We start from the raw sequence: 57,671 nt of genomic DNA on the forward strand, positions 1-57,671 counted from the left end.
GTTGCTAAAGTAACTGCATAATCACTTTTCAGTGAAAAAAGCGCTCCTTTTGGGGCGCTTTTTTTATATCCAATTGTTAGACAATTCAGTTGAAAGCTGGCCTTAACTGATACTTCAATGTCCCTATTTGCACTTAAGCCTTTTTATTAAGTTTGTATGATAAGAATCAAGAAAACGAACAATAAAGTTTAAGTAACTTAGGTTACTGGTAAGGAGCTTTCAATATGAATGCTAAAGTGAATATCACAAATCGTGCAGGGGCAAGCTTTCCTGTACGTCGTATGAACTTTGATTTTAATGATGTGCCAGAATACTGGATGAATGGTTCCGCTGGACTTACACATTTTATGACAGCGTTATCAGCGCTATTTCCAGCTGGTGAAAAGTTCTTTATTGATAGTGTACGTGCTGTACGTTATCACCCAGCAATTAAAGACAATGAAGAGCTACAAAAGGAAATTAGTGCTTTCATTGGTCAAGAGGCGATGCATACTCAAGAGCATGTAAACTTTAATGCTTCTGCCCAAAAATTTGGTCATGATGTTGAAACTTTAGAAAAGTTCACAGATACGGCTATTCAAACTGCCCGTAAAACTTTTGCAAAGCTCGTAAAACCATTTGGTATGACGCAAGAAATGGTGGACCTGACTGCTACTACAGCCCTTGAACATTTTACTGCAACCATTGCATCTCAGCTTTTAGTTAATACCCACATTCAAGAGTTGATGACAGATAAAACGATGTCAACCATGTGGTATTGGCACGCAATAGAAGAAAATGAACATAAAGCAGTCGCATTTGATGTGTATGAAGGTGTCTTTGGTAAAGGTGTAAAAGCTTATGCTTTACGCACAAGTTCACTTGTTTTTGCAATGGCTCTTATTTTCGCAATTCAATCTTCCTTTGTGGTTCGTCTTTTAAAGCAAGACCATAAATTAAACTTAGATGAGTTGTTTGTGATTTATAAATATGGTTATAGCCCGTCGAAAGGCATTATTACGGGTATGGCTAAAGAGATGTTTGCTTATTTTAAGCCAGGTTTTCATCCCAATGATTTAGATACGGTTAGCTTGTTAAAAACTTGGAAATCTAAACTTGGACTTTAAGCTGAAAGTAAGTGAAAAGGGCTGTTAGCAGCTCTTTTTTAGTGTCTATAAATTATGATCCACTTTTAAAAGATACTTGTTCATTTTGCCCTAGTATGAGGCTATTGATGACCTCATCTGATAATTTGCTGGCCTCATCTGCACTTAAATAGCACCTTTAAAGGCGTATTATTATAAATATTAAGAAAATAAATAAGGATATAAGTGAATTTTCGATTCGCTTAAAGGAGTCTGACATGAATGCTAAAGTAAATATTTCTAATCGTGCCGGAGCAAGTTTCCCTGTGCGTCGTATGGACTTTGAGTTTGCTCAAGTTCCACGCTATTGGGCAAATTACGATGCAGGATTAACTCATTTTATGACAGCATTATCGGCTCTTTTTCCGGAAGGAGAGCAGTTCTTTGTAAACAGTACTCGTGCTGTGCGAAACGATCCTAAACTGGCTGATCCAGCACTTCAAAAAGAAATAAGTGCTTTTATTGGCCAAGAAGCTATGCATTCTAAAGAGCATCTAGCATTTAATGCTTCTGCGCAGGCGTATGGATATGATGTTCGTAAAATGGAAAAACAGACAGGTAAAGTTATTAAAGTAGGTACTGCGGTTGTAACCAAGCTAATGAAACCTTTTGGTTATACAAAAGAAATGATTGATTTAACAGGTACCTGTGCTTTAGAACATTTTACCTCAACTATTGCGGCGGAGCTTTTACAAAACCCTGAAATTCAAGCCATGTTCCAAGATGACACTATGTATCACTTATGGATGTGGCATGCGGTAGAAGAAAATGAACACAAAGCTGTGGCGTTTGATGTCTATACCAATATGTATGGGCAGGGGCCAAAAGCTTATTTTATGCGTTCAACTGCTTTAATCATTGCAATGGCCTTAATCTTTGCTACTCAGTCTTATTTTACTGCTAAGTTACTTAAGACTGATGATAAATTAACATGGAAAGATACCAAATACATGCTTAAGTTCATGTATGGCCGTAAAGGTTTTATGACTCGTCAAATTCCAGAATTATTAGATTTCTTAAGACCAAAATTCCATCCAAATGATTCGGATACGACAGCTTTATTGGCCACTTGGCGTGAAAAATTAGGTCTTTAAAAAACTGACTGGAAAAGAGCAATTTAATTGCTCTTTTTTTTACTCGTTTTTTCTATTTAAGTTTCTATAATACGTTTCTTTGAAATCTAAAAATGTGTTGAAACTCATGATTCGTACTATGCAAGCCTCAGATATTGATAGTGTTGCTCAAATTGAGAAGCTTGTTCAAACACACCCATGGTCTAGGCAGCAATTTGTAGAATCTTTAAATTCTTACCAATGTACGGTAATAGAATTAAGCAATAAGGTGGTTGGTTTTTGTATTTTACAACCTGTATTAGATGAAGCGAATTTATTGCTCATGGCAATTGATCCTCAAATGCAAGGTAAAGGATTAGGATATCAATTGTTAGATGCGTCGATTGAGCGTTTAGAAAATCACCCCGTACAAATTTTTCTAGAGGTACGTGAAAGTAATAAAGCTGCTATTGGTTTATACGAAAAAACAGGGTTTCACCAAATTGATGTGCGTCGTAACTATTATCCAACCCAAGAGGGTGGACGTGAAAATGCTGTTATTATGGTAAAAAGCTGTACTGATGATTTTGCTTCTTTATTCTAAGAATGCCTGTCTTGTTGCTGTTTGAACAACAAGACAGAAGCAGGTTATTTAATAATTAAATTATTCCATTCAGAAGGTAATGTGGTCATGAGGGAATTACCCAATTGATTGATCTCTTCTGGTGATAATGATCTATTTAAGCGGCGCCATTGCCCATCTAGTAAAAGTTCTAGCGGCGTATATTGAGATTTATAATTCATTTTAGCTGAGTGGGGAACCCAATAACCTAAGTAGACATATTCTAAACCGAGTGTTTTTACATATTCGATTTGATTCAGAATTGAATAAACGCCTAAAGATCTACGGTGTTCATCTGGGTCAAAGAACGTATAGACGGCAGATAACCCATCATCCATTAAATCACAAGTCGAAACGCTAATAAGACGATTGTCTTTCCATAGTTCTAAGAAGAAACTATCTGTACAGCTATGGACCAAGAATTTTTCAAACTGATCTAAACTTGGCGGAAACATATCACCATCGGCATGGCGCTCGTTAATGTAACGTTCATATAGATCATAATGAATTTGTGAGGCTTGCCGTGTTGGTAGAACAGTCATGGTGAGATCTTGATTTCGCTTCCATGCTTTTTTTTGCATGCTGTTCATTTGGAAATCGGCAACAGGTACACGACAAGATAAACACTGCCTGCATAAATGACATTCAGGACGGTATACAAAGTCGCCACTACGACGAAAACCTAATCGCGATAATTCAGAAAGCGTCACCACATCAATCCGATGAATCGGGTCTAAAAAGACCATGCGTGCTGATTTATTTTCTAAATAGCTGCAATCATGAGGTGGAGTAATATAATATTGCAGATCATTTAAAAGGGACTTCGGGTGATATGATTTCATGATTGGTCCCTCCTGTTATCATTCCATTAATTTTGCATTTAATGCTATTGTTTTACTTGAAAATACACGTTCTTGATACTTTTTCCAATTGATAGAGGGGTGAATAATTACATCTTGTAACGATTTAAGATATTCTTGCCGAGAAAGTGTACAAGCCCCAAGACTAATTAAGTGACTATTGACAAGTTGACAGTCAACCCAAGGAAGCTGATTTTCTTGACCAATTAACATTAACGTATAAAAAGCCATTTTAGAAACATCGGTTTGGGTACTAAACATAGACTCGCCAAAACAACCTTTACCGATCGTTACCCCATATAAACCACCTACCAGCTGCTCTTCTTGCCAGACTTCTACGCTATAGCCATAACCGGCATCAAACATTCCACAATAGCCTTCAATAATATCTTCACTAATCCATGTTTCTTTAGCATAGCTTCGAGGTAGTGAACATGAGCGAATGACTTGCTCAAAAGCACGATTTACCGTAATGGTGTAATCATATTTTTTCATGTTCCGAATAAGCGATTTACTCGGTTTATAGTTTTGAGGATAAATGATACAGCGTGGTTCAGGGCTCCACCAACAAATAGGTTCATCTTCATTAAACCATGGGAAAAGCCCATGTGTATACGCTTCATAAAGTGTGGAAGGGGAGAGGTCAGCGCCTATACAAATTAAACCATGACCATCTGGATCTGATTCCTCCGGATCTGGGAAAATATATTGAGATAGAGGCAGTGTTTTCATAAAACCAAAATAATATGTGCTTTAGGGCTATGCTATAAAAATTAATACTGAGCAGCCAGTAATTATTATAAATTCCAAAAAAACAGCCGTTATAAAACGGCTGTTTGAAATATCTAAACTTAAAGGTTATCTAGATATTTTTCGGCATCTAGTGCAGCCATACAGCCTGAACCCGCCGAAGTAATCGCTTGACGATAGATACTATCAGCAACATCACCAGCAGCAAAAACGCCTGCTACAGAAGTCGCTGTTGCGTTACCTGAAGTACCACTTTGTACTTGGATATAGCCATCACGTAAGTTTAGCTGACCTTCAAACATAGAGGTATTTGGTTTATGGCCAATTGCAATGAATAAGCCTTGAACTTGTACTTCTTGTTTGCTGTCATCTTTCGTAGATTTTAAGCGAACACCTGTTACGCCAGTATTGTCACCAAGAACTTCTTCAACCTCATGGTTCCAAACGATACTGATTTTGCCTTCTTTTTCTTTAGCAAATAAGTGATCTTGTAAAATCTTCTCAGAGCGTAAAGAATCACGGCGGTGTACAAGTGTCACATGTTCAGCAATATTTGATAAATAAAGTGCTTCTTCAACAGCAGTATTACCACCACCAACAACCATCACATTTTGGTTCTTGTAGAAGAAGCCATCACATGTTGCACATGCGCTCACGCCTTGACCCATAAATTTTTGTTCAGACTCTAAGCCAAGATATTGAGCTGTCGCACCAGTTGCAATAATTAAAGCATCACAAGTGTACTCATCCATATCACCTTTAAGAACAAAAGGACGTACATTTAAGTCCACTTCATTAATATGGTCATAGACAAGTTCGGTACCAAAGCGTTCAGCATGTGCTTGCATACGGTCCATTAGGGCAGGACCAGTCAAACCTTCAGGATCGCCCGGCCAGTTGTCAACTTCGGTTGTTGTTGTAAGTTGGCCGCCAAGCTGTAAACCTGCAATAAGTGTTGGTTTAAGATTTGCACGTGCTGCATAAACAGCTGCACTATAACCCGCAGGGCCAGAACCGAGAATAATTAACCGAGAATGACGAGCACTCATTGAGGGTATCCTTATTTATTTCGAGAATTTTGAAAATTATACGTGAAATTGCCGACCAATAGCGTTAAATCAATGTGGATAATATTGATCAGGTCAATCGAATTAAGTTATATAACAATATAGAAGAGCCTTATGTTAACAACAACTGTAAAGAATCATGCACCTTTTTTGTAAGAACAGGTGCATAATATAAAGTTCAATCGTTGAAGATCTGAAATGTAGGTCTTCACATCTCTAAACCAATAATTAAATGGGTTACAGGACAGTATATGACTGCGGTGTCAAGTGTTTATGCACAGCGCTTATTGATGACATTATTCTTGGTCTCTTTTGGGATTTATATGTTTCTGGCGACAGTAACATATACACCATTTGATCCGGGCTGGATGCATATTTCAAGTGATACTCAGCAAGTATCCAATGCAAGTGGTATTGCCGGTGCATGGATTGCAGATTTGCTGTTTGGCTTTTTAGGTTGGGCAAGTTTACTTATTCCAATCTTCCTATTTGTTGAAGCGATTCAAGTCTGGTGGCCACATAGTTTTCTAAACCGCCCATTCCGTTATGCTGCGCAGTTCTTCTTAATTCTTGTTGTTTCGAGTTTGCTTTACCTTCACTGGAATGTACCTGCAGATACTTTAGATAATGCCGCAGGCGGGATTATTGGTTATGAGTTGGGGCAAAGCTTATCTCAACTGTTAACAATTTATGGTGCGACATTATTTCTACTTGTTTTCGGAGTGGTATTGTTCACTTTGGCATTTGGGGTGCAGTGGAGCAAAACATGGGTTACGCTCAAAGCAATGCCTGGTTATTTACAAGATTTATTCTATAAAAATGTATCTCCTAACGAATCTGCTTATGACTTAACCACACAGCCTGCGAATAAAGCAGCAACGGTAAAAGTTGCAGAGATGCCTAAAGCAGAAGAAGTTACGGATGAAGTAGAGCTAAATGCCCAACCAGAAAAAGCTCAAAGCAAAGCGAGCTCTACACGACATGATGAAATAGCAGAGCGTTTATTTGCTGACGTTTTAGCTAAAGAACAAAGTCAACCTGAAACAATTGAAGAAAAACCAACTCCTCAGCCAGAAAACTTTGAGCGTACACTTGAGCAAGCCCAACAGCTTAAAAAAGACAGTGAGCGTTTAGTGGCTACGGGAGAGGTTTGGCGTGCTTTACAGCGTGATGATGTAAGCCATAAACAAGAAATTGATGCGCTGTTACGAGCTGCTGATGATTCAAGTGAACAGCCTTCGACTCATGAGCAATTTCAGCAAACAGTTTATCAGGCTAAACAAAATCAACCATCGAATACTCATCAAGGTTTAGATTGGAATGATGATGAGATTTTTGATGAACTACTTGCTGCAGTTCCAAATAGTAAAACAGCAACTGACGTGCATACGCCATTTGTGCAAGATCATCATGTTGAACCAGAAGTTACGCCGCAAGCTCCTCAAACATTAGTTGAATCATCTGTACCTGTATCGAATTTAAATCAGTCACCTAAAAATTTATCGAATGAAGAAGTCTTTGATGATTTTGACGACTTATTGATTGATGAGGATATCCCGCCAGCAACTCAATCGATCAAGGCAAGTAGCTATGCGCAATCTTCAGCTTTTGTAAAAGCGCCTATTCAAACTACGATTGGTGCAGAGAAGCTGTCAAAAGAAGAATTTATTGAAGCTTGGCAGGAAACTGCTGGAAAACCTCAGGATGACCTTGAGGATGAGTTTGATTTTGATGCGCCTTTAACAGATGCATCAGGTCGACCAATGTCTCGTGCCATGCAAGTGGCTAAAAAGCGTTTAGATTTACCAACATTACCGGGCTTTGAATTGCTTGATAAGGTTGACCCAAATAAGAAAGTTAACTTTACCGAGGAACAGCTTTCTCGTTTATCTGAATTGCTTGAGATCAAGTTACAAGAGTTTAACGTGAAGGCTCAGGTGGTTGAAGCTCAGCCAGGTCCAGTTGTTACACGTTTTGAATTAGATTTAGCACCGGGTGTGAAAGCATCTAAAGTGACTAATATTTCCCGTGACTTGGCACGTTCAATGTCTATGGCTTCTGTACGTGTAGTAGAGGTTATTCCGGGTAAACCATATATTGGTATTGAAGTTCCAAATAGTGCTCGTGAAATGGTACGTTTGATTGAATTATTGGAAACACCAGCATATCGTGACCCAAGTGCTCTCATTAGTATGGCAATGGGTAAAGATATTTCAGGTAATCCGGTTCTAACAGACTTGGCAAAAGCACCGCATATGTTGGTTGCGGGTACTACAGGTTCGGGTAAATCTGTTGCCGTTAACTCGATGATTTTATCGATGTTACTCAAATATACCCCTGACCAATTGCGTCTGATTTTAATTGACCCGAAACAGCTTGAATTAGCAAACTACAACGATATTCCGCATTTATTAACGCCTGTAGTCACTGACATGAAAGATGCAGTGAGTGCTTTGAACTGGTGTGTAAATGAAATGGAACGCCGTTATAAGCTTATGTCGTTCTTAAAAATTCGTAAGTTAAGTGACTACAACCGAAAAGTTGAAGAAGCGCTTGCAAATGGAGAAGACTTGATTGACCCGACGTGGAAACCAAGTGACTCGGCGACACAAGAGCGTGCGCCTCGTTTAACGCCATTACCATCAATTGTGATCGTGGCGGATGAGTTCGCAGATATGATCATGCAAGTTGGTAAGAAAGCAGAAGAAATGATTACGCGTTTGGCGCAAAAATCTCGTGCTGCTGGTATTCACTTATTGCTTGCAACTCAACGTCCATCGGTAGATGTCATTACAGGCCTTATTAAAGCCAATATTCCAACGCGTGTAGCTTTACGTGTAAACAGTAAAATTGACTCGCGTACTATTTTGGATGCGGGTGGTGCGGAAGACTTGTTAGGTCACGGTGATATGCTGTTCTTAGGACCAGGTAAGATTGAGCCAGAACGTGTGCATGGTGCATTTATTAGTGATGATGAAGTTAACCGTATTTGTGATGCATGGCGTGAACGTGGCGAACCAGACTACGTAGATGAGATCTTAACTCCATTTGATGAGGAGCCTGCTTCGCGTGGCTTTGAAGAAGGTGATGGTGGTTCAGACCGTGATGCACTTTATGATCAATGTGTATCGTTTGTTTTAGAAACTCGAAAAGCTTCTACGTCTTCATTACAGCGTAAGTTTAGCCTTGGTTATAACCGTGCCGCTCGTATCATTGACCAGATGGAAGAGAATGGGATTGTGAGTGCTATGGGTGCCAACGGTAAGCGCGATATTTTAGTTTAAGATCTACAGTTAAAATTAAGCCTCTTCGGAGGCTTTTTTATGGTTAAAAATAATAATTACTACGGGTAGTTTGAGATTTTATCAAATAGTAAAAAATGCTAATGTGTGCTTCTCAATAAATAACAATGAAACAAATCAGGAGGACAACATGTTAGTCGCGTTAATTACGTTAGCTTTTATTCATTTTTGTGCGCTTATTACTCCAGGGCCTGATTTTTTTCTGGTATCACAGACCGCAGTGAGCCGATCTCGTAAAGAAGCAATGCTGGTTGTGGCAGGAATAACAGCGGGTGTTATGTTTTGGGCTTCTTTAGCATTGATGGGCTTAAATATTATTTTTGAGAAAATGGCTTGGTTAAAGCAAGGTTTACTTATTGCCGGCGGTTTATACCTATGCTGGTTAGGATACCAAATGTTGCGTTCGGCATTTTCAAAAAATCAGCAGGAAGAGGTGACAACTGTTGAATTACCGAAAGCGCCGTATTTATTTTTTATGAAGGGATTACTCACCAATTTATCGAACCCTAAAGCTGTGATCTATTTTGGTAGTGTATTCTCTTTATTTTTAGCAAACCCTCAGCTTGATCAAGTCCATTGGCTGCTTTTTATTATTGTGTCGGTTGAAACAATTTTATGGTTCTGCTTTGTGACTTTTATTTTTTCATTACCGAGTTTTAGAGCCGCTTACCGTAATTTTTCAAAATGGATTGATGGTATTTCAGGTGGTATTTTTACCGTTTTCGGTATTTTCCTGATTGGAAACCGATAAATCCAGACAATAAAAAAGCCTCTTTAAGAGGCTTTTTTATTTTTAAGCAAACTTTGCTAAAACTTCTAAAAACGGCGCTGATTGACGTGGGAATTTAGCAATCACGTCATGAATGCGTTCGCCTTCCGGATTAGTCGCATTAATATCTCGTCCATCTGCAACAAATTTAGTTAGAAGACGTTCATAATCATTTGGACGCATATGTTTGAAAGCATGGTAGAGCACATGGAAGTCTGCGTTCACACCATTTGGAGGAAGTTGGTTGAGGTAGGCAAAAACACGCTCATCGGACCATTCTTCATTGAAAGTTGCTGGCTGTGATAATGCCATGACAATCTCCTCATTTTAAAAAAGGCAAAATAACTTGCGTTATTTTGCCTTGATTCTGTTTTATTGAATAGTCAGAAATAGAATTATCGTTCTTCAGGTAAATTGATATTCATTTCTAACATTTCGATGTTTGCTTCAGAACGAACTTGCATTTGGATATGCTGTTCGCCTACACCGCTAACATAACGACTGACCACCTGCATAATTTCTTTCTTCATTTGGTCAATCTTGTCTTGGCTTAAACGACGGCCTAAACCTTGTTCTGATGCAACAATGACTTTTAAACGATCTTTGGCAGTTTGAGCACTTGATGGTTTTTCTTCACTGCTAAATAATTTACTCCAGAATCCTGCCATATCTACGCTCCAAATAGTCGTGCTAACCAGCCTTTAGGTTGAGCTGTGATGTGTCGATAAGGGCGGTCTTCGCCAAGAAAGCGAGCAACCAAGTCATCATACGCTTGTCCAGCTTTAGTTTCTGAATACAGAATAACTGGCTTACCTTCGTTTGATGCTTGTAATACACTTGGACATTCAGGAATAACACCTAATGTCGGTACGCGTAAAATATCTTTAGAAATATCATCAATCGTCAGCATTTCCTGACGGTCAGCACGTTCAGGGTTAAAACGTGTAATACATAAATGTTTACGTATACGTCCTTCGTTGTGTTCAACTTTTTTAGTTTTGCTATCTAACATTCCGATGATGCGGTCAGAGTCACGTACTGAAGAAATTTCAGGGTTTGTCACAATAATTGCTTCATCTGCATGGTACATTGCTAAAATTGCACCACGCTCGATCCCCGCAGGTGAGTCACAAATAATGTAATCAAATTCTTGAGAAAGCTCATCAATTACACGAGCAACACCTTCGTCGCTCAAAGCATCTTTATCACGGGTTTGGGAAGCCGGCAAAATGTAAAGGTTTTCGATATCTTTATCGCGAATAAGGGCTTGTTGCAGACGTGCTTCATTATTAATTACATTGACGAAATCATAAACAACACGACGCTCACAACCCATAATTAAATCAAGGTTACGTAAGCCTACATCAAAGTCAATCACAACAGTTTTATGACCACGAAGGGCTAAACCTGTTGCAAAAGATGCACTCGTTGTAGTTTTACCTACACCACCTTTGCCTGATGTTACGACAACAATTTTGGCCACCGAATCCACTCCTATTATGGTCATACATACACCCTTAAAAGGGCTGTTTTTTGGTGATTTGCTTAATAAACTAAAGTTCTAGAGCTTCAAATTCAAGCTCTTGCTTTTCATTTAAATAAATATGTACTGGCTTTTTTACCACATGTTTAGGGATATCATCTGCGACACAATATGTTCCGGCAATGGAAACGAGTTCAGCCTCTAAAGATTGGCAAAAAATGCGTGCAGCAGCGTGCCCACCCGCACCAGCAATGACTCTACCACGAACCGTGCCATAAATATGTATATTTCCTGAAGCAATCACTTCGGAACCACTATTCATGCCAGCTTTTAAAATAATATCGCCTTGGTCTTGTACAAGAGATTGGCCTGTACGCAAAATTTCATCATGATAAGAGGTAATATGGGCAACTGCATTATTATTTAGTGGTTTTTTTGTTTCTACTGAAGCTTGTGCAGAGGTAGGCTTCTCTACAATTGCAACTTGTTCTGCAGTTGGTTTAATACGTTGTAATGGCTGATCTGCAGGTAATACAGGGAACTGAATGGCGCGTGCTTCGTCGCCTAAAATACCGTCAATGACAGCCATAGGCTGTAAGCCCATGCTGACTAACAGCTGAATTAAAGCAATAAGCTCTTGTTCAACAGTACTATCTATAATAACGACAGTTCCCTGATAGGAACCTTCATTTAATATATTTGATAATTGCTGGCGGATCACATCATGATCATTCGTATCGAAGGTTATCCTGCTAAAGTTAACCATTCTGCCGGTAATCCGGATATCAGCCATAAGTCTTCCTTCAAGGCGTTAAAACGAGCTGTAATATCGTTAAGTTTATTGTAAATAGAGCAAATGCTAGAACAAATCGTACCAATTCTCTAGCGTGATTTATAAAAAAATAAATAAATGCTTATTCTTTGATTCGATCATACTCCGCGAGTGTTTGTTGCCACTGTTTAACTTTAACTTGTTTACGGACAGCTTCTAGCGTTTCAAAAACGACAGACTCAACCAGCTGCTCAAGTTCATGGTTATCAATATTTATATGGCTAATTTTTTGAGAAATTAATTGATAAGTTGAATTAGGCTGTGCGGCTGAACCTTCAATTAACGGTTCTATTAAACCAGCACTGATATTTTCACCAAGACGTTGACCAATACTTTGAATTTGTTGCTCAATACGTCCCCCTACAAGTGGAATAAGCCTTAATAATTGTGTTAATTCAGGCGTATCTTCTATTGCCTGATCTACGATTTGTCCAACAGCTCGGGTGATTGCAGGCTTTTGTTCTTTTAAAGCAGTTGCTAAAGATTCTTGTAATAGGGCAGTTAGGGTTACGGTAAATTGTTCACGATGATGATTAACCAAATCATGAATAATTTGTTTATGGCTAGAACTCGTTTCAAGCTCGTATCGAATACCGTCAATTACGGTAATCACCACGCGGTCCGACAACTCTTCCATAACCACACGGTAATAAAAGAGACCTGTCTTTCTCCAGCTTTCAGGAATAACTGGATACCCAAGCTCGTGTAAACGGTATGCAATAATCCCAGCACGGAATAAACGTAGAAAACGTAGCTGAGGAATAATAGCTAAAATTTCATACCAGTGAATGAAAGGGAAGAAGAACCAACGCTTATGATGTTTATAAACGATAGCAATTCCCCAACGGACCAGTAGTTCAATAATTAGAAAACCAATAAACCAGGCTTCAGAGGTAATAACCCACGGGTGTAAATGGGTACGGTAGAAAGACAATACTTGGGGCAAATGGATATGTTCAAAGAACCATGCCCCAATACTGCTCATTAAAAAGAAATTGGCTGCAAGACAGAACAGATTGAAAATGATAATAAACACCATAAAGATGTCGTAGACTAAAAACAGCTTAAATGAAAGGCTGCTTGAATCTACACGGTGATATTTCGTTTGCTTTCCGGAACTGTTTTGCATAAAAGTGGATTCTTTTTAAAGATTCGTAGTCGCGTATTGAGCTTTCATTTTCTCGATGAGCTGATCTTTTTCAGTCCAGAGTTCATGTACCCATTGTTGAAAACGTTCACGGTAAACTTGGTCATCTTCATAATTACCTCCGAGAACCCAGTCTGGTATTTCAATTTTTCGAAGATTGACCGCAATTTTTGAAACGTCACCTAGCCAGAAATCGCCATAACCTGGTACGCCATCAGGATAGACAATGGTCATATCAACTAAAGCATCAATTTTGTCGCCCAAAATATTTAACGCCAGAGCTAAACCACCTGCTTTAGGTTTTAATAAATGTTTATATGGTGATTTTTGTTGGTCGTGTTTTTCCTGAGTAAAACGAGTCCCTTCCAAATAATTTAATAATGTAAAAGGTTGACTTAAGAGCTGTTCACACGCTTTACGTGCTTCCATCATATCGCGGTCTTTGAGTTCAGGATTTTTCGCGATTTGCTCTTTTGTATGACGCTTCATCATTGGGAAGCCTAAGATTTTAAAAGCTTGACCCACGAAAGGAATAAAGATGAGCTCCCACTTGGTAAAAAAGCGGGTAAGTGGCATACGGGTTAACCCGAAATACTGGTTTACCGTGGTATCAACCCAACTTTGATGGTTACAAGTCATTAAATAACGACCTTGCATATTCAGATCAAGGCCTTCGTCAATGCTAATGTCCCATTTTAAATTAGGTAAAACATGATCAATGAGCCAATTATTGACACCAAGCCAGCTATTAGTAATTTGAATATTGGTTTCATCAATTTTTGAAGACTTTTTAAATAGCTTTGTTAAACCTAAAGCTAAGACAGGTGGTCCATGAAAAAAAGTGCTACCTGTGATGACTGTACCTACAGTGAGTCCACGTGTAATTTTTTTTAGCGCAGATTGCTTATTGGGTGCAGTTGACATATAAATGGCCCCGAATATCCAAAATCCATAGAAAGTTGTTCAACTATAACTATCGTGAAATGAAATACAACGGTATCTTAGACAACAATGAAGAAATTGTGATGAGTGCACACCTTAAAGTGCATCAAAATATTACAAAAAAATAACTAAACTGTTTATTATTAACAAAATATCAATGTTTTATACTTCCTTTTTGTTTCATTATTCATTCAACAACAAAACACTCAAAGTGAGGAGGCATGCAATGCGTGCATTAGTTATTTCAACAGTGGTAGGGGCAGCAGTAGTACTTTCTGGTTGTCAAACAACAGGTAATAACCTTGGTGGCGTTGAATACGATAAAGCCGCATTAGGTACTTTGATCGGCGCAGCAGCTGGCTACGGTATTTCTAAATCAAATGCAAACTCTAGCCGTCAAAACAACCGTGCTGCGGCAATTGGTGCAGTTCTTGGTGCAGCTGGCGGTTTATATCTTGACCAAAAAGAGAAAAAATTACGCGAACAAATGGCTGGTACTGGTGTAGAAGTAGGCCGTAACCCAGATGGTTCTGTTCAATTGATCATGCCTGGTAGCATTACTTTTGATACTAACAAATCAAACATCAAGCCAAACTTCTATGCAACTTTGGACAAAGTAGCTCAAACATTGGCTGAAGATAACAAGAGCGCGATTTTAGTTACTGGTTATACAGATAACACTGGTAATGACTCTATTAACATCCCATTATCTCAAGCGCGTGCTCAATCAGTTAAAAACTATTTAGCTGGTAAAGGTGTTCCATCTAGCCGTATCGATGCACAAGGTTATGGTTCTTCTAACCCAATCGCAGACAACTCAACTGCTTCTGGTCGTGAACAAAACCGCCGTGTAGAAATCAGCATTTATGCTAAACAATAAGATCTAGTTTATTGTTTCAAAAACCACCTTCGGGTGGTTTTTTTATGGGTGAAGTATAAAAAATAATCACGACATTCTGCGGCGCATAAATTGCATTATTAGACATCATTTATACATATCCGTAGATTTACTATTGGGATTCTAAAAAAGAGATGACTATAATCATGCTCGAAAAATTAAGAGGTAATACACGATGTCATCTGCCAGTCAACTGAACAACAAGCAAGAAGAAGCCATGAAATATACTCAAGGCCCTTTATTGGTGCTTGCTGGCGCTGGTTCAGGTAAAACATCGGTAATTACGCGTAAAATTGCTTATTTGGTGCAACATTGCCGTATTCCTGCGCATCGTATTACAGCGATGACCTTTACTAATAAAGCTGCACGTGAAATGAAAGAGCGTGTCACTAAGCTTTTATCACGTGAAGAAGCAAAAGGTTTGTCCGTTTCGACCTTCCATACTTTTGGTTTAAATCTTTTACGTTTAGAACTTAAAAATTTACCTTTAAAAGCTAATTTTTCGATTTTGGATGCAGATGACTGTAAACGTATTTTGATGGATTTGATGCATCGCGATAATTTATCGGGTGCAGAGAGTAAAGAACTAATTGCCAAGGCAATGAAGAAAATTTCAGATTGGAAAAACGATCTGATTTTGCCTGAACAAGCACATTCGACGTGTGAAACTCCTGAAGATGTCCAGTTTGCCCATCTTTATCAACTTTATGAACGTAATTTACGTGCTTACAATGCAGTTGACTTTGATGACCTCATTGTTATGCCAACCCGCTTATTGCAAGAAAATGCGGAAGTACGTGACAAATGGCAAAACCGTGTTCGTTACTTGCTAGTGGATGAGTATCAAGATACCAACACCGCGCAATATATTTTGGTGAAATTACTAGTTGGCGTAATGGGGCAGTTTACAGCCGTAGGTGATGATGACCAATCGATTTATGCATGGCGTGGGGCTAAGCCTGAAAACATGGCTTTGCTTAAACAGGATTTCCCAAATCTACATATTATTAAACTTGAGCAAAATTACCGCTCAACCAGCCGTATTTTGAAAGCTGCGAACTGTGTAATTCAAAATAACCCGCATATTTTTGATAAAAAATTGTGGAGTGATAAAGGCCATGGTGAGGTCATCAGAATTATTACCTGTCGTAATGATGATGATGAAGCAGAACGTGTAGTCAAAGACTTACTGACTCACAAACTTATGAATGGTAAGAACTGGAAAGATTACGCTGTATTGTACCGTGGTAACTTCCAGGCGCGTGTATTGGAAACACAACTTCGCCAAATGCAGATTCCGTACAAACTCTCTGGTGGTACATCGTTCTTCGCTCGTGCAGAAATTAAAGATGTAATGAGTTATTTACGTCTTATTATTAACCCAGAAGATGACAGTGCTTTCTTACGTATTATTAATACGCCTAAACGTGCGATTGGCCCAGTTACTCTTGAGAAGTTAGGCTTATTTGCACAAGAAAATAATTTGTCTTTACTTGGTGCTTCTTCTGACCAGCGCTTAAGTATGGTGCTTCCTAAAAAGGCAGAAACTCAATTGCATGAGTTTGCTGATTTTATCTCGACGTTTACACGTGAGCTGTTGGAAGATGATGAGCCTGTGCCTAAAGTTCGTCAAATGATGAATGAAGCGGGTTATATCGACTATATTCGTGAGCAATCCGCAACGCCTGCGCAAGAGAAAAGTAAGCTCGATAATATCGAGAACTTGTTTAGTAGTATTCAAAACTTAATTAATCGTGCTGAAGATGTTGATGAAAAGAACATTGAAAGTGTGATTCGAAAACTAGTCTTGCTTGATATGTTAGAGCAACAGCAAGAGGAAGAAGACACTGATAAAGTGAACTTACTTACTCTACATGCCGCTAAAGGTTTGGAATTCCCATATGTCTATATTATGGGTCTTGAAGAAGAGCTGTTGCCGCATAAGAACTCGATTGCTGCTGAAACTATTGAAGAAGAACGCCGTCTTATGTACGTGGGGATTACCCGTGCACGCCAAGGCTTAACTTTGACTTTGGCAGAGCAGCGTAAAAATGGTGGTCAAATGAAACAGATGACCCCAAGCCGTTTCCTCGATGAGCTTCCGCAAGATGAGCTCGAATGGTTAGGGCGTAAAAAGAAAATTGCAGCAAATGTTGATCCTAAAGAACAGGCTCAACAATATTTGGCAAATTTAAAAGCTTTATTAAAGCGTTAATTTTTTTAATTTTTAGGAAATCCCATGAAAGTTCAAGTTAAATTGCTCGATCCGCGTTTAGGTAAAGAGTGGCCTTTACCTTCATATGCAACAGCAGGGTCAGCAGGTTTAGATTTACGTGCCTGTTTAGATGAAGCAATTGAGATTGAACCAGGCCAAACTGTTTTGGTTAAAACAGGTATGGCAATTTATATTCATGATGTGAATTTTGCTGGTTTAATTCTACCGCGTTCAGGTTTAGGCCATAAACACGGTATCGTGCTTGGCAACTTAGTTGGTTTGATTGATTCGGATTATCAAGGTGAGTTAATGGTTTCAGTGTGGAACCGTGGTCAAACTACATTCCGTTTAGAACCAGGTGAGCGTTTAGCACAGTATGTTTTAGTTCCAGTAGTTCAGGCTGAATTTGAGCAAGTAGAGGAATTTGAAGAAACTTTACGTGGCGCGGGCGGTTTTGGTCACACTGGTAAACAATAATTAATTTATAAAAAATAATGAAAAGAAACGCTTGTTTTACAAGTGTTTCTTTTTACACCTTGAATGTTACAATGAATTATATTACAAAACGCTTTACTCATATTCTTTTAACTTTTTTTAGCAAATACCCATTTTTCAGATTTTGAATACTCTATGTTTTTGCGATAGATCAAATTGATCTTTAAATAGAAGATACGCTATGAATGTAAGACACTCATTTCCAAAAAATATTTTCCGTGCTTACGATATTAGAGGCAAACTTTCTTATTTAACTACGGACGTCGTCCGTTCAATAGCCTATGGATTGGCACAACAATATAAACAAGCAGAACAAACTCAACTGATCATTGGTTATGATGCACGCCTGACGAGTCGGGCTTATGCGCATTTAATCGAAGAGATATTAGTAGAGCAGGGTTTAAATGTTACAAATATTGGTTGTTGCTCAACCCCGATGATGTACTACATTGCACGGGAGTTTGGTGGTAATGGCATAATGGTAACAGCTAGCCATAACCCTAAATCAGATAATGGTATTAAATGGATTTTAAGAGGTGAACCTCCATCTCCTGAAATGATCCAGCAAGTAGGTGAATTTGCGCAAAGTTATGTACCTACTCATACAATTTCATTATTAGAATTATCAACTCCTCAATTTAATTCAGAATTTTGTAAAAAATACCAACAAGCAATCTTTAACGATATTCAACTCAAGCGTCCTTTAAAAGTTGTATTAGATGGCCTGCATGGATCGGCAGGGCATTGCTCAAAACTCGTACTTGAAAAAATGGGTTGTGAAGTCATTGCTTTACGTACGACTCCAAATGGTGAGTTCCCTGATCATGCACCAGACCCTTCACATGCTGCGCATTTAAAAGAACTACGTAAAACGATTATTGAACAGGGGGCGGATATTGGTATTGCCCTTGATGGTGATGGTGACCGTGTCGTATTGCTTGATGAAAAAGCCAATATACTTACTGCTGACCGTTTATTGTCACTATTTGCACAAATGTGTCTGGAGCAGCAACCAGACAAAGAAATTGTATTTGATGTGAAATGCTCGCTCATGGTTCAAAGAACCGTAGAGCGACTTGGTGGTAAACCCAAAATGATTCGCACGGGAAGTAGCTTCCTGCGCGCGTATTTATCCCAATCAAATGGTAACGCTATTTTTGGGGGCGAATACGCGGGTCATTATGTATTTAATGATGGGCGTGGTTTTGGGTATGATGATGGTTTGTACGCTGCATTACGTGTAATGGAATATTTCACCGAGTCGAATGCGACCACAATTTCTGATTTATTTTCTAATTATCCTGAAAGATGCTGTACCGAAGATACTTATATTGGTACCCATCAGTCCGACCCTAAACATGTACTACAAGATATTGAAATTTTAAGCCATCGTTTGGGTGCTCGAATTAGTAAAATTGATGGCGTACGTCTTGATTTTGATGATGGTTTTGGCATTATTCGAGCATCAAATACAGGTGAGTATTTTACCGTAAGATTTGACGCTGATAATCCTTTACGTTTAAAGGAAATCCAGCAAAAATTTATTGATATGTTGCAAGAGCGTTATCCGCAAATTGCACAAGAACTTTCTGAGGCCTAATAAGGAGAGGCGCAATGCCACAAGATCAGCATCTCGGCGTCGACAAAGCAAAAATCTTGATTGAAGCTTTGCCATATATTCAACGTTTTTCTGGTAAGACGCTGGTGGTGAAATACGGTGGTAATGCGATGACTGATCCTGAATTGGAAAGTTCATTTGCCCGCGATATCGTTTTACTTAAAACTGTGGGTTTAAACCCGATTGTTGTGCATGGCGGTGGCCCACAAGTTGACTCTTTCTTAAAGCAATTAGGACGTGAGTCTGACCGTATTGATGGTATGCGTGTGACCGATGAAGCTACGATGGAAGTGGTTGAAATGGTCCTAGGCGGTAGCGTAAACAAATCTATTGTTAATTTGATTAATAAACATGGCGGCCGTGCAATTGGCTTGACTGGTCAAGATGGCAACCTATTACGTGCCCGTAAATTATTAATGGAAAAACAAGAAGAGGACGGTTCTATCAAACATATCGATTTAGGTATGGTTGGTGAGGTGACCGGGGTTAAAACTGACGTATTAGAGATGTTTACTCAAAGCGACTTTATTCCTGTTATTGCTCCATTAGGTGTTGATGAAAAAGGTAATACTTACAATATTAATGCTGACTTGGTGGCTGGGAAGGTCGCAGAAGCATTAGGCGCAGAAAAATTAATTCTGCTGACTAATATTAGTGGCGTATTAGATGAAAACAAAAACCTTTTAACCGGTTTAACGACACAAGAAGTTGACCGTTTAATCGAAACAGGCGTAATTTACGGTGGAATGATTCCTAAAGTAGGCTGTGCCCTTGACGCTGTAAAAGGTGGTGTTGTGAGCGCACATATTGTTGACGGTCGTGTACCGCACGCAACATTACTTGAAATCTTTACAGATCACGGGGTTGGTACGCTTATTTCTAACCGTACACAAACAACTCACTAAACCTTATTATTTTTTATTAAAAGATCACGCTAAGTGGTCTTTTTTTATGCCATTTAATTTTGGTCATTTTTTTGTCATGAGCTTTGACTAGTGTAGTGGGTGTCACTAGGAGCGTTCATTATGCTGGAAAAATTTAATCAATATCGCCAAACCTGGACTTTACCTTTAAATCGCCATAAGGCTAACAATCAAACACAATTCCGCTTTGAATGGGTTGATAATTTAAAAGAATTACAAGATGTACAACGGTTTCGTGCACAACAATTTAGTAAACAATTCGGCATTCAGTTTGAAGATAATTTAGATCAAGATATTTATGATTTTGGCTGTGAGCATGCTGTATTAAGAGAAAAATGGACAGGAGAGATTGTTGCTTATACACGACTTAAGCTCTTCCAAGGCCATGAAATAGGGCAAAGTTACAGTGCTAATGAGTTTGATATTGTCCCACACTTGTCACATTTGCCAAATGTATTAGAGATAGGGCGTACTTGTGTGCATCCACGTTTTCGTAATGGTAAGGCACTTTCAACATTATGGCTGAATCTTGCACCTAAAGTATTGTGGTCAATGCGCGCTAAATATTTGATGGGATGTGTCAGTATTCATCTGCAAGATAATTTGGCTAGAGCGTACTATACACACCGTCAAATTCAGCAATTACCGGACACTAAAACCATCGATATTCGTTCTAAGAAAATCTATGAACCTGAATATCCGGAGTTTAGTTTCCCTCAAGACGAGCGGATGCCGAAACTATTCCAAATGTATTTGAGTATGCAGTCTAAATTATCTAAAGATGCCTTCTTTGATGCTGAATTTAACTGTCTCGATTACTTTGTATTTTTAGAAGTGAATAAAATTGCCACTTCGTTTGTAATGAACAAAATGGCTCAGCGATAAAGTTATCTTATATTTTGTAATAGCGAGCGCATATTGGGATTTACAAGCCAATTTACTCTCATGCACAATAGTACGCATGGGGTAATGAAGTGAAAGTTTAAAAACAATATGTGCCAGCTATTAGGAATGAATTGTGCAACACCAACGGATATCACTTTTTCTTTCCGTGGTTTTTCACAACGCGCAGGAATTACCTCTGACCATAGTGATGGTTTTGGTATTGCCTTTTTTGAAGATAAGGCATGCCGTTTATTTGTAGATAACCAGTCTGCAGTTGAATCACCAATTGCTGATCTTATTCGTAATTATCCCATTAAATCACGTAATGTAATCGCACATATTCGTAAGGCGACTCAAGGCAAAATTACGCTTGAGAACTCACATCCTTTTATTCGGGAGTTATGGGGACGTCACTGGATTTTTGCCCATAATGGCGATTTACATGATTTTAATCCACCCTTGAGCGGACGTTTTACGCCGGTAGGGAATACCGATAGCGAAAGAGCATTTTGTTATTTATTAGATCAACTGGTCGAAGTATTTGGTTATGAAGAACCAACGCTTGAGCAGATATTTGAAGTATTAGAAAAGATTTCTCCTCAAATTGCAGAATATGGGACATTTAATTTCTGTTTATCGAATGGTAAAGCTTTATTTAGTTATGCGATTACTAAATTACATTGGTTAGTTCGAGAATATCCATTCAATAATGCACATTTAATTGATTTAGATGTTGAGGTTGATTTTAGTCAGGTAACCACTCCTGAAGATCGAGTTGCAGTAATTACCACTGAGCCTTTAACTCATAATGAAACATGGATTGCTTATCAACCTGGTGAAATGATTTTATTTCAACATGGTAAACCTATAAAGAAAGCGATTACTCAAGTTGAAAGATTAATACGTGAAGAGAAAAATCCTGAACTTAAGCGTATTACTCGTGCTGACCAATATTAATTTTTTATTGAATGAAATGTAATTTCTTAAGAAATATATATTTTTGTTTATTTAATAATAAAGTATTTTGTTTAAAAAATACTTTATCTTTTTAGTTGGTTAATATTAATTAATTTTTTAAAAATCAAAATCTTAACTATTTATTCATTTTTATTTATTTAAAGCCGACAAAATAGCTTTGTTTTTATTTATACCCTTTAAAGATAAGATGCGGTTTATGCAACAGTCATTGAACATCATTGGGGGTGATGTATGAAAATGAAATGGGCTTCAGAATATAATACTGGTATTGACGTTATTGATGAGCAACATAAACGAATACTGGATTATATTAATGAGATTGATGATGTAAAAGATGATGAGGATAGACGTCGTATTAAAGATGTTTTAGACAATATTATTGATTATACGCAATCACATTTTACCTTCGAAGAAAGTTTACAAGAGGAAGCGGATTATAAATATAGAGTGCCTCATAAACGTGTACATGACTTATTTATTAAAAAAATAGAGTTATATCGTGAACGTTTTGAAATGGGACACACGATTGAAGCAGAATTACAAGAGATCTTGGCTAAATGGTTAATTAACCATATTCAACATGATGATGCCGATTATGTGGGGGCAGTAAAAGAAAATATGATGGGGATTATTAGAGAAAAAGAAAAGAAGAAAGGAAAGAACTGGTTCGCCCGTTTTTTCTCATAACCTTAACTAAAAAAACTCTAATATACAGTTAGCGCGGCAAACTATCGTTTCGGTGGTTTGCTTTTTTTATTGTGCAAACTTTGATTTTCATGCATGAGACGGGCAAAATATCTATAGACTTTTTCAAGGAATGCATAATGCAGGACATACCTATGTCACGATGGTTATCGCCTCTTATGGCGTTTTGCTTATCTTTTGTCATCATGGCCACTTTGGCACCAACCATGGGAATCCAGATAGATCGTCAAATCGATTTCTGGTTATTGTGGTTTGGCACTATGTTGTTATTGGCATTACCAGTTTGTTATTTGGAAATTGCTTTAGCAAAACGATCAAAAACAACCGCTTTAAATGCGTTATCGAGTTTAACTCGTGAAGCTGATAGTTCCCCTAAATGGCGTGTGGTTGGCTGGCTTGCTGTTGTTTTTATTCCTTTCTTAGCGGGTAACGTTCTAAGTACTGCGAGCAATATATTAGTTGCACAGTTTGCCCCAAGCATTTCCGGTCAAATTATTTTTGCAGGCCTTGCAGTTGCTGCCTTGGTATTATCTTTTATTCCACGCCAAATACTCATTTTATTAATGACCTTAGGAGTAATCGCTTCTATTGTGTTGGCAAATATGATGGGCTCGACTTTACAACCTTGGCATTGGACCAGTGTTGAGTTTAAGGAGTGGGGTAATGCAACTGTACTTGCACTTGTCGCGAGCGGGTTAGGTTTAGGGCTTTACTGGCAAAATAGTGTAGGTGCTGTTCAGGCGCAAGAAGGAGCAACAAAAACTGTTCTTCCAATTTGGTTAGCTCAGCTCATCGCTGTGGTTGCTTTTGGCTTTTTCTCGCTTCAGGCTCAATTACCCGTTTTAACGTGGATATTTACCGGAGTAATGACATCCGCGTTATTTGTGCAGTTGGCTAGAGAACAACTTGCTCAGCGACAGCTTATGCCTGTTTTACAATGGGTGATTATTGTTGTCGCAATTGCAGTTTGGGCGGTGCCGGAAGTTCATAATTTATTCACGCTTATTCTTATGCTGTGGGGCTTACTTATTTGCTTAATCTATGCAATTTTTGCAGGTTGGATTATGAAAATTAGCCACTTACGTAAATCGATGAATTTTAGCAATGAGCTTTTTTATAACTTGTGGCGTATTGCTGTACGTATCGTATTGCCGCTTTCAATTATTGTGGCAATGATTGCTGTAATTGGACAAAGTATCTAATGGAACGCACACAACAAGTTTGGGTCGCTTTTGCGGTACCGGAACAACAGTTTTTAATTTCTGTTCCATTTGAAGAGGGAATGACTGCTGCACAGGCAGTTCAAGCAAGTGGTTTATCAAATCAAGTTGATTTGCCTGAACCACTTCAGCTCGGCATTTTTGGAGTAAAAGTAGAAACTGATGCGGTATTACACGCGGGTGATCGAGTTGAGGTTTATCGACCATTAACGATTAATCCAAAAGATATTCGCCGGAAACGTGCTGCGAAAAACCCTGTAGGCAGATACATTAAAGGCAATCGCTTTAAGCAATCAGCTCAATAAGCAAAACCCCTCAAGTATTTCACTAGAGGGGTTTCTTTTTATTAGAAAAAACGATTATAGTGGTGGGGCAGTTAAAATTGCTTCTTTGGAAGCAGGTAAACCTGGTTGCGATTCTGGAATAGTCTCTAAACCTTCAATTTTAGTTACGGTTCCAGTTCCATCAAAGTAAATTTTTAAATGCTGACCATGTGCTGCGGGGATTTTCGCTTTTTTAGCATATGTTCCCGGGATATAGTTGTAGATATAGTCCCAACGTTGTGGATTGAGGGGATCAGTCACTGTTGGGCTACCAAGCAAAAAGCGCACTTGCTGGAAATTCATGCCGACCTGTACTTGAGAGGCTTGAGCTTTAGTCAATGGAGTCCCTTGAGGAATATCAACCTTATATACACCAAAGATTGAACAACCAGCTAGGAGTGAAGTGACGAATAACGTCAGCACGAGTTTTTGCATTTTGCTACACTATCCCAATAAATTATGATGCATTTGATCAAAGGATAGATCATACTTCATCTAAATTCTATTGCCTATTCCAACTTGAGATTTGTTGAGAGACCTTTTTTCATGCCTATTTCCAATCAAGATTTGCGCAAAGCTGGACTTAAAGTTACCCTTCCACGAATTAAGATTTTGGAATTATTAGAAAATTCAAAACAACATCATCTTAGCGCCGAAGATATTTACAAGACTTTGTTAGAGCAAGGGGAAGATGTCGGACTTGCAACAGTTTACCGTGTGTTAACACAATTTGAAGCTGCGGGTATTATTCAACGTCATCATTTTGAAAATAACCATTCTGTTTTCGAAATCATGCAAGAAGATCATCACGATCACTTAGTATGCCAAAACTGTAACAAAGTCATTGAATTTACTAATGATGTTATCGAGAAAGAACAGCATTCTGTAGCAGAACAACATGGGTTTACCTTAACGGGTCACTCATTAAATCTCTATGGTTACTGTAATGAACCTGAATGTCAGGAAGCATTGCGCAAGAAATAATCGTTTTCACATAAAGAAAACAAATAAAAAAGGAAGGTTACGTTTAACCTTCCTTTTTTTATGAAGAAATTACTGGCGGTCAAAAGTTAAATGCTGTTTTCCGTCTGATAATTGATCAGGACCTTCATCTGCAAGTTTAATGGTTAAACGTAAATCGTTCGGTGAGTCAGCATGTTTAAGTGCATCTTTGTAGGTAATTTGACCAGCTTTATATAAATCAAATAAAGCTTGGTCAAAGGTCTGCATACCAAGTTCACGTGAGCGTTTCATCAAATCTTTAATTTCATGAATTTCACCTTTACGGATGTAGTCTGAAATTAATGGTGAGTTAATTAAAATCTCAATTGCTGCACGGCGTGAATTACCATCTGGTGTTGGAATGAGCTGCTGCGCAATCATAGCCTTTAAGTTAAGTGACAAATCCATGTAAAGCTGGCTGTGACGGTCACTTTCAAAAAAGTGAATAATACGGTCGAGCGCTTGGTTGGCGTTGTTAGCGTGCATGGTAGCTAATACAAGATGGCCTGTTTCAGCAAAGCCAATCGCGTAGTCCATGACTTCACGAGAACGGATCTCACCAATTAAGATCACATCCGGCGCTTGTCGTAGTGTATTTTTCAAGGCAATTTCAAATGAGTCGGTATCGATCCCGACTTCACGCTGAGTAATGATGCAGCCTGCATGTTCGTGAATAAACTCAATCGGGTCTTCAATGGTAATGATATGGCCCTTAGAGTTATGGTTACGATGGCTGATCATTGAAGCCAATGAAGTGGATTTACCTGTACCTGTCGCGCCTACGAAAATAATAATGCCGCGTTTGGTCATCGATAAATCTTTAAGTACAGGTGGTAACTGCAAGTCATCAATTGAAGGAATCTTGGTTTCAATACGACGTAGTACCATGCCTGGCATGTCGCGTTGCTGAAAAGCACTGACACGAAAACGCGCCGTTTTTTCACGGTTCATAATGGCAAAGTTACATTCACGAGTGTCTGCAAATTCTTTGCGTTGTTTTTCACTCATGATGGAATGTAATAGTTGACCAATTACTTCCCCAGAAAGACTATTTTTTGAAATTGGAACAATTTGCCCGTTAATCTTCATAGAGGGCGCAACGCCATCTGTAATAAAAAGATCCGATGATTTTTTTTCAACCATCAGGTTGAGCAAGTCATTAAAATCCATAATTGTATTCTCGCTATTTTGTTGTTTTCTTATAAGAATGATTCAGGCTGTTTTGCTGCAGTACGAGCCGTTTGCGGGCTAATTACACCGCGAGCGACTAAGCCTTTTAAGCTTTGGTCGAGTGTGGTCATGCCATGATTGGCACCAGTTTGAATGGCTGAGTACATTTGCGCGACTTTGTTTTCACGAATTAAGTTACGAATAGCCGGAATACCAATCATGATCTCATGCGCTGCGACACGGCCACCGCCATTCTTTTTAAGCAGGGTTTGTGAAATAACCGCTTGTAAAGATTCTGACAGCATGGCACGAACCATGTCTTTTTCTTCCGCAGGGAATACGTCAATCACACGGTCAATAGTTTTTGCAGCTGACGTGGTGTGGAGTGTACCAAACACCAAGTGACCTGTTTCGGCAGCGGTTAATGCCAAGCGAATAGTTTCAAGGTCACGCATCTCACCGACCAAAATAATATCTGGGTCTTCACGTAGTGCTGAGCGAAGGGCTTCATTAAAGCCGTGTGTGTCACGATGCACTTCACGCTGGTTAATGAGACATTTCTTAGACTGGTGTACAAATTCGATTGGGTCTTCCACCGTTAAAATATGGTCATAGCGGTTTTCGTTAATATAATCGAGCATCGCTGCAAGCGTAGTTGATTTACCCGAACCTGTTGGCCCCGTCACCAGTACAATGCCGCGAGGATAGTCGCAAATATCTTTAAAGATTTGCCCTAGACCTAGATCTTCCATGGTGAGGACTTTAGACGGAATGGTACGAAATACTGCACCAGCACCACGGTTTTGGTTAAATGCGTTAACACGGAAACGCGCAACATTAGGTACTTCAAAAGAAAAGTCAGTTTCGAGTTTTTCTTCATAGTCACGGCGCTGTTTATCATTCATGATGTCGTAAACAAGACGGTGGACATCTTTATGTTCTAGAGCTGGTAAGTTAATACGACGAACTTCACCGTCAACACGAATCATTGGTGGCATGCCAGCAGAAAGATGTAAATCGGACGCGCCATTTTTCACAGAGAAGGCGAGTAGCTCTGTAATATCCATAATTTCCCCAAGTAAATCAAAATATGTCATTATTTTGTAGAATAATATACGGCTTTCACCGAGGCTTACCAACACCCCGCTTTAGGTGAAAAGCAAAAAAGTTTTTTGAAAATGAGAACCTTGTCAATGAATTACCTGCAAGATGCGCGACAGCACGTATTACAGCAAATCAGAACAGCTTGTGAACTTGCTCAGCGTGCGCCTGAAACTGTGCAACTTTTAGCCGTATCGAAAACTCATCCGAGTGAAAGATTGCGTGAAATGTATGCAGCAGGGCAAAGGGCATTCGGCGAAAATTATTTGCAAGAAGCTTTAGATAAAATTGATGCTTTACAGGATTTGGATATTGAATGGCATTTCATTGGTCATGTTCAGCGGAATAAAACTAAGCATTTGGCCGAGCAGTTTGATTGGGTTCATGGGGTAGATCGTTTAATTATTGCAGAACGCCTATCTAACCAACGTGGTGATGACCAAGCTGCACTTAATATTTGTTTGCAAGTCAATATTGATGGGCAAGAGAGTAAGGATGGTTGTGCACCGGAAGACGTTGCCGAGTTGGTTGCTCAAATGAGTCAACTACCGAAAATCAGGTTACGTGGTTTAATGGTGATTCCGGCACCTGACAATACAGCTGCTTTTGTAGATGCCAAAAAATTATTTGATGCGGTAAAAGACCAACATGCTCACCCAGAAGAATGGGATACATTGAGTATGGGAATGTCGAGTGATTTAGAAGCCGCAATTGCCGCTGGTTCAACCATGGTACGTGTAGGCACAGCTTTATTTGGGGCTAGAGACTATTCACAAAAAGGCTGATGTAAGCGATTTCTTACAGAAATTGCGGCCTTTTGCGGCTATGGCAGACCATGCTTTTTTTGTACTATGAACTCATCAGGAAACAGGATGTTTCTAAGAATAACAATAAAAAGTCATGAATGGATGCAGACAGGTACGACAGGAGTCATACCAACGCAGAATCTAAAAAAGCCCCGACAGGATGTCGGGGCTTTTTAGTTTTTAACCCACTATTTCAATGGTACTTGCACCAGCGCCAAGTGGTTTCACTTGAATTTGTACAGGAATGCGTTCATGCATTTCTTGAATATGTGAGATGAGAATGACCTGACGTCCCTGATTTTGCAGTTGGTCTAAAGCATTCATGACCATGTGCAAAGATGAGGCATCTAAAGTACCAAAGCCTTCATCAATAAACAGTGATTCAATTTTCATTGAACCCGATGCCATATTGGCAATCGCTAAAGACAAGGCAAGGGCAGTTAAGAACGACTCACCGCCAGATAAAGACGCAACTGAGCGGGTTTCTCCATCCATGTCGTGGTCAATAATGGCAAGACTTAATGACTGATCAAGACGTTTTAGCGTATAACGCTGAGAAAGCATCGCCAGTTGTTGGTTGGCATGTTCAACTAAAATATCTAGGTGATATTGCTGAGCGTAGTCACGGAACTCTTTACCTTTAGCATCACCAATCAAGCCTGAAATTTTGCTCCAGCGATGTTCTTCTTGTTGAATGTTTTGAATTTGCTCGGCGTATTTTTGCTGTTTGGCAAGGTTTTGCTGATGTACTTCAAGTTTCAGCTTTAGTCCATCGCGCACTTCAAGTTGTGCTTTGAGCTTTGCAATATTGTCTTGAATAAGGCTAACGAGCTTTTCGTATTCAATATCTGGCTGAGTTTGTAAGTGCTCGCTTAATTGCTCTTGCATCGTTTTAAGGGCAGAAGAGGCTTCACTTAATAAACGCTCGGCATGATTAAGACGGTTACGAATATCTTGCTCTTGAGCTGAATTAATCTGTATGAGTGCTGTAAGATCAGATGCCTGAAAATCAGTATGGGCTTTTAACCAGTTTTGAATTTGCCCATCAAGCTGCTGTTGATGTTGTTCTGTGTGTTGATACTGATGTTTAAGTTGATCGAGCGCCTGTTTTTGCTGCTCAAAGTGTTGTCTGGTTTGTTCGAAACGCTGTTTAGCCTCATGATACGCCGTTTGTTGGTGCTGACGTTTAGCGTCATGCTCAATTAACCATTCATGCGGCTTAATATCCGAACGGCCCGTCATTTGCTGAATGAGCGATACCGCTTTTTCATTATTTTGTTGGCCTTTAAGCGTAATCTCTTGGAGATTTTGATCGATCTCATCAATTTGCTTGGTCATTTGCTCAAGGCTAGCAGACAGCATTTTAAGTTCTTGCTGCTGTTGTTCAAAACGCTGTGAAAGCTGTTCTTGTTGCTCAAGTTGCTTAGCACGTGCATCAAGAATAGCCCAAGTCTGCTTAGCTGTTTGGCTACTTGCTTGCTGCCATGCGTGCTGTTCGGTTTCCGATAAACACTCGACAATATGTTGAACTTGTTGTTGCCATTGCTGTGCTGTATTAAGCAAACTTTCATTACGCTGAATAGTTTGAACAAGTTGATTGTGTTGTTTAATGGCTTGGGTTAAACGCACATTTTCTGAGTCAAATAAACTTATGGCAGTTTGTGTCGCTTGTCTCAGCTCATTAAGTGTTTGTAAGATTTGTTCAGGAGCTTGATTAAGCTCAATGTGTAATTGATTGAGGTTAAACGTTTGCTCAAGTTCTTGCTGTAAGTGCGTCTGTTTTACTTGCAGTTGAGCTAGGTATTTCTGAACTTGTTCAAGCTCGGCCCGGCACTGAGTAAGTGCATGTTGCTGGGTTTGCCATGCATTAAACTTAGTTTGCTCGAGTGCAATAGCTTGTTGCTCTTGCTGTTGCTGCAAATCGAACAAGGCCTTGGATATCGCACTGTCATCAATACGATAAGGGTGATGGGTGCTTCCACAGACCAAACACGCTTCACCTTCTTTAAGATTGGCACGTAACTGTTCAATATTTTCGGTGTGTAGTAAACGTTGCTGTTGCAGGATGTGCTGTAACTTTTCACGTTCAGTTTTTGCTGTTTGGTAGTCTTGTTCAGCTAACTGGCAAACGGTTTTAAGCTGCTCTTCTTGCGCGGAGGCTTGAGTATGTTTTTCGGTGAATTGCTGAAGCTCAGCATATAGCTCATGATAAATTTTTATTTTCTGTTGAATCAGATCTAACTGCGTGACTTGAGCAAGTTTCTGATCTTTATCTTTACGCTGTTGTTCAAGCTTTAACTCAATCTGTTCAACGGTGCCTAGTGAAACTGTGAGTTGTTCAAGTTCACTTTTAGCTTCCGATAGCTTTTGGCGAGCAAGGGTAGGCTTACCGAGCTGTTCTTCAATTGCTTGGTAATTTTGAATAAATTGCCCAAGTTGATGAAGATGCGCTGAAAGGCCCTTATCTAATACAGCATATTGCTGAGTTTGGATCAGCTGCTGTTGTAAATGAATTTTGTTCTGCTCAAGCTGTGCAATATGCTGTTGTACAGCTTTTTGCTGCTGTTGAAGTGGGCATAGGTTTTGCTCAAGTACCTGTCTTTTTTCTTTGCACTTTTTATATTCATCGGCAATAAAAGCGCGTTCTTGAATGGACTGTCGAACTTGATTTAAAGCATGTTGATGCTGTTGCTCAAAATCGAGGGTTTGTTTGAGTTGTTGTTCTGCAAGTTGATATTGTTTTTGTCCCGTTTCAAAAATTTGCACCAACTCATTAAACTTGGTTTGAGCTTGCTGAATTTGCGGCTCAAGTTGTTGCAGTGTTTGTAAATTTTGAGCTTGCTGAAAAACTTGTGGGCGTATTTCAGAGAAAACTTCAAGACGTTTTAATTGCTCACGTTCACTGGCCAGTTGTTGATGGTGATTTTGCTGGGTTTGAAACTGTTGCTGTTTCGTTTGAACTTCTTGCTCAAGTTTTGCTTTACGTTCAAACCATTGTTGCTGTTTGTCTAAGACATGTTTTTGCTGTTCTAACTGTTGATAGTTTTGTTCCGCTTGCTGGTATTGTTCGGTAAATGCAGCAATTTCTTCATCAGACAAAATTTCAATGTGACCTAAAAACTCTTCCAGTTGTTTACGCTGCTTTGCAATATCGGCTGTTTTACGAAAAGCCAGTTCACCGATTTTGGCGAAAATACTGGAGTTGGTCAGGTACTCAAGTAATTCACCACGTTCGCTGTCTCGAGCTTTTAAAAATGCAGTGACTTCTGACTGCGCAAGTAATACGGCACGAGTAAACTGCTCAAATGAAAGCTGGGTAATTTGCTTAACTTTTTCATCAACCGCTTTGGCTTTGTCGGCAAGTACCACACCATCGGTTAAGCATTTTAAGTGGCGCTGCACACTTTGTAATTTACCATTTGGGTTTTCACGTGCACGTTTAATTTCCCAACGAGCCAAATAGCGCTTTTGATCTTGCGCAATAAAGCAAATCTCAGCAAAACCATGGCCTGTACCACGGCGTAAAACAGTTAAAGGCGAATTGATTAGTAACTCGGAACCATCGACATCTTTTAATTTGCCATCGCTTTCTTTAAGACGAGGGACTCGATTAAACAAGGCCAGACACATCGCATCTAGAATAGTCGACTTACCTGCGCCAGTTTTCCCCACAATTGCAATGAGACCTGCATGGGCCAGAGGTGCGCTTTCAAAGTCAATAAAATGTTCATCAGCAAGCGATGCCAGATTTTTTATTCGAATGGATAAAATTTTCATGGCATATCCTTAATGGCTTGCATCATTTTCAAGATGTTTTTGTGCTTCTTGTACCAGACTCAGAAAATCTTTTAAGACCGCATCATCGGCGCTGTAACCTTGCTTTTCCCAAATATTTTGAAAGAGTTTTTCTGGTGTTGGCGGTTCAAGAGCAATGTGTTGGGTGGTATTTGAATTAGTCGTGTCTTTGTTTACGTATTGACGTGAAATACGCACTAGACGATAGCGGTCAGGTGGCAGAGCTGCTTCAAACTGCTGACGTAAATTCGGCTGTGGCGGCGTTAAACTATAATATTCAATATCGACATATTCACGGTGGTCAATATTCTCAATTACGCCGTGTGGCAAGGCTTTGAGTTGTTGCAACACTTCGTTTAGCTCACCACGAATGCGGTGCAATTGTATGCAGCGCGGAATTTCGACAGCTTCAAATTGCAAACGGCTGTCAATGTCTTGAGAAGGGTCGATTTTGACCTCAACCACTTGGTGTTTATAGTTAATTTCACTAAAAGAAAGCGGAATGGGTGAACCGCTATAACGAATGTGCGGCTGGCCTACTTTTTGTGGTTTATGTAAGTGCCCTAAAGCGACATAGTCGACCGCATCTTCAAATAACGTCGTTGAAAGCGCCTCTTCATTACCAATAATAATGGGGCGTTCAGAGTCGGATGTTTCCCCACCTTGCATGTGGGCATGCGACATCAAAATAAGCGCTTGGTCTGGTGTCTTACGACGTTTGGCTTCGGCAATGAGTTGCTGGTGCAAATAGGCAATCGCGTTTTTGCTATTGGTGGTATGTTCGTTAAAGCCCGTAATTTCGGCCGAACGTAAAAAAGGCAGGGCAAGGCACCACGCCACAATATCTTGATTTTGGTTATAGATAGGTAAAAGCAGTCGATCGAGATCTAGAGTTTTATCTTCATTCCAGCGAACCACACCTACGGTTTTTGCATTGTATTTTTCTAAAAGCGGTTCGACCTGTTCAATACGATAGCCTGAGTCATGGTTACCCGCAATCATGAGTGTTTGCATGTGCGGTGCAATACGATGGGCATCTGCTAAAAATTGGTAGAGTTGTTTTTGTGCTTGTGAACCCGGGTTAATGACATCAAAAATATCGCCAGCAATAAGCAGGGCATGAGGTTGTTTTTCTTGAATTTGAGTGAGCAACCAACTTAAAAATTGTTGGTGTTCGTAGTGTCGTGAGTGATTATAAAAAAACTGCCCCAAATGCCAGTCAGAAGTATGTAGAAAATGTACGGACATAGAAACAGACATCAAGCCAAGATAAACACAGATACGTTAGCATAAATTGGCAGGAGATTTTATCAAGACATTTTAAAGTGCTCGTTATTTAAGCCAGCAATGAAATCTGAATTATTTTGTCTCCTTAAGCTCTGCTTTGTTACTATCAGGTCAAACCATGAACTTTGAGAACAAAATGGCTATTCATAAATACGAAGTAAAAATACAGTGGGAAGGCAATACGGGTACAGGCACTTCATCTTATCGTTCATATAAACGCGACTTTAGTATTCAGCATCCTCAAAAGACGACTATTCAAGGTTCATCAGACCCTGCCTATTTGGGCGATGTGACCAGATGGAACCCCGAAGATTTATTGGTTGCATCAGCTTCAGCTTGTCATAAGCTTTGGTATTTACACCTATGTGCAGTCAATCATATTCACGTTGTGAGTTATGTCGATCATGCACTTGGTTTTATGGAAGATACAGATCCGGTCAAACGTGGTCATTTTACCCAAATTATTTTAAGACCCGAGGTTGTTTTAGAAAAAGGTGCTGACCAAGAGCTTGCAGCAAAACTGCATGAAGAAGCACATCACGAATGTATGATTGCCAATTCGGTAAATTTTCCAATTATATGTGAAGCGAGTTTTAGCTTTGCTGAATAATTAATATGAAATAGCCACCGATAAGAGGCGGTGGCTATAAATTAAAAATAATTAAAGTCGTTAAATAAAATCTTTAAGCTGCATTTTCATCGACTTGAAAAATACCAAAAACGTTGTGGTCTAAATCGACAAAGTAACCATGCCAAGCACGGCCCGGAATAGCGAATTTATCCATTGCGACAATACCACCTTGCGCTAAAATTTTTGCAGCTACCTCATCGAAGTTTTCGACCTGAACCGAACAGGTAAATGCATTGGTGCCATATTCCATTGGCGGTGTTTGAGCAGGGCGTTTTAATAGTCCACCCATAATTGAAGGTGTCTCTATGCGGTAATATTCAATAGGTAAGCTTTCATCGAGTTTAAATTGCCAACCGAACACAGCTTGATAAAACTGCGCATCGCGGGCAGGGTTTGAAGACTGGATTTCAAAATAGGCAATATTGTTCATATTATTTAAATCATATTTTTATGGTGTAAAAAGTATACGCATAGCCTTTATAGCCACGAAAGCACTATTGTGTATGGTGAGCGTAAAATAAATGAAAGTACTAGAAAATAAAAACCGACGATTCGAGTGATGAGAGAATCGTCGGTCAAAAACTTCATCAAGGGTTTCGGCTGCTAACAAAACCTAATCCGAAGGAAGAAAGAGTCGTAATGAAAGGTCACCGAAACAATTTTGCGGATGCCGTGCAAAGGAAGTATTCGGTTGCTGCGACCTTGTTACCCTATATAACGTCAAGAGATCAGGATTGGTTGACAGAAAAATGAAAAAAAATCGAAAAAAATTTATAATTATTTTTTGAACCCATAAATTAGGCAAAAATATGACCAAATTACGTTCTTACTTTCTCTGGTTTTTTGCTTTATGCATCGTACTTACTTTAATTGTCGGTGTGATTGCAGCACTATTACCAGCGAGTGTAGGCGGTATTTTAACAGCCGTTCCATATTTAGGCGCAATGATTTTTGTCTTATTTAGATTTTTAAAGAAAGAACGCCGTGCACCGACAGTACCAGAAAAAAAGAAATTTACGTTAGGTTTTACCCTCATATTTTGGGGCTATAACTTGTGTGGTGTTTTATTTGGTCTGTTTTTATTTTCAAGACAAGATCCTGAGATTTTGCAAAACTTTATGCTTTACCTCAAACAGCCTCAGTTCTTAAGCATTATGGTCATTATGCTTTTAATGTTAGCTATTCCGCTTTATTTAATTACTTATTGGTTTTATGGCAAACAAGCCCAGCGCATGGCAAATAAAATGTTTAATGTGTCATAACTCACCACAAAACTGATACGATTAGTTCGATATTAAATTTTATAACTATATCAATTAAAAACTGCTGTCCTCGGTTTTGGAGGAAATATGAATAAGAATGTATTAATTACAGGTGCCAGTGGCTTTATTGGAACGCATTTAATTAGGTTCCTATTACAAAAAAATTATAACGTGATTGCGGTGACACGGCAGGCTGGAAGGGAATCTGACCATCCTGCCTTACAGTGGGTACAAAAGTTCGAAGATATCTCGACCCGTCAAATTGATTATGTGGTGAATTTGGCGGGTGCAAATATTGGTGAGAAATGCTGGACCGAGTCACGTAAAAAACAACTCATTGAAAGCCGTGTAAATACGACCCAAAAACTGTATGTATGGCTCAAGCAATCTCAAATTTTTCCTGAAGTGATTGTCTCTGGTTCTGCAATTGGTTATTACGGTATAGATAATCAAGAAAAGTGGGCAGAGGTGTGCACTGAAGAAAGCTCGCCACAGCCCATTTTCATGTCTCAGCTTTGCCAAGAGTGGGAACGCGCAGCGTTAGCAGACGCTCAGCAAAACACTAAAATTATTCGCTTAGGCGTAGTGTTTGGGCAGGGTGGCGGCATCTTGCCTAAAATGTTGCTTCCTATTCGACTCAATTTAGTCGGTCAAATTGGTCACGGACGTCAGCCTGTGGTTTGGGTACATATTGAAGACGTATTAAACGCCATTGAGTTTATATTCAAGCATCCTCAATCTGCTCAAATTCACAATGTCGTGGCCCCAGAAAACGTGACCCAAAAGGTATTTGTTGAACAAGCTGCCAAAGTTTTGAATAAGAAACCACTATTGTCGGCGCCTAGTACAGTTTTTCGCTGTTTGTTAGGAGAGCAGTCGCAATTGATCTTAAATGGGCAATACGTCAAACCCGCAGCCTTACAAGCAGAAGGATTTGAGTTTGCTTATCCTCAGTTAAAAATGGCTTTAGAAAATATACTCGCCTCAGGCTAAGATTTTATTTTGCAAGCGCTCTGGTGAATATGCTTTGGCATCAACTAAGGTTGGTTGATCTAGCATAAGCTGACGAAGCAATTGTGCAGAACCTGCGCCCATACACAAACCATTTCTAAAATGACCAAAGTTTGCCCAGAGGTTATCCATTTCAGGCATTTTGCCAATGTATGGAACGCCATTTGGTGAACTTGGTCTGAGACCTGCCCAACGATGTACAATCGGGAAATCGGCCAGTTCAGGCACCATTTCTAAACATGCTTCTAAAATATTGTGCTGTGTAGTTTCATCGGTAGAGGTGTCAAAACCACGATGTGCCATACTAGACCCGCACACGATATGACCGTCCATACGTGGAATCAGGTACATGACTCGATTCATACACATGGTCGGTAGCCAGTGAGCAGGGGTTTTAAATAACAGCATCTGACCTTGCACAGGTTCGACTGGAATGTCGAGTTGTAATTGTGAGTTCCAGTAATGGCTCCAAGCGCCCGAAGTTATTACAAAATGGTCTGCTGTATGTTTGCGACCATCTTCGGTTTGGAGCGCTTGTATGGCATCACCTTGTTGAAACAGTTTTTTAACAGGAGTGTGTTCGAAAAACTCAACATTTGGATGTTGCTTCAAATAGCTAATCAGGCACTGTAATACGCGAGGATTACGAATATTAGACAGTTCAGGGAAATAAATCGCTTCTTGAAATTGTTCGGAAATGTGCGGATTAACTTGTTCTAAGGCATCTCTTTGTAAATATTCACAGCGCTGCATCGGCTCTTGATGCTGCTCGGCGTAGGAAAGCCCGATGTCAAAATCTTCTTCATCAAAAATCAGCATGCCTGTGTCATGAATTTCAAAATCAATCCCTGTAATAGGGTAGAGCTTTTGGTTCCATGCTTGATAAGAGGCTTTGCCAAATTGGGCAAGATGGTTCACTGCATGCACATAGCGCCACGGATACATCGGAGAGAGAATACCTCCACCAGCCCAAGAGGCCGCTTGTCCCGCTTGTTGTTGATCAAAAATACTGATGGTACAGCCTTGTTCAACCAACTCCAGCGCAGACATTAATCCACTTATGCCCGCGCCAATGATTGCAATATGCATGCAGTGTTATCCTTTCTCTGCGAACTTAGTTCATTTCCTTGAGTTTTTCAGCAGCGGTTTCTGCAAAGTAAGTCCAGATTCCGTCTGCACCAGCACGGCGGCAGCACATGAGCGATTCTAAAATCACTGAGTCTGATAACCAGCCATTTTGAATTGCGCCAGCTAACATTGCGTATTCGCCACTCACTTGGTAAATGAATGTCGGAATACCAAAGGTATCTTTCACTTCACGTACCACATCCAGATATGGCATGCCCGGTTTTACAATCACCATGTCGGCGCCTTCTTGAATATCAAGCGCGATTTCATGTAATGCTTCGGCACGGTTGGCAAAGTCCATCTGGTAGTTATATTTATTACCACCTTTTAGGTTGGATGCAGAGCCAACAGCATCACGGAACGGACCATAGAAGCTAGACGCATATTTCGCAGAGTAGGCCATGATGTTGGTGTAGATGTGACCATTGGCTTCTAAAGCCTGACGAATCGCGCCAATACGGCCATCCATCATGTCACTTGGTGCAATTACTTCGGCACCTGCTTCTGCGTGACTTAAAGCTTGTTTAATCAAGCATTCTACAGTCTCGTCGTTTAGCACATAGCCGGTTTCATCAATAATACCGTCTTGACCATGAGTCGTGTATGGGTCGAGTGCACCATCGGTGATTAGCACCATTTCTGGTAATTCTTTTTTAAGCAGACGACATGTGGTTTGTACTAAACCATCTTCACGCCATGCAGCTTCTGCGGTAAGGCTTTTATCTTCTTGAGGTGTTACAGGGAAAAGAGCCAGTTTGGATACACCTAATTCCAGAAGTCTTTCAGCTTTTTTCAGTAATAAATCTGCCGACAAACGCTGAATGTTTGGCATACTTGGAATATCTTGGGTTTGATTTTGTCCTGGTAATACAAATACTGGATAAATCAAGTGATTGGTAGTGAGCTGTGTTTCGCTGACCATCGCACGCAACTGGTCATTTTTACGAATACGGCGCATGCGAGTAGCTGGAAATGCAGGACGATTGAACGTATAAGTCATAACAATCTCGATGTTCGGTATTACACTAGGATAGGTTGGCGGATATTCCATTACTGTCAACCGACTGCTGTATTGTAGCCCCATAATGCTGGATTTGTACAAAATTATGGGTGTTTATCATGCTTTTAAATTTAGGCAACGTATGAGTGATGAAAAGAAAAATTGGACGGGGAACATACAATTAGGCGCCAAAACCGACCTAAATGTGGTTCTCAACCAATTGTGTAAGGCGTTTAATAGCTGTCCATTTTTTAAGCATAGTGGAATGATTATGCGTGTGGTAGATGGGCACATTGAAGGCTATGTTGAAATGCAACCTGACCTCATTGGCAATTTGGCTTTTCAGGTTTTGCATGGTGGTGTGGCTGCAACTTTGCTCGATAGCATTGGTGGAATTGTGGCAATGGAACATCTCTATCGCCGTTCAACCCCCGAAACCCTGCCTGAAACCATTAAACAGGTTACGCGCTTGGCAACTGTCGATATGCGTGTAGATTATTTGGCACCAGGGCGTGGTAAATATTTTATTGCACGTGCCGAAGTACTACGTTTAGGCCGCAAGGGCTGTACCATGCGCATGACCATGGTCAATGATGAAGATAAACAGATTGCTGCCGGCATTGCCTCATATGCCTATTAATCTAGGCATTTTAAGCATTTAAAAAGCGCTCAGGGCGCTTTTTTTCATATTAAAAAAGATAAAAATTTCACAAAAACTTTGAGATAAACATTAATTTAATTAGAACGAACGCATTAGTTATATTTTTTTATTCTCATATCATGAGGTTTTAGCGTTAAAATTGTCTCCTTTGACAATGCGGTATGTCTTGTTTATAGAAAAATAAAAACTCTATAACAAGGTGTAGTGCGAGATTGATGGCAAAGCCAACTCATCTTTAGGAACATACCATGACTGATGCACAAAGCAATGTACAAGAAACAGTGCCAACAACATCTGCCTCGGATGACAACATGCAAAACAAGCGCAAAAAATTTCTTGGTTTCTTTGCGCTGATTTTATTGATCGCCGCTATTTTATATGCAATCTGGGCATTATTTTTAAATCACTCGGTGAGTACGGATAATGCTTATGTCGGTGCAGAAACCGCGCAAATTACCTCAATGGTTAGCGGACAGGTCGCTCAGGTTTTGGTAAAAGATACTCAAACAGTACACCGCGGTGATGTGCTGGTTCGTATTGATGACCGTGATGCCAAAATCGCGTTGGCACAAGCCGAGGCAGAGCTTGCCAAAGCAAAACGCCAATATAAACAAACTGCGGCAAACAGTAGTTCTTTAAACTCTCAAGTGGTGGTTCGTGCTGACGAAATTAATAGTGCTAAAGCACAGGTTGCTCAAGCACAGGCCGACTATGACAAAGCTGCTTTAGAACTGAACCGCCGTGCACAGCTTGCTGCCTCTGGCGCCGTGTCTAAAGAAGAACTCACCAAAGCACAAAGTGCGGTTGAAACTGCTAAAGCAGGGCTAGAGCTTGCTAAAGCCGGCCTTGCACAAGCGACTTCTAGTCGTAAGGCAGCCGAAAGCACCTTAGCTGCAAACGAAGCGTTAATTCAGGGTGTAAGCGAAACCTCGACTCCGGATGTACAAGTTGCACAAGCGCATGTAGAACAAGCTCAGCTTGACTTGGAACGTACCGTGATTCGTGCACCAGTTGATGGTGTAATTACACGCCGTAATATTCAAGTCGGTCAACGTGTTGCGCCGGGTACAAGCATGATGATGATTGTGCCGCTTAACGATTTATATGTAGATGCTAACTTCAAAGAAAGTCAGTTGAAAAAAGTCCGCCCAGGTCAGCCAGTTACATTAACGTCAGATTTATATGGTGATGATGTTGAATACCACGGCAAAGTGGTGGGCTTCTCTGGTGGTACAGGCTCTGCCTTTGCCTTAATTCCGGCTCAAAACGCAACAGGTAACTGGATTAAAGTGGTTCAACGCTTACCGGTTCGTATTGCACTTGACCCGAAAGAACTTGCTGAACACCCATTACGTGTTGGCTTGTCGATGGAAGCAAAAGTCGACTTATCTGCGAAGTAAACGCTTATGAAAACGCAAACACCTTTTGCCGAGTTAAGCGGTGGCCGTTTACTACTGGCAGCGTTTGTTATTGCCTTGTCGAACTTTATGGTCGTACTTGATACGACCATTGCCAACGTCTCTGTACCGCATATTACCGGTAACCTTGCTGTTTCAAGCACACAAGGAACATGGGTCGTTACTTCATATGCAGTTGCAGAAGCGATTTGTGTACCTTTAACGGGCTGGCTGGCTGGCCGCTTTGGAACGGTGCGGGTCTTTATCTTTGGTTTAATTGGCTTTACGGTCTTTTCTTTCCTGTGCGGTTTGGCAACATCGTTAGAAATGTTGGTGTTTTTCCGTATTGGGCAGGGTCTTTGTGGTGGTCCACTTATGCCACTTAGCCAAACCTTGCTTATGCGTATTTTCCCTCAAGAAAAGCATGCGCAGGCAATGGGCCTATGGGCAATGACCACAGTCGTTGGACCAATTTTAGGACCAATTTTGGGTGGTCTGATTAGTGACAACCTGTCTTGGCACTGGATTTTCTTTATTAACTTACCGGTTGGTATTGTCTGTGTATTAGCAGCAATGCGCTTGTTAAGAGTGGCTGAAACAGAAACTATTTCTTTAAGAATCGACACTGTTGGTTTAGGTCTATTAATTCTCTGGATTGGTGCGTTACAGCTTATGCTCGACTTGGGGCATGAACGCGACTGGTTTAATAGTACCAGCATTGTGGTTTTAGCTTTAACTGCCGCCATTGGTTTTGTGGTGTTCCTGATATGGGAGCTGACCGACAAACACCCCGTGGTAGATGTCAAAGTCTTTAGGCATAGGGGCTTTGCTATTTCGGTACTGGCCTTGTCGCTTGGCTTTGGAGCATTCTTTGGCAGTATTGTACTGATTCCGCAGTGGCTGCAAATGAACCTTTCCTATACCGCAACGTGGGCCGGATATTTAACTGCAACCATGGGCTTTGGTAGTTTGACCATGTCACCGATTGTGGCAAAACTTTCGACCAAACATGACCCGCGTGCGCTGGCGAGCTTTGGTTTAATTTTGCTGGGTATTGTGACCTTAATGCGGGCATTCTGGACCACAGATGCCGATTTTATGGCACTGGCTTGGCCGCAAATCCTGCAAGGTTTTGCAGTGCCGTTCTTCTTTATCCCACTGTCTAACATTGCGCTTGGTTCGGTGTTGCAGCAAGAGATTGCATCTGCTGCGGGCCTCATGAACTTCTTAAGAACCATGGCAGGGGCGATTGGCGCTTCAATTGCGGTGACCGTGTGGGACGACCATGCCAAAGTTGCCCGTAGTGAAATGGTGTCAAACCTACATACGACTGAAGTACAAAACACACTTTTGCAAAATGGTTTTACGGCTGACTCGACGCTTGGAATTATTTCAAACTTTGTCGATAAAGAAGCCATTACCATGTCGGCAAACCATGTGTTTTTGCTATTTGCGATTGTGTTTGTCTTTGCAGGACTGGTCATTTGGTTGTGTCCAAAACCCAAACAGGTTAGCGGTATGCCTTCTCACTAAACATCAAAAGCATCTCTTCGGAGGTGCTTTTTTTAGACTTAATACAAAATGAGCGAGTTAATAAATAGCAGATTTTGCCTGTATTTAAAGAAATAAAGCATGCCAGAATTGGGTAAATCAGTTATAAAAGAGTGTGATAACAAACAAGGAGACATCGCACAGAGCACAAAATAAACACCCTCAATCATTTAATATTATTAAAACTTTATTTTTATCAAAGATTAAAAAACTGAAGACCTGAAAACAAAGAAGCTTGCATGGCAATTGCATGGATAGGCAGGCGTATATATTGGAGTTATCACGTGAATAAAAGATATTCATTTTTGTTCAGTAGTTTATTAGCAGTCGGTTTGTTACAAGGATGTGGAGATGACTCCTCGTCAGATCAGCCCAAGGATGATTCAAATACAACCCCGCCCAATTTAATTGTAGATAATGACCCGACCAGTTGTAACAAACTGGCCCAAGACGGTTCAAGCGTGGTGGTTGGTTCAAACCAAAATGGTGACCCCGCCGCGCCAGAGGGTGCTTCGGGTTATAGACTCGGTAACACGGTTAAATACGCAGATAAATATATGGTGGTGGCAAACACGCCACTTGCTGTAAAAGCAGGTTGCGATGTGTTAAAAGCAGGCGGTAGTGCAGTCGATGCAGCCGTAGCAGTACAAGCCGTGCTTGGTTTGGTCGAGCCACAGTCGAGTACCATTGCCGGTAGTGGTTTTATGATGTATTACGATGCCAAAACCAAGCAAGTCACTGCTTATGATGGCCGTGAAACCGCTCCAGCGGCAGCCAACGAATATTATTTAATTCGCCAAGATATATATGATCCAAATTCACCTCCGCCTGTACCAAGTGCACGCCGTAGTGGCCGTTCGATTGGTGTGCCAGGTGTGATGCGTTTGCTTGAACAAGCACAAAAAGAGCATGGCAAGCTTGAATGGAAACAGCTTTTTGGTGAAGCGATTGGTTTGGCTGATAACGGTTTCCGTATACCGGGGCGTTTGGCAGATGCTATTGCAAGTAATGCGAGCAATTTAGCACTCGATGCAGATGCAATGAGAACCTATTTTCATTCGGATGGTTCACCACGTAAAGTAGGTGAAATTATGACCAATGAAGCCTATGCCAGAACACTTGAAGCACTCGCTTCAAAGGGAGCAAATGCACTGCACACTGGGCCGATTGCGCAAGCGATTATAACTGAAGCCGGTCGACCAGAAGGAGACGATCCAGCAAAAACTCCAATTACTCCAAGTTTGATGACCTTGCAGGATTTATCGAACTATCAGGTGAAAAAACGCGACCCAATTTGTACAACGTACCGTGACCGTTACTATGTATGTACCATGCCACCTCCATCTTCGGGAGGGATTGCGGTTGCACAGACGCTGGGTATTTTAGAAAACTTTGATATGTCGCTTTATCCACCTAAAAACCCTGAAAATGAAGGTGGTGTGCCCGATGTGATGGGCGTGCATTTAGTGTCGGAAGCAGAGCGTTTGGCCTACGCTGACCGTGACAAATATGTCGCAGATACCGACTTTGTTCGTTTGCCAGCACAGGGTATTCCAAGTTTTATTGATAAAAACTACTTAAAACAACGTGCAGCACTGATTAACCCGAACCAAAGTATGGGCGTAGCACCAGCAGGTAATTTCAATACAGCGGCAGGTGTAGATACCACTGTTGAACATGGCACGACTCAGTTCACCATTGTAGATGCCTATGGCAATGTGGTTTCAATGACATCGACTGTTGAATCGAGCATGGGTTCATTCCACATGGTGGATGGTTTCTTGCTGTCAAACCAGTTAACTGACTTTAGCGCGAACCCTTATGACAGCACTGGGGCACCAGTTGCCAACCGTGTAGAAGGCGGCAAACGCCCACGTAGTACTATGGCGCCAACCTTAGTATTTAAAGGCACCACGCCAGATGAGTTTTATATGGCAACAGGTTCACCAGGTGGCGGAACCATCATTCAATATGTAGTTAAAACTTTGGTGGGTGCATTGGACTGGAACTTAAATGCACAGCAGGCCACTTCGCTTGTAAACTTTGGCGCAACCAATAGCAAAAACACCAATATTGATAGCTCGAATGTACAGCTTTCCTTAGTTGACCTGATTGAAGGCTTAAAAGCAAAAGGGCATGGCATTTCTAACACTGCGCAAACCAGTGGTATTTCAACGATTATGAAAGTAAATATAAATAATCAAAGTAAATACGCAGGTGGGGTAGACCCACGCCGTGAAGGGATCGTGTTAGGCAATGGTGCTTTATAGGCCAAACTTTAAAAAAAAGCTGTCATTTTTGGCAGCTTTTTTTATGAGGGGCCTTGAAAAAAACAAAAGGCACTCAATTATGTAAGTATGTTCATCAGTGGCAGACTGTTGATAAAATGCACAGCATTTTATTTTAGTTATGCTATGATGTGCAGACATTCATGGGGATGTTATTGGCTTCGACGCCGGTGATGAAACTCATAGATGCATGCCGAGAGCGCATTTTCTCTCGTAAATAAAATTTGCATTTAAATAGTCGCAAACGACGAAACTTACGCTCTAGCTGCCTAAGGGCCGCTTGTCCGCTTCCTAGAATACTTGTGGTCTGGGAACCCGACTGAAGCGCACGCACACAAGTCCGTATAGAGTCAAGCCTCGGGGCTTTATACCAAACTTAGAGGATCGCACCTTGTACCCTGTTCGTCGGGTCACTTGGTGTTAAAACAATAGACGATATCTAAGCATGTAGTATTCTCGAGCGTAGTGCTGGCGGACGCGGGTTCAACTCCCGCCATCTCCACCAAAATTCTATTCAGAAGTGTATCACTGAATACAAAAAGCCTTTAAATTCAAAGTTTAAAGGCTTTTTTGTTGATTATCCTTTATGATTTTATTTAAGACTATTCGATCTGATTTTCGCTTAAATAAAGGTAAATTGTTATGTTATTTAAATATGCAGAATGTAAAGAAAGTCTGTTCACTGGTAAGAAAATAATCTTTGAGATTCTATAGACTATCATTTTGTTTATGACTAATAAATTGAGCAGATTTTTTATATCAGCTATGGCCAAAAGGATCTCATCATGCAACAGATCAAGCAAATAGATATAGATTACAGTGAGCGAAATATTTTGCTGAATATATTGAAATTAAGTAGCTTGATTTTGAGTAAGAGCCAAACTTGCTTCAAGGTAAAAAATTTAATATTTACAAATCACGGATGAATTTAATCAGATTTTGAAAAACGCACACGAGGGCTAGTATTAGTTTACTCAAAGTTTCTTATACATTATCGAATTTAGGCGATAAGCGTTTGTAATAAATTTCTGGTGTCAGATAAAGCAAATCAATCTCAGTCTCTGACCCAAACTATTGAATTGAGGCAATATGAACATCTCTTTGATTGAAAAAGATTTATGGGAAGCAGCAGATGACCTGCGTGCAAATTCGAAATTAACAGCAACAGAATATGCTCAACCGATATTGGGTATTATTTTCTTGTCACATGCAACTTCACGTTTTTACTCGTTGAAAAAAGAATTATTGCAAGATCATCAAATGGCACGTTATCAAAAACTTGTTGATGAAAACAAAATGTTAGCGGAAGCATTTGAAAAGCAATTAGAGATTGCTTTTAAGGCAAGAAGTGCTTTGTATTTAAATCCAGAACAACGTTTCGACTATTTGGCAAATTTACCCACAGGTCATAACTTAGGTGCTGAACTTGATGCCATTATGGAGTCCATTGAAACTCAAAACCCAATTTTAAAAGGTGTTTTACCTAAGACCTATCAGCATTTTGAAGAAGATCTGTTAGAGCGAGTTGTTCGTATTTTTAACCGAGATACGCTATTAAATGCAGAAGGTGATGTCTTTGGAAAAATTTATGAATATTTTTTAAATAAATTTGCTCAGTCTGGTGCACAAGAAGGGGGAGAATTTTTCACACCTCCATCATTGGTACGTATGATTGTCAATTTTATTGAGCCCGATCATGGTTTGGTAATTGATCCTGCGGTGGGTTCCGCGGGTATGTTTATTCAAACCACACATTTCCAAGAGCAAAATAATACGCATAACCCGATGCAGTTTGTTGGTCAAGAAAAAACTAAAAATAACCAAAAACTTGCCATCATGAACATGGTTGTGCATGGTTTAGATGCCTCTAACATTGTGGATGGGAACTCGTTTTATAGTGCACTGCCAGATTATATTGGGAAGTGTGACTTTGTTATGGCAAATCCTCCATTTAATGTGGATGCAGTGGATGCAAGCAAATGCAAAAATGACATGTACGTTGTACCACAGCAGGAAGAAGGCAAGCCTGAACCAACAGCATTAGAGATTGCTCAAGCAGCGATTGCTGAGAAGAAACGTTTATGTTTTGGTTTGCCAGGTGTGACCTCTAAGTCTGGTGGCAAGCGTAATGATGGTAATGATGCAAAAAATGAACAAGTTTCAAATGCCAACAGCTTATGGATTCAGTACTTTTATAGCTATTTAAATGAGACTGGACGAGCAGGGTTTGTTATGCCATCAAGTGCGTCAGATGCAGGTGGTCGGGATAAAGAAATCCGTAAAAAACTGGTTGAAACTGGTCATGTCGATATTATGGTGTCGATTGGACCAAAATTCTTCTATACCCGTTCTTTACCATGTGCTCTTTGGTTCTTTGATAAATCAAAAACTGAAAGCCGTAAAGATAAGGTATTGATGCTGGATGCACGTAATGTATTTACTGTGGTATCTGCAAAATCGCATATTTTTAGTGAATCACAGTTAGAAGCTTTAAATGCGATTGTGTGGTTGTATCGTGAAGAGCATGATAAATATCGAAACTTGTTGCGTCGTTATATCAGCACCATAATTGAAACAATTGAGCAGATGCCATCAGTTTATAAAAATTACTTACACTCGTCTAAATCTGTTGTGGATTACGTTGCTAAATTTGCTTCAAATACATCGATTGATGTTCTAAACAAGCTATCGAAGAAAGAACGAGAGGCTGAGCATAAGCCAACGCCAATTACAGCAGAACAACTTTCATCTTTAAAAGAATCCGCTTTGAAAGCTCAGCAAGATCTTGCTTTAGAGCTTGTTGAAGATGCCAAAATTGCACTTCTTGAAGTTTTACCAAACGTTGGTGACTTACGCCAAAAACTTGAAGATGCTCAAGACCATGCTGCAATTATTGCTGTCTTTACAGCCTTGCAAAATGCTTTCAGTCAAACACAGGCAGTATTTGATAAATTAACTACAATTAAATCTGAAGCTTTGGCGTTGGTAGCACAGGCTGAAAGTTTGTATGCTAAGAAAGATAAAAAGCAATGGACGAATAAAGATGTCACTGCATTGTTGAATGGTTTGAATGTATCGGCAGACGGTGAGCCAGAAACAGTTCAAGATCAAGTGCAAAGCTTGGAAAAAGCTTTAGCTGATCGTATTGCTGATATTGCTTGGTTGAATGAACGCTTCCCTGAAGGCATGTATGCTGATGTAGCCGGTTTATGTAAGTTGGCCTCACAAGAGGATATTAAATCTCAGGATTATTCTTTGACTCCAGGACGTTATGTAGGAATTGAAGAAAATAATAGTGAAGGGGGGGGCTGTCTAGATAATGTTTTAAGTGAGACAATTAATTCATTGAAAGCTTTAATTAGTGTAAATGAGAAAAATCAAAAATCTCTTTTCTCTATTTTGGAGAAGTTACAGTGATTTTTTCAGAATTTAGTTTAAGAGATTTGCTTATTATACATTATGGTAAGTCACTACCTGCTAAAAGCAGAATACCTGGTAAATTTCCTGTCTATGGTTCAAGTGGGATCACAGGTTATCATAATGAATATATGGTAAAAGGGCCTAGTTTAATCGTAGGGCGAAAAGGTTCTATTGGTACTGTCTACTTTAGTGAAAAAGATTTTTTTCCAATCGATACAGTTTACTTTATTGAAGTAATGAAAGAAAAATTAGATCTTGAATATGCTTATTATCTGCTTCAACAAACTGGTTTAAGTAATCTTAATACTGATGCTGCTGTACCAGGGTTAAATAGAGATATTTTTTACTCTGTAAAAGTGAATATTCCATCGATTGAAGTACAAAGAGCTATTGCAAGGCCAATTTTTTTAATTGATACAATCATTAAGAATAACATTGAACAGATTCAAAGTTATGAAAAGCTGATCAAAACTTATTACTCAAAATGGTTTATCAATTTTAAATTCCCTAACTATGAGCAGGTTGAGTTTGTTGATGGTATTCCTGACGGATGGGAATTAAAATCTGTCAGTGAACTAACACAGCTCATTAGTCGAGGTATCACACCGAAATATAATGATGAATCTGGAAAAAGTATTGTTATTAATCAAAAGTGTATTCGAGACAATAAGTTAAATCTAGAATTAGCACGAAGACAAGATAAAGAAATACCTGTTTCAAAATTGGTTCAGAAAGGTGATGTACTTATCAACTCAACTGGAGCTGGAACGTTAGGGCGTATAACACAAGTTCATGAGGACTTGCCAGATACTACGGTAGATACCCATGTAACTTTAGTTAGACCGTTAAATGAAATTTCTTCAGCATGGTTCGGTGCTGAAATATCAAATTTGGAAAGTTATATCGAAACTTTAGGTGAAGGAGCAACTAACCAACTTGAATTGAAACGTGAAGTGATAGGCAAAATTGATTTAGTTTGTCCTACCATTGAAATTCAATATGAATTCCAAAAAATAGTAGAGCCAATGCATCAGCAAATATTAAATTTAATGAAAGAGAACGCGCATTTACTTAAGTTGAAGGAAAACTTGTTACCGCGACTTATGTCAGGTGAACTCGACGTATCCAAACTTTCAAGTATTGAATAAACTTAAAAAAAACCTGCTTCAGCGCAGGTTTTTTTCAATGACCTATGCTAAATTAGATAACAGAAACTTACTAATTTTTATAAATTTTTATTATGGCAAACGCAAAATTCTCCGAAGAAAATCTTATTCAGAAACCAGCCATCAAGATTCTAAAAGAACAATTAGGTTGGCGCACAACACGTGCCTATGATGATGAGTGGAAATCAGGAAAAAGCATCTTTGGACGTGAGTCTGAACAACAGGTGGTCTTGCTAAATGACTTACAGCAAGCCTTGGGGCAATTAAACCCTGATGTGCCTCAAGAAGCTATTCAAAACACGATTAAACATCTCAAAGATCGTCGTAGCTATAATGCAAATGCAATTGCTGAAAACAGATACCGCTACGAACAAGATTTGTTAGTCGGGCATAAAACACAGGCAAAAAATCCTAAAACAGGTCAGTTAAAAGACTACACTGTTAAAATTATTGACTTTAATAATGTCTCAAACAACATTTACCATGCTGTGGATGAGCTTTGGGTCAAAAGTACCCTAACCTCAGAGCGTAGACGTCCAGACCTCATCTGCTTTGTAAATGGTTTACCATTGGTGTTTTTTGAATTTAAAGGTGTAGATGTAGATGTCAATCGTGCCCTTAAGGGAAATTTGACAGACTATAAGGATAAAATTCCTCAAATTTTTGACTTTAACGCGATTACGATTTTATCCAATGGTGAAGAAGCAAAATATGGCACATTCATATCTCCACTCGAGTTCTACGGTCAGTGGAAACGTAATGATGAAGATGACCCAGAACCTGCTCCCAATACCAATCAACTTAAGCGATTGCTATTTGGGATTTTGGACAAAACACGTTTACTCGATCTAGTACAGAACTTTATTACTTTTGAAGGTGAAGGTGATAAAGCCATTAAAATTATTGCTAAAAATCACCAATATTTAGGCGTGAATCGTGTGGTTGAAAGGCTTGTAAGCCAAGACCCCAAATATATTAAAGAGCGTAATCAAGGCCGGTTAGGTGTTTACTGGCATACCCAAGGATCAGGTAAGTCTTTCTCAATGCTATTTTTCACTGAAAAATTGCTGAGAAAAATCTCGTCAAATTATCGTTTTGTGATTATTACTGACCGTGTTGAATTAGATGACCAGATCTCTAAGCTTTATAGCGATTGTGGCAAATCAAATAAGGTCAACGATCAGGCGGTAAGTGGTGATCAACTTCGTAAAAAGCTTACACACTCGAATGATAAATATATCTTTACGACTGTACATAAGTTCAATCAGCTTGTGACAGAGCCGTATAGTACTGCGGATAATATCATTGTGATCTCTGATGAAGCACACCGCAGTCAATATGGTGATTTGGCACGTAATATGCGGGCTGCTTTACCAAATGCTAAATATCTAGGTTTTACTGGAACACCATTAATGGATTCTCCAGAAGATCAAAAAACCAAAGAATGGTTCGGTGATTACGTTTCAATTTATGACTTTAAACGTGCCATTTTAGATGGTGCAACTGTACCACTAATTTACGAAAATCATGGTGCTCAGCTGAGTATTGCTAATCCTGATGAGTTAAATCAACGTATTCAGAAAGTAATCGATGATGCTAAGAAAAAGGGCAAAAGTGAAGCGGATATTGAACGATTAGTTCGTAAAGCAAGTGATGACTATAATATTCTAACTTCACCGAAGCGTTTAAAGATCGTAGCGCAAGATGTTGTGGATCATTATAAAGAGCGATGGTTACTTGGTACGGATAAATCACCTTGTAATAAAGGTATGCTAGTTTGTTTAGACCGTAATACTTGCTTGAAAATGTATGAGCTGATTACTGAAAAATGGCAGTTAGCGATTGAGTTACAAGAAAAAGAGCTTGCAGAAGAGGAAATCATTCACTCTAACGATCCAGATATTTTAGATGAAAAACGCAAACATTTAGCATGGATGAAAGAGACCAAGTTTGCAGTTGTGGTCAGTAGTGAGCAAAGCGAAATTGAAGAGCTTGCAAAGTTCAATGACCATAATAGTAAGGCTTTGGATATTTTGAAACATCGGAAACTAATGCAAGAGCGTAAGTTAGATGAAGAGTTCAAGGATAGCAACAATCCGTTACGCTTTGTGATTGTTTGCGCAATGTGGCTCACAGGGTTTGATGTGAAGTCATTATCAACTTTATATATTGATAAGCCAATGCAAAACCACACATTGATGCAAGCAATTGCACGAGCAAATCGAGTAGCACCAGGTAAAAAGCAAGGGACGATTATTGACTATAATGGAATGCTACAGAGTTTAAGACGCGCATTGGCTGTATTTTCAACTGGTAAGAATTCTGCTGGGAAAACAGAACAAGTTGAAACTGATCCATTACATGATAAGCCAAACTTATTAATTGAATTTGGCGTATATCTGAAGAATTTAATTAAATATGCTAAGTCTAAAAAAGCTCCTTACGAAGCTTTAAAAACTGCAACAGATGATGATCGCTTGGAATTACTTTTACAATGCAAAGATGCACTATCGGTTACTAAGGAAGTTAAAGTTACATTTATTACAATGTTTAATGATTTAGATTTACGTAAAGAAAGTCTCTTGCCGTGTGATGAACTTTCTATATTTCAGGCAGACCTGAACATATTAAAGGCCATTTACCGTAGATTATCTAAACGAGAAGATGGATCTGATATTACGTTGGAATTGAGACAGATTCAGAATTATGTAAATCATCATCTAGATGCTAAGGACAAAAAAGGTAAAGATGCAGAATATGATTTATCTGCTATTGATTTTCATCGTTTAAAAGTTGAATTTGAAAAACTCAAACACAAGCGGATTATATTGATGGAACTGCAGGAACGTATTGAAAAAGCTTTGGCCCGTCTTACTGCTATAAATAGCGATCGTGCAGAATTTTGTGAAGATTATCAGAAAATTATTACACAAATTAATGAAGACATATCAGATGTGACTATTCAAAAAGTTTTTGAAGAACTTATGAAAGTATATGAAGACTTATCTGAAGAGGAGACGCGTTATGTAAGAGAAGAGTTAGATAATGATTTGGAGCTAACTTTATTTGATAAGTTAAAAAAACCTAACTTATCAAAGACGGAAGAAAAGGCAGTTAAAAAAATTGCGCAGGAATTATTGAAAAAGATCCAAATGACTTTATCCCAAGGTGTGAATTGGATTAATCAAGAAAGTAATAAAGCTAAATTAATGGAAGTATTGAATTCTGAAATTATTTTGACTGAAGAGTTATCATGGGAAACATTTAATTATAACGAGCGTAAAGAAAAAGCTGATTCGATTTTTGACTATGTCCTTACACATAGTGATTTGATTATAAATAGGCAGATATACTCATAAATGTAATTTGCCTAAGTTAAAATGAATGCTTCAAAGTAAAAATCTAGTTATAGTAATAGCAGGATTGAAGTGTCTTATTGAACGAATCGAAATTATTATATATTTTCAAATTGTTGATGTTATTCAAGTCAACAAGAAGTTCATTTCTTGCTTTGCCTTTAGGAACCAATGATTATAATCAGAGTCATCGGATTTAAATATAAAATTCATTTGAAAGTTTAGGCTGCTAAAGATGAAGTTTTAATGAGTTTGAATTAAATTATAAAGACTCATACATAGGCTTGATTGTTTCTAAATTCTTTATTCTTCAACTGTTTTTAATTTAATTGGTTAAAATTTATAAATTTATAGAATTGCATATTTCAGTTTGGGAAAAATTAAAAGTGGCTAAATATTCTGTTCATCAACATCCAATTGATACCTTACTTTCATGGATCAAATCAGGCGAAATTGCAATTCCTGAGATTCAAAGGCCATTTGTATGGTCAAGTAGTAAAGTTCGTGATTTGATGGACTCATTATATAAAGGTTATCCAGTTGGCTACATCATTACATGGCGTAACCCAGATATTCGACTGAAAGATGGAACTTTATCTGCTGGAAAAAAGGTTTTAATTGATGGGCAACAACGCATCACAGCATTAACGGCTGCAGTTGTAGGTCTGGCTGTATTAAATAAAGACTACAAAGAAACAAATATTCGAATAGCCTATAACCCAACTGCAAAAAATGATGAGACATTATTCGAAGTCTGTAATACAGCGATCGAACGCAATCCAATTTGGGTGAATAATATTGCCCCAATTCTAAATGGCGATATTTCAATATCACAGGCTAGACGTGCATATATGGCACTGAATCCTGATGCGGATGAAGATTTTATTGAAGACAAGCTCGAGCAATTAAAAGCAATCAAAAATCGTCAGATCGGTATTATTGAATTAGACTCATCACTTGATATTGATACAGTTACTGAAATCTTTATACGCATTAATCAGAAGGGTGTGGTACTTAGTAATGCTGACTTTGTCATGTCTAAGATTGCATCTGATGAGCATTTTGGTGGCAATCGATTACGCAAAATGATTGACTATTTTTGCCATCTTTTAAAAGAAAGTAGTTTTAATAAAACTATCCAACAAAATGATAAAGTTTTTGCAACCAGTGATGACTATAAAAAAATTAGTTGGATTGCGAATATTAAGGATGATCTTTATCAGCCGAATTACATAGATGTATTGCGTGTTGCATATACTTGTCAGTTTAATCGTGGGAAATTTAGTGATCTAGTTGCTTTACTCTCAGGCCGTGACTTTGAAAATAGGCGTAATGTTCAAAGTATTGCGGAAGAAAGTTATAAAAAATTACGACAAGGTTTAGAAGATTTCTTTAATCAAACTAACTACCAGCGATTTATTACGATAATTCAATCTGCTGGATTTATAAATAAAAAGTTGATTAGTTCTCAGACCAGTCTTAACTTCGCCTATGCTTTATATTTACAGCTAAGAGCGTCAAAAATGCCTGAACCTCAAATTCAGAATCTTATAAAACGTTGGTATGTCATATCACTGTTAACAGGACGTTATTCAGGATCTTCAGAAACAGCAATTGAACGCGATAGTAAACAAATCTTGGAAAAGGGTATTGAAGGATATTTGGCACAAATTGAGCAAGCAGATTTAGATGAAGGATTCTGGGACTACCGTTTAGTCAATGAGTTGGATTCTTCTAGTACTGTTAATAATGCATACTTATGTTATTTAGCATCCCAATGTAAATCAAATGAGCTTTCTTTTTTATCAGATAGTTTAACAGTACGTAATCTGATTGAGCAGAGAGGAGATGTACATCATGTTTTCCCTAAAGACTATCTAGCTAAAAGTGGCTTTAAGAAGAGTGAATATAATCAGGTTGCGAATTATGTTTATACGGAGCAATCGGTGAATATTAAATTAGGGAATGCATCTCCTAGTACGTATATGGATATTATTTATCAAGATATCAATTTGAAGAAAAACGGGATAACCGCTCTGAAAGATTTGGAGAGTTTGGATAAAAACTTACTTACCCATTGCATACCAAACAATATTAATAGCTTGGAATCAGATCAATACAGTGAATTTTTGGAGCAACGTCGTAAGTTGATGGCACAAAAAATCAAAGAGTTTTATAAAGGCTTGTAATGATCAAGAGAGAGTAGGCAATGCGTTTTGTAACGCCTACTCCGTCTAAAAATTCAAATAATAAACTAAGAATTTTCATACTTATTAGCTATGTCATTGTTATAAATCTTATCTTTTTCTATTCCTTAATTTTTATCCGTTCACATTCAAATTTCTTTAAAAAATTATAAGCATCAGCTATTTTATTAGCTCTATGAAGACCAACTAAGGCTATAAAAATAAACAAAATTGGCCAAGTAATTAAATTAAATGTTATTAAAAAGCTACTAGTATCAATAGATTGATGCAAGATTGCTAAATAATACTTTAGAAACATCAATGGGATCATGGCTAAAATGGCAAAGAAAGAATACATGCATAAAAATAAGATACCCTTTGCCATAGTATATTTATTCTTTAAGTCAACAATCTTATTATCCTCATCAATAATTGGTTCTATGTATTTCCGAACATCAATATATCTTTCAACCCAAAGTTCCATATCTACATAGCTATAGAAATATTGTGTTTCTAGGAAATTGATATTCTTTTTCATTACCAATTTTTGAGCCATGCGATCTTTTACTAATTGTGATTCAGTGGAGGTTAGAATTGAATCAAACTCTTTAGCAGCTTCAATACTTTCGCTAAATTCTAATCTTGGGTGCTTTTTAAAGTTATGTCGCGATGAAATATAGGCAACCATTAAAGGAACTAGGACCCCAAATACAGTAGTAATAGCAGTAAGACTAATCATTTGTTTTATCTAGTATTTAATTTAGATTGTTATATAACATATTGTTTATTTTATGAAAATATTTCACTATTAATTATTTTAAAAATTTAAATTACCAGTATTCAAACTCTCTTATAAGCAGGCCCCCATGCCACAACAGAACTTTAATTTTTTGCGCTGATTTAAAGTCATCCACCATTGCGGCACAGAGATAAGGGAGCTAAGCCAAATGCTTAGCCCATGTCTTCTTTATCGCACCGCCGCATGACGCTAAAAAAAGTAGGGGCAAAGTCCTGTGGGAGAGCAGGACTTTGCAAACTGACATGTTCTAGACGTTGCATGAGTTTAGGCGAATACACTTGTTCAAGCCGTTGGTAAATACAGTCGCAACTGGCTTGGCTGTGCCCACCCGACAGGCAAATTTTTTCAAACTCCTGCTGCGTGCGGAGGTCACAACCCGAAACGCTGTAATCACCGATCACAAGGCCTAAAACCAAAATAGTTTTATAAAATTTCATATTATTCTCGTAATGATTGGGGATATATCAATGAGAAAAAATAAACCGCTATATTTTAAGTTTTAAAATCATTTTTAAAGGCAATAGTTAACCCGCCTATAAAAGCAATAAAATAAAATGACTTAAATTTTAAAATAAAAATAATTTATAGATTTAAAAATTTAGATAATAGAAAACCTAAATTTTAAATAAATAAAAAGTTTATAAGGGAGAGGGGATTAATCTAAAAAAGGTCATGGTTAACTCCTTAAAATTTATGGAGCTCTACCACCAAAGATCACCGTCAATTGATTATGGTGGTAGAACGAGAAGGGGTTAGCAGACTGGGATCCAAGGAACCAGCACGCGCGAGCGCGTCCCCCTCCCGTCCTACCGCAAAGAAAAGGGACGCAAGGGTCTAACGACTTATAGTGGAACTATAACCCGCCATGGATCTACGGTCTGCTAAAACCGACTGGCAATGTAGGCCAGCGGGACCATAATAATCATAAGTTTTTAACAGGTCAATTCAATTTAAATAAAATATTATAAAAATTTTAAATATAAATTTATATTTTAATTAAACTCAAAAGTTAATATCTTTAAAGCTATAAATTAATAAAAATAATAAAGCTAAACTAAACGTTTAGCCTGTGCTTAAAATGTATAACGGTAAATAATAAATACACGGTGCTGGTCCCAATCTTTACGGGACATACCATTTATTTTTTCACCTAGATTTGCATTTTCAAACTTTGACTCATAATGCAAAAATGAATAACGCACATCTAAGTTTTTTACCCACGGCAAGGCATAACTTACCGTAAAGTCAAAGTAACGCTCTTTACCTTCAATATCACTGCTAATGTTACTTTGGTGAGCGCCAAAGCCATAAATATACTTCGCTTCGGTTTTTAAACCTTTCACATAGTCTTTCCAGTTATATTTCAACCGAAGGGCAACAGCAGTTTCATCATTATTGGTAAAGTCAGGGCCAATAGTTGCAGAGGTCGGAAATGGGTTGGTGCCGTGGTCTTGCGTCAAAACCGAGTTGCGGGCAGAGTGCACTGCAAAGTTATCTTCAATCCAAAAACCATCAAACTTTGAAACGGCAATGCCGCCTTCAATATTATTCTTAGCCACATTTACATCGACAAAATAACCATTGCCACGGTTGTTAATATCTTGGCCTTTAACACAGTCCAGCTCGGTTTCGGCTCCGCATTTAAACAGCTTACCATCATCACGCGAGAAAAAAGCACCTGTGTTAAATGTCCACACCAAGCCATGCAAGGGCAATTTATATTGAGCAATCGCCCCATACTTTTTTAAATAATCTTTGCTATTTAAATATTCGGCATTTACGCTCCAGTTTTTGTACTGATATTTGGCACCGAGTAAACCGACATAATCAATGCGCTCGTCATTTTCAGTTATTAGTTTTTCAAATGAGTCCATGCTGCGCGGTTTCCAGCGGTCATAATAAGCTATGTAAGTCTGTAGCTGATCATTCAATTGAAACTGACCACTTGCACCCGAAAAGGTATCGGGCACCGCGCGGTTATTGGTGCTTTTAAGCAAAAGAGAGTCTTGCAACTGGCGGCCTAATTTAATTTCACCTTTATCGCCCAGTTTTGCTTTGATGTAGAGCTGCCCAAAAGTCGCAAAGTTTTGGTCAAGCTTGCCGTTATTTTCGACTTCTAAAAGCTGTGCGCTCGGCTTGCCAGAGTCAAACAACTTGGTGACAGCATAGAGTGAACCATCTACCCCAAGCCAGTTCCACAAGTAAGGTGACTGATAATTTAACTCAAGCCCTAACGCACTTTGTTCATATTCACTTGATGAAGGCGAAGGGTTGGCAAGCGTAGGGTGGGCAGTGCCTTCATCGTTCCAGTAACGGGTGTTAAGTTTTAATTCTAACTTGCCAAATTCTTGAGGAAGCTCTGCATACGCATTGCTCACGCTGCCTAAACCAATACAGCCCCATAGCAAATATTTATTCATTTTAAATTCCTTTTTTAAGCATGA

General features: G+C 39.1%; 48 protein-coding genes and 1 other RNA gene. 29 read left to right on the forward strand and 20 right to left on the reverse strand.

What is annotated here, in order from left to right; genetic code table 11:
- Positions 1-224 precede the first annotated feature (224 nt).
- From RFX69_RS07255 to rimI, 3 genes are all read left to right on the forward strand, one after another.
- Positions 225-1,106 (forward strand): metal-dependent hydrolase, encoded by an 882-nt coding sequence (locus tag RFX69_RS07255; RefSeq protein WP_000992297.1) that lies wholly within the window; start codon positions 225-227, stop codon positions 1,104-1,106.
- A gap of 236 nt (positions 1,107-1,342) precedes the next feature.
- Complete coding sequence (locus tag RFX69_RS07260; protein ID WP_000992291.1) at positions 1,343-2,218, forward strand: metal-dependent hydrolase; 876 nt, start codon at positions 1,343-1,345, stop codon at positions 2,216-2,218.
- A 106-nt stretch (positions 2,219-2,324) separates the two neighbouring features.
- Complete coding sequence (gene rimI / locus RFX69_RS07265; RefSeq protein ID WP_289333041.1) at positions 2,325-2,780, forward strand: ribosomal protein S18-alanine N-acetyltransferase; 456 nt, start codon at positions 2,325-2,327, stop codon at positions 2,778-2,780.
- Positions 2,781-2,824: 44 nt separating this feature from the next.
- Here rimI and RFX69_RS07270 read toward each other — a convergent pair whose 3' ends face one another.
- The 3 genes from RFX69_RS07270 to trxB all read right to left on the reverse strand — a co-directional run bounded on the left by RFX69_RS07270 (position 2,825) and on the right by trxB (position 5,457).
- Positions 2,825-3,640 (reverse strand): arginyltransferase, encoded by an 816-nt coding sequence (locus tag RFX69_RS07270; RefSeq protein WP_000844343.1) that lies wholly within the window; start codon positions 3,638-3,640, stop codon positions 2,825-2,827.
- An 18-nt stretch (positions 3,641-3,658) separates the two neighbouring features.
- Positions 3,659-4,390, reverse strand: a complete 732-nt coding sequence (aat, locus tag RFX69_RS07275) for a leucyl/phenylalanyl-tRNA--protein transferase (protein WP_000854784.1) — start codon at positions 4,388-4,390, stop codon at positions 3,659-3,661.
- 119 nt (positions 4,391-4,509) lie between these two features.
- Positions 4,510-5,457 carry a thioredoxin-disulfide reductase gene (gene trxB / locus RFX69_RS07280; RefSeq protein ID WP_001276139.1) on the reverse strand — a complete coding sequence of 316 codons (948 nt, stop codon included), beginning with the start codon at positions 5,455-5,457 and terminating at the stop codon, positions 4,510-4,512.
- Positions 5,458-5,726: 269 nt separating this feature from the next.
- Between trxB and RFX69_RS07285 the strand changes: the two genes are divergently transcribed.
- Together RFX69_RS07285 and rhtC are read left to right on the forward strand one after the other, a co-directional pair.
- The gene (locus RFX69_RS07285) at positions 5,727-8,759 is read left to right on the forward strand and encodes a DNA translocase FtsK (protein WP_199968397.1); all 3,033 of its coding nucleotides are present in this window, start codon (positions 5,727-5,729) and stop codon (positions 8,757-8,759) included.
- Positions 8,760-8,907: 148 nt separating this feature from the next.
- The gene (gene rhtC / locus RFX69_RS07290) at positions 8,908-9,528 is read left to right on the forward strand and encodes a threonine export protein RhtC (protein ID WP_000959259.1); all 621 of its coding nucleotides are present in this window, start codon (positions 8,908-8,910) and stop codon (positions 9,526-9,528) included.
- 42 nt (positions 9,529-9,570) lie between these two features.
- On the opposite strand, the gene RFX69_RS07295 is transcribed toward rhtC, so the two are convergent.
- The 6 genes from RFX69_RS07295 to RFX69_RS07320 all read right to left on the reverse strand — a co-directional run bounded on the left by RFX69_RS07295 (position 9,571) and on the right by RFX69_RS07320 (position 13,932).
- Entirely contained in the window at positions 9,571-9,858 is a 288-nt protein-coding gene (locus RFX69_RS07295; protein ID WP_001218560.1) for a PA4642 family protein, read from the reverse strand.
- An 83-nt stretch (positions 9,859-9,941) separates the two neighbouring features.
- Positions 9,942-10,214, reverse strand: coding sequence for a cell division topological specificity factor MinE (gene minE, locus RFX69_RS07300; RefSeq protein ID WP_000896934.1), 273 nt, complete (start codon positions 10,212-10,214; stop codon positions 9,942-9,944).
- A 2-nt stretch (positions 10,215-10,216) separates the two neighbouring features.
- Complete coding sequence (gene minD / locus RFX69_RS07305) at positions 10,217-11,029, reverse strand: septum site-determining protein MinD (RefSeq protein WP_001074362.1); 813 nt, start codon at positions 11,027-11,029, stop codon at positions 10,217-10,219.
- Positions 11,030-11,099: 70 nt separating this feature from the next.
- Positions 11,100-11,822: a septum site-determining protein MinC gene (gene minC / locus RFX69_RS07310; RefSeq protein ID WP_000763678.1), complete on the reverse strand. Its 723-nt coding sequence runs from the start codon at positions 11,820-11,822 to the stop codon at positions 11,100-11,102.
- A gap of 121 nt (positions 11,823-11,943) precedes the next feature.
- Positions 11,944-12,990 carry a hypothetical protein gene (locus RFX69_RS07315; protein ID WP_005132997.1) on the reverse strand — a complete coding sequence of 349 codons (1,047 nt, stop codon included), beginning with the start codon at positions 12,988-12,990 and terminating at the stop codon, positions 11,944-11,946.
- A 15-nt stretch (positions 12,991-13,005) separates the two neighbouring features.
- A complete protein-coding gene (locus tag RFX69_RS07320) occupies positions 13,006-13,932 on the reverse strand; it encodes an acyltransferase (protein ID WP_000100975.1) in 927 nt (308 codons plus the stop codon).
- A 244-nt stretch (positions 13,933-14,176) separates the two neighbouring features.
- On the opposite strand from RFX69_RS07320, the gene RFX69_RS07325 reads away from it, so the two are divergent.
- The 10 genes from RFX69_RS07325 to RFX69_RS07370 all read left to right on the forward strand — a co-directional run bounded on the left by RFX69_RS07325 (position 14,177) and on the right by RFX69_RS07370 (position 24,192).
- Positions 14,177-14,830, forward strand: coding sequence for an OmpA family protein (locus RFX69_RS07325; protein WP_001202415.1), 654 nt, complete (start codon positions 14,177-14,179; stop codon positions 14,828-14,830).
- Positions 14,831-15,023: 193 nt separating this feature from the next.
- Entirely contained in the window at positions 15,024-17,063 is a 2,040-nt protein-coding gene (gene rep / locus RFX69_RS07330) for a DNA helicase Rep (RefSeq protein WP_000093035.1), read from the forward strand.
- Positions 17,064-17,087: 24 nt separating this feature from the next.
- Positions 17,088-17,540 (forward strand): dUTP diphosphatase, encoded by a 453-nt coding sequence (dut, locus tag RFX69_RS07335; protein WP_000868152.1) that lies wholly within the window; start codon positions 17,088-17,090, stop codon positions 17,538-17,540.
- A 199-nt stretch (positions 17,541-17,739) separates the two neighbouring features.
- Entirely contained in the window at positions 17,740-19,158 is a 1,419-nt protein-coding gene (locus RFX69_RS07340) for a phosphomannomutase/phosphoglucomutase (RefSeq protein WP_289333043.1), read from the forward strand.
- 14 nt (positions 19,159-19,172) lie between these two features.
- Positions 19,173-20,081, forward strand: coding sequence for an acetylglutamate kinase (gene argB, locus RFX69_RS07345; RefSeq protein WP_001135419.1), 909 nt, complete (start codon positions 19,173-19,175; stop codon positions 20,079-20,081).
- Between the two features lie 120 nt (positions 20,082-20,201).
- Positions 20,202-20,984 (forward strand): GNAT family N-acetyltransferase, encoded by a 783-nt coding sequence (locus tag RFX69_RS07350; protein WP_000890283.1) that lies wholly within the window; start codon positions 20,202-20,204, stop codon positions 20,982-20,984.
- Positions 20,985-21,092: 108 nt separating this feature from the next.
- Positions 21,093-21,941: a class II glutamine amidotransferase gene (locus RFX69_RS07355; RefSeq protein WP_000336551.1), complete on the forward strand. Its 849-nt coding sequence runs from the start codon at positions 21,093-21,095 to the stop codon at positions 21,939-21,941.
- 252 nt (positions 21,942-22,193) lie between these two features.
- Positions 22,194-22,649 (forward strand): bacteriohemerythrin, encoded by a 456-nt coding sequence (locus RFX69_RS07360; protein WP_000782976.1) that lies wholly within the window; start codon positions 22,194-22,196, stop codon positions 22,647-22,649.
- A gap of 152 nt (positions 22,650-22,801) precedes the next feature.
- Positions 22,802-23,869, forward strand: a complete 1,068-nt coding sequence (locus RFX69_RS07365; protein ID WP_002084046.1) for a hypothetical protein — start codon at positions 22,802-22,804, stop codon at positions 23,867-23,869.
- On the forward strand, positions 23,869-24,192 hold the full coding sequence (locus RFX69_RS07370; RefSeq protein WP_000442585.1) for an RnfH family protein: 324 nt from the start codon (positions 23,869-23,871) through the stop codon (positions 24,190-24,192). The genes RFX69_RS07365 and RFX69_RS07370 overlap by 1 nt, the downstream gene beginning before the upstream one ends.
- Before the next feature lie 54 nt (positions 24,193-24,246).
- On the opposite strand, the gene RFX69_RS07375 is transcribed toward RFX69_RS07370, so the two are convergent.
- Entirely contained in the window at positions 24,247-24,645 is a 399-nt protein-coding gene (locus RFX69_RS07375; RefSeq protein WP_001170994.1) for an outer membrane protein assembly factor BamE, read from the reverse strand.
- Between the two features lie 111 nt (positions 24,646-24,756).
- Here RFX69_RS07375 and fur point away from each other — a divergent pair, with 111 nt between their 5' ends.
- Complete coding sequence (fur, locus tag RFX69_RS07380) at positions 24,757-25,194, forward strand: ferric iron uptake transcriptional regulator (RefSeq protein ID WP_001122847.1); 438 nt, start codon at positions 24,757-24,759, stop codon at positions 25,192-25,194.
- Between the two features lie 69 nt (positions 25,195-25,263).
- Here the strand turns inward: fur and RFX69_RS07385 are convergent, their stop codons facing one another.
- Both RFX69_RS07385 and RFX69_RS07390 read right to left on the reverse strand, forming a co-directional pair.
- Positions 25,264-26,382 (reverse strand): PilT/PilU family type 4a pilus ATPase, encoded by a 1,119-nt coding sequence (locus RFX69_RS07385; protein WP_000347034.1) that lies wholly within the window; start codon positions 26,380-26,382, stop codon positions 25,264-25,266.
- 29 nt (positions 26,383-26,411) lie between these two features.
- Positions 26,412-27,449, reverse strand: coding sequence for a type IV pilus twitching motility protein PilT (locus RFX69_RS07390; protein WP_000355489.1), 1,038 nt, complete (start codon positions 27,447-27,449; stop codon positions 26,412-26,414).
- A 126-nt stretch (positions 27,450-27,575) separates the two neighbouring features.
- Between RFX69_RS07390 and RFX69_RS07395 the strand changes: the two genes are divergently transcribed.
- Positions 27,576-28,268 (forward strand): YggS family pyridoxal phosphate-dependent enzyme, encoded by a 693-nt coding sequence (locus RFX69_RS07395; RefSeq protein ID WP_271056088.1) that lies wholly within the window; start codon positions 27,576-27,578, stop codon positions 28,266-28,268.
- A 201-nt stretch (positions 28,269-28,469) separates the two neighbouring features.
- Here the strand turns inward: RFX69_RS07395 and RFX69_RS07400 are convergent, their stop codons facing one another.
- Together RFX69_RS07400 and RFX69_RS07405 are read right to left on the reverse strand one after the other, a co-directional pair.
- The gene (locus tag RFX69_RS07400; protein ID WP_289333045.1) at positions 28,470-32,066 is read right to left on the reverse strand and encodes an AAA family ATPase; all 3,597 of its coding nucleotides are present in this window, start codon (positions 32,064-32,066) and stop codon (positions 28,470-28,472) included.
- Between the two features lie 9 nt (positions 32,067-32,075).
- The gene (locus RFX69_RS07405) at positions 32,076-33,344 is read right to left on the reverse strand and encodes an exonuclease SbcCD subunit D (RefSeq protein ID WP_004738422.1); all 1,269 of its coding nucleotides are present in this window, start codon (positions 33,342-33,344) and stop codon (positions 32,076-32,078) included.
- 163 nt (positions 33,345-33,507) lie between these two features.
- Between RFX69_RS07405 and RFX69_RS07410 the strand changes: the two genes are divergently transcribed.
- A complete protein-coding gene (locus RFX69_RS07410) occupies positions 33,508-33,981 on the forward strand; it encodes an OsmC family protein (protein WP_000974354.1) in 474 nt (157 codons plus the stop codon).
- A 73-nt stretch (positions 33,982-34,054) separates the two neighbouring features.
- On the opposite strand, the gene RFX69_RS07415 is transcribed toward RFX69_RS07410, so the two are convergent.
- Positions 34,055-34,432: a VOC family protein gene (locus RFX69_RS07415; protein WP_001059437.1), complete on the reverse strand. Its 378-nt coding sequence runs from the start codon at positions 34,430-34,432 to the stop codon at positions 34,055-34,057.
- Between the two features lie 379 nt (positions 34,433-34,811).
- Between RFX69_RS07415 and RFX69_RS07420 the strand changes: the two genes are divergently transcribed.
- Both RFX69_RS07420 and RFX69_RS07425 read left to right on the forward strand, forming a co-directional pair.
- Positions 34,812-35,264, forward strand: coding sequence for an ABZJ_00895 family protein (locus RFX69_RS07420; protein WP_000164155.1), 453 nt, complete (start codon positions 34,812-34,814; stop codon positions 35,262-35,264).
- Between the two features lie 87 nt (positions 35,265-35,351).
- Entirely contained in the window at positions 35,352-36,257 is a 906-nt protein-coding gene (locus tag RFX69_RS07425) for a TIGR01777 family oxidoreductase (RefSeq protein ID WP_289333047.1), read from the forward strand.
- Here RFX69_RS07425 and RFX69_RS07430 read toward each other — a convergent pair.
- Both RFX69_RS07430 and hemB read right to left on the reverse strand, forming a co-directional pair.
- The gene (locus RFX69_RS07430; RefSeq protein ID WP_309169073.1) at positions 36,249-37,364 is read right to left on the reverse strand and encodes an FAD-dependent oxidoreductase; all 1,116 of its coding nucleotides are present in this window, start codon (positions 37,362-37,364) and stop codon (positions 36,249-36,251) included. The genes RFX69_RS07425 and RFX69_RS07430 overlap by 9 nt on opposite strands.
- A gap of 25 nt (positions 37,365-37,389) precedes the next feature.
- Positions 37,390-38,403, reverse strand: a complete 1,014-nt coding sequence (gene hemB, locus RFX69_RS07435; protein WP_000222569.1) for a porphobilinogen synthase — start codon at positions 38,401-38,403, stop codon at positions 37,390-37,392.
- A 142-nt stretch (positions 38,404-38,545) separates the two neighbouring features.
- On the opposite strand from hemB, the gene RFX69_RS07440 reads away from it, so the two are divergent.
- The 9 genes from RFX69_RS07440 to RFX69_RS07480 all read left to right on the forward strand — a co-directional run bounded on the left by RFX69_RS07440 (position 38,546) and on the right by RFX69_RS07480 (position 54,431).
- Entirely contained in the window at positions 38,546-39,043 is a 498-nt protein-coding gene (locus tag RFX69_RS07440; RefSeq protein ID WP_002156418.1) for a thioesterase family protein, read from the forward strand.
- 269 nt (positions 39,044-39,312) lie between these two features.
- Entirely contained in the window at positions 39,313-40,464 is a 1,152-nt protein-coding gene (locus tag RFX69_RS07445) for an EmrA/EmrK family multidrug efflux transporter periplasmic adaptor subunit (protein ID WP_000128703.1), read from the forward strand.
- A 6-nt stretch (positions 40,465-40,470) separates the two neighbouring features.
- On the forward strand, positions 40,471-41,994 hold the full coding sequence (locus RFX69_RS07450) for a DHA2 family efflux MFS transporter permease subunit (protein ID WP_289333049.1): 1,524 nt from the start codon (positions 40,471-40,473) through the stop codon (positions 41,992-41,994).
- A 302-nt stretch (positions 41,995-42,296) separates the two neighbouring features.
- Complete coding sequence (gene ggt, locus RFX69_RS07455; RefSeq protein WP_289333050.1) at positions 42,297-44,282, forward strand: gamma-glutamyltransferase; 1,986 nt, start codon at positions 42,297-42,299, stop codon at positions 44,280-44,282.
- A gap of 163 nt (positions 44,283-44,445) precedes the next feature.
- Positions 44,446-44,805: a transfer-messenger RNA gene (ssrA, locus tag RFX69_RS07460) on the forward strand.
- Positions 44,806-45,389: 584 nt separating this feature from the next.
- The gene (locus RFX69_RS07465; RefSeq protein WP_289333051.1) at positions 45,390-47,717 is read left to right on the forward strand and encodes a type I restriction-modification system subunit M; all 2,328 of its coding nucleotides are present in this window, start codon (positions 45,390-45,392) and stop codon (positions 47,715-47,717) included.
- Complete coding sequence (locus RFX69_RS07470) at positions 47,714-48,868, forward strand: restriction endonuclease subunit S (protein WP_289333053.1); 1,155 nt, start codon at positions 47,714-47,716, stop codon at positions 48,866-48,868. The genes RFX69_RS07465 and RFX69_RS07470 overlap by 4 nt, the downstream gene beginning before the upstream one ends.
- Positions 48,869-48,960: 92 nt before the next feature.
- Positions 48,961-52,245, forward strand: coding sequence for a type I restriction endonuclease subunit R (locus RFX69_RS07475; protein ID WP_289333055.1), 3,285 nt, complete (start codon positions 48,961-48,963; stop codon positions 52,243-52,245).
- 383 nt (positions 52,246-52,628) lie between these two features.
- A complete protein-coding gene (locus RFX69_RS07480; RefSeq protein ID WP_289333056.1) occupies positions 52,629-54,431 on the forward strand; it encodes a DUF262 domain-containing protein in 1,803 nt (600 codons plus the stop codon).
- 118 nt (positions 54,432-54,549) lie between these two features.
- Here RFX69_RS07480 and RFX69_RS07485 read toward each other — a convergent pair whose 3' ends face one another.
- The 3 genes from RFX69_RS07485 to RFX69_RS07495 form a co-directional block, all read right to left on the reverse strand.
- Positions 54,550-55,167 (reverse strand): hypothetical protein, encoded by a 618-nt coding sequence (locus tag RFX69_RS07485; protein WP_065707897.1) that lies wholly within the window; start codon positions 55,165-55,167, stop codon positions 54,550-54,552.
- A 212-nt stretch (positions 55,168-55,379) separates the two neighbouring features.
- Positions 55,380-55,664, reverse strand: coding sequence for a hypothetical protein (locus RFX69_RS07490; RefSeq protein ID WP_289333057.1), 285 nt, complete (start codon positions 55,662-55,664; stop codon positions 55,380-55,382).
- A gap of 636 nt (positions 55,665-56,300) precedes the next feature.
- Complete coding sequence (locus RFX69_RS07495; RefSeq protein WP_289333059.1) at positions 56,301-57,647, reverse strand: OprD family outer membrane porin; 1,347 nt, start codon at positions 57,645-57,647, stop codon at positions 56,301-56,303.
- Positions 57,648-57,671 lie beyond the last annotated feature (24 nt).

The organism is Acinetobacter sp. 148, from assembly GCF_031196675.1.
In the GTDB taxonomy this organism is placed as follows: domain Bacteria; phylum Pseudomonadota; class Gammaproteobacteria; order Pseudomonadales; family Moraxellaceae; genus Acinetobacter; species Acinetobacter baumannii.

What these genes read in the sequence shown, in the direction of transcription:
- RFX69_RS07255 (WP_000992297.1), top strand. Translation starts at nt 225, where the DNA reads ATGAATGCTAAAGTGAATATCACAAATCGTGCAGGGGCAAGCTTTCCT.
- RFX69_RS07260 (WP_000992291.1), top strand. Translation starts at nt 1,343, where the DNA reads ATGAATGCTAAAGTAAATATTTCTAATCGTGCCGGAGCAAGTTTCCCT.
- rimI (WP_289333041.1), top strand. Translation starts at nt 2,325, where the DNA reads ATGATTCGTACTATGCAAGCCTCAGATATTGATAGTGTTGCTCAAATT.
- RFX69_RS07270 (WP_000844343.1), bottom strand. Translation starts at nt 3,640, where the DNA reads ATGAAATCATATCACCCGAAGTCCCTTTTAAATGATCTGCAATATTAT.
- aat (WP_000854784.1), bottom strand. Translation starts at nt 4,390, where the DNA reads ATGAAAACACTGCCTCTATCTCAATATATTTTCCCAGATCCGGAGGAA.
- trxB (WP_001276139.1), bottom strand. Translation starts at nt 5,457, where the DNA reads ATGAGTGCTCGTCATTCTCGGTTAATTATTCTCGGTTCTGGCCCTGCG.
- RFX69_RS07285 (WP_199968397.1), top strand. Translation starts at nt 5,727, where the DNA reads ATGACTGCGGTGTCAAGTGTTTATGCACAGCGCTTATTGATGACATTA.
- rhtC (WP_000959259.1), top strand. Translation starts at nt 8,908, where the DNA reads ATGTTAGTCGCGTTAATTACGTTAGCTTTTATTCATTTTTGTGCGCTT.
- RFX69_RS07295 (WP_001218560.1), bottom strand. Translation starts at nt 9,858, where the DNA reads ATGGCATTATCACAGCCAGCAACTTTCAATGAAGAATGGTCCGATGAG.
- minE (WP_000896934.1), bottom strand. Translation starts at nt 10,214, where the DNA reads ATGGCAGGATTCTGGAGTAAATTATTTAGCAGTGAAGAAAAACCATCA.
- minC (WP_000763678.1), bottom strand. Translation starts at nt 11,822, where the DNA reads ATGGCTGATATCCGGATTACCGGCAGAATGGTTAACTTTAGCAGGATA.
- RFX69_RS07315 (WP_005132997.1), bottom strand. Translation starts at nt 12,990, where the DNA reads ATGCAAAACAGTTCCGGAAAGCAAACGAAATATCACCGTGTAGATTCA.
- RFX69_RS07320 (WP_000100975.1), bottom strand. Translation starts at nt 13,932, where the DNA reads ATGTCAACTGCACCCAATAAGCAATCTGCGCTAAAAAAAATTACACGT.
- RFX69_RS07325 (WP_001202415.1), top strand. Translation starts at nt 14,177, where the DNA reads ATGCGTGCATTAGTTATTTCAACAGTGGTAGGGGCAGCAGTAGTACTT.
- rep (WP_000093035.1), top strand. Translation starts at nt 15,024, where the DNA reads ATGTCATCTGCCAGTCAACTGAACAACAAGCAAGAAGAAGCCATGAAA.
- dut (WP_000868152.1), top strand. Translation starts at nt 17,088, where the DNA reads ATGAAAGTTCAAGTTAAATTGCTCGATCCGCGTTTAGGTAAAGAGTGG.
- RFX69_RS07340 (WP_289333043.1), top strand. Translation starts at nt 17,740, where the DNA reads ATGAATGTAAGACACTCATTTCCAAAAAATATTTTCCGTGCTTACGAT.
- argB (WP_001135419.1), top strand. Translation starts at nt 19,173, where the DNA reads ATGCCACAAGATCAGCATCTCGGCGTCGACAAAGCAAAAATCTTGATT.
- RFX69_RS07350 (WP_000890283.1), top strand. Translation starts at nt 20,202, where the DNA reads ATGCTGGAAAAATTTAATCAATATCGCCAAACCTGGACTTTACCTTTA.
- RFX69_RS07355 (WP_000336551.1), top strand. Translation starts at nt 21,093, where the DNA reads ATGTGCCAGCTATTAGGAATGAATTGTGCAACACCAACGGATATCACT.
- RFX69_RS07360 (WP_000782976.1), top strand. Translation starts at nt 22,194, where the DNA reads ATGAAAATGAAATGGGCTTCAGAATATAATACTGGTATTGACGTTATT.
- RFX69_RS07365 (WP_002084046.1), top strand. Translation starts at nt 22,802, where the DNA reads ATGTCACGATGGTTATCGCCTCTTATGGCGTTTTGCTTATCTTTTGTC.
- RFX69_RS07370 (WP_000442585.1), top strand. Translation starts at nt 23,869, where the DNA reads ATGGAACGCACACAACAAGTTTGGGTCGCTTTTGCGGTACCGGAACAA.
- RFX69_RS07375 (WP_001170994.1), bottom strand. Translation starts at nt 24,645, where the DNA reads ATGCAAAAACTCGTGCTGACGTTATTCGTCACTTCACTCCTAGCTGGT.
- fur (WP_001122847.1), top strand. Translation starts at nt 24,757, where the DNA reads ATGCCTATTTCCAATCAAGATTTGCGCAAAGCTGGACTTAAAGTTACC.
- RFX69_RS07385 (WP_000347034.1), bottom strand. Translation starts at nt 26,382, where the DNA reads ATGGATTTTAATGACTTGCTCAACCTGATGGTTGAAAAAAAATCATCG.
- RFX69_RS07390 (WP_000355489.1), bottom strand. Translation starts at nt 27,449, where the DNA reads ATGGATATTACAGAGCTACTCGCCTTCTCTGTGAAAAATGGCGCGTCC.
- RFX69_RS07395 (WP_271056088.1), top strand. Translation starts at nt 27,576, where the DNA reads ATGAATTACCTGCAAGATGCGCGACAGCACGTATTACAGCAAATCAGA.
- RFX69_RS07400 (WP_289333045.1), bottom strand. Translation starts at nt 32,066, where the DNA reads ATGAAAATTTTATCCATTCGAATAAAAAATCTGGCATCGCTTGCTGAT.
- RFX69_RS07405 (WP_004738422.1), bottom strand. Translation starts at nt 33,344, where the DNA reads ATGTCTGTTTCTATGTCCGTACATTTTCTACATACTTCTGACTGGCAT.
- RFX69_RS07410 (WP_000974354.1), top strand. Translation starts at nt 33,508, where the DNA reads ATGGCTATTCATAAATACGAAGTAAAAATACAGTGGGAAGGCAATACG.
- RFX69_RS07415 (WP_001059437.1), bottom strand. Translation starts at nt 34,432, where the DNA reads ATGAACAATATTGCCTATTTTGAAATCCAGTCTTCAAACCCTGCCCGC.
- RFX69_RS07420 (WP_000164155.1), top strand. Translation starts at nt 34,812, where the DNA reads ATGACCAAATTACGTTCTTACTTTCTCTGGTTTTTTGCTTTATGCATC.
- RFX69_RS07425 (WP_289333047.1), top strand. Translation starts at nt 35,352, where the DNA reads ATGAATAAGAATGTATTAATTACAGGTGCCAGTGGCTTTATTGGAACG.
- RFX69_RS07430 (WP_309169073.1), bottom strand. Translation starts at nt 37,364, where the DNA reads ATGCATATTGCAATCATTGGCGCGGGCATAAGTGGATTAATGTCTGCG.
- hemB (WP_000222569.1), bottom strand. Translation starts at nt 38,403, where the DNA reads ATGACTTATACGTTCAATCGTCCTGCATTTCCAGCTACTCGCATGCGC.
- RFX69_RS07440 (WP_002156418.1), top strand. Translation starts at nt 38,546, where the DNA reads ATGAGTGATGAAAAGAAAAATTGGACGGGGAACATACAATTAGGCGCC.
- RFX69_RS07445 (WP_000128703.1), top strand. Translation starts at nt 39,313, where the DNA reads ATGACTGATGCACAAAGCAATGTACAAGAAACAGTGCCAACAACATCT.
- RFX69_RS07450 (WP_289333049.1), top strand. Translation starts at nt 40,471, where the DNA reads ATGAAAACGCAAACACCTTTTGCCGAGTTAAGCGGTGGCCGTTTACTA.
- RFX69_RS07465 (WP_289333051.1), top strand. Translation starts at nt 45,390, where the DNA reads ATGAACATCTCTTTGATTGAAAAAGATTTATGGGAAGCAGCAGATGAC.
- RFX69_RS07475 (WP_289333055.1), top strand. Translation starts at nt 48,961, where the DNA reads ATGGCAAACGCAAAATTCTCCGAAGAAAATCTTATTCAGAAACCAGCC.
- RFX69_RS07485 (WP_065707897.1), bottom strand. Translation starts at nt 55,167, where the DNA reads ATGATTAGTCTTACTGCTATTACTACTGTATTTGGGGTCCTAGTTCCT.
- RFX69_RS07490 (WP_289333057.1), bottom strand. Translation starts at nt 55,664, where the DNA reads ATGAAATTTTATAAAACTATTTTGGTTTTAGGCCTTGTGATCGGTGAT.
- RFX69_RS07495 (WP_289333059.1), bottom strand. Translation starts at nt 57,647, where the DNA reads ATGAATAAATATTTGCTATGGGGCTGTATTGGTTTAGGCAGCGTGAGC.